This is a genomic window from Brachybacterium atlanticum, assembly GCF_025669985.1.
Lineage (GTDB): Bacteria > Actinomycetota > Actinomycetes > Actinomycetales > Dermabacteraceae > Brachybacterium > Brachybacterium conglomeratum.
The window spans coordinates 1-57,362 of the sequence record NZ_JAKJJW010000006.1 but is presented as its reverse complement, the minus strand read 5'-3'; the positions used below and the strand labels follow the sequence as shown (position 1 = coordinate 57,362).

Below are 57,362 nucleotides of genomic sequence, written 5' to 3'. Positions count from 1 at the left end.
AGCTCCAGCTGCGCATGGGCCAGTGCAACGTGCGGGTCTGGACCGACGCGCTGCTGCCGCTGGTCGAGGACCCCGCGGATCCCCTGGGCGTCGGCGACCTGGTCACCCACCGGCTTCCTCTGGAGGAGGCGGCCGTGGGCTACGACCTCTTCCAGCGCAAGCACGACGGCTGCATCAAGGTCGTCCTCGACCCGACGATCGCCTCCGCCCCGACGATCCCCTGAACCGCTCCCGTCGCACCGCCGCGAACACCCGCCACCTCTACCGAGGAGAACCCATGGCCGACCAGCTCACCTTCACGAACCCCGTCACGCGCTTCCCCGAGATCACCCCGCCGAAGCAGGACCAGCCCGAGCCCGGACTGGACGCCGAGCTGATCCCCGGCACCGACCGCGGCGAGGAGTCCTACCGCGGCACCGGCCGCCTCGAGGGCCGCCGCGCGCTGATCACCGGCGCCGACTCCGGCATCGGCGCAGCGGTCGCGATCGCCTTCGCCCGCGAGGGCGCCGACGTCGCCCTGAACTACCTCCCCCAGGAGGAGCGGGACGCGCAGCGCATCGCCGAGGTGATCCGGGAGGCCGGCCGCACCGCCGTGCTGCTGCCCGGCGATCTCGCCGATCCCGAGTTCTGCCGCCGGCTCGTCGAGGACGCGGTGGAAGGGCTCGGCGGTCTCGACGCCCTCGTGAACAATGCGGGTCGTCAGATCGCGGTCGAGTCCCTCGAGGAGATCGACGACCAGCAGTGGGAGGACACGTATGCGGTCAACATCCACGCGATGTTCCGCATCACCAAGGCGGCGCTGAAGCACCTCCCCGCCGGCTCCACGATCGTGAACACGACCTCGGTCCAGGCCTATGAACCCTCGCCCACGCTCGTGGACTACGCCTCCACCAAGGCGGCGATCAACACCTTCACCAAGGGGCTCGCCCAGCAGCTCGCTCCGCGCGGCATCCGCGTCAACGCGGTCGCGCCGGGCCCGATCTGGACCCCGCTCCAGGTCTCCGACGGACAGCCCAAGGAGGCGCTGCCGGAGTTCGGCAAGAGCACGCCGCTGGGCCGCGCCGGCCAGCCCACCGAGCTCGCGCCGGCCTACGTCTTCCTCACCTCCTCCGAGTCCAGCTACGTGCTCGGGGAGACCCTCGCCGTGACGGGAGGGAGCCCGACCCCGTGAGCGCGGACCGCACGACGCGCACCGCGGAACAGGGAACGACGCTGCGCACCGCGTTGCTGCTCGTCGACCTGCAGGAGGCCTTCTTCGAGGCTCCCGGCCTCGCCGTCGCCCGCGCCGACGTCCTCGCCGCGGTGGGGGCGCTCGCGGACGGAGCCCGCGAGGCCGGGGCCCCGATCCTGCTGGTCACGACCGAGCACAGTCGCGATCGCTCCACCTGGACGCTGAGCATGCTCGACGACGACCACGGCTACCTGTTCCACGGTGATCCGAGCACCGCTGTGGTGCACGAGCTGGACACCTCCGGGATGACCGGCGTCGAGAAGACCCGCGACAGCGCCTGGTTCGGCACCGACCTCGCCCTGAGGCTCCGGAACCTGGGAGTGGACCGGGTGCTGATCGCCGGCGTCTCGACCCATGCCTGCATCGCCCAGACCGCCCGGGACGCCTATGCCCACAACGTCCGCGCCGCGGTGGGCGAGGATGCGGTCGCCGACGAGCGGACCGAGCACATGCGCACGGTCCTCGCCCTCCTGGTCGGCGATCGGCAGGCCGAGCTCGTGACGCTCGAGGATGCCCTCTCACGTCTGCGGTCCTGAGCGTCGCGCGGCACGCTCTCAGGAGGCGCGGTGGGCCTGGCGATCCGGATCGGGGTCCCCGTGGCCGGGGCTCGGGGCGCCGTCGTCAGGCCGCAGCCGGACAGGCAGACGTTGTCCCGTGCTCGGCGAACATCTCCGACGCGCCGTCGAGGATCCCCTCCCGATGTCCTCGGGGCGTTGTGCGCACGTTGTCGCCGTGAGACGGCTCAGCGGCGGCTCCATGCATCGGTGTGCTCCTCGTCCCTCGCGGTGCGTCGGTCAGAGGCGGTATGTCGCGTCCGCTCCGTCCGAGCGTGTGATCGGCGCCACGTCGTCACCAGGCGATGCCCGGCTCCGCCGACCCCGAAGCCGTCCTGTCAGGAGCGCACGAGCCGGGCGATCGCGGCAGAGGCCTCCTTGAGCTTCTCCTCGCCCTCGGGGCCGCCGGAGCGGGCCGCATCCAGGACGCAGTGCTGCAAATGGTCGTCCAGCAGGCCCATCGCCACGCCGTCCAGCGCGCTCTTCAGCGCGGAGATCTGCGTGAGGATGTCGATGCAGTACTTCTCCTCGTCGACCATCCGGTGCAGACCCCGGGCCTGGCCCTCGATCCGCTTCAGCCGCGCGAGATAGCGGGACTTGTCGGAGATGTAGCCATGATGGTGCTCGTGGCCCTCGGCGGCACCGGCCTCCGCGGCGCCCGTCACGGGAGCCTCCGCCTCGGCGGTGCCGTCGACGGCGGCCATGGGATCGATGGTGGTCATGGGGTCCTCCTGGGGCGGGCGGTCGGGGAGAGCGGAGCGGGCGGTCAGGCCGCGACCTTCTGACGGTTCTCGGGCGCGGCGGAGGCCGACGCCTGCGGGTTCTCCAGCGCACGGCTGCGGAAGGACCGCAGGCGCAGGCTGTTGCCGACCACGAACACGCTGGAGAACGCCATCGCGGCCCCGGCGAGCATCGGGTTCAGCAGGCCCAGCGCCGCCAGCGGGATGGCCGCGACGTTGTACGCGAAGGCCCAGAACAGGTTGCCCTTGATGGTGGAGAGGGTACGACGGGACAGGCGGATCGCGTCGGCGGCGGAGCGCAGGTCGCCGCGCACCAGGGTGATGTCCCCGGCCTCGATCGCGACGTCGGTCCCGGTGCCCATCGCGAGGCCGAGGTCGGCCTGGGCGAGCGCCGGGGCGTCGTTCACGCCGTCGCCGACCATCGCGACGATCCTGCCCTGCTCCTGGAGCCGGGTGACCTCGGCGATCTTGTCCTCGGGCATGACCTCGGCGATGACCTCGTCGATCCCGACCTCGGCCGCGATGTGCTCGGCGACGGCGCGGTTGTCGCCGGTGAGCAGCACGGGGGTGAGGCCGAGGCCCTTCAGCTGGGTGATGGCCTCGGCACTGGAGGGCTTGACGGTGTCGGCGACGACGAGCACGCCGCGCGCCTCGCCGCCCCAGACCACGACCACGGCGGTCTCGCCGCGGGCCTCCGCGGACGCCTTCGCGGCGGCGAGCTCGGCGGGCATCGCGACGCCGTCCAACAGGTTCTCCCGCCCGACGAGGACCCGGGCGCCCTCGACGGTGCCGCGCACTCCGCGACCGGCGAGGTTCTCGAAGTCGGTCACCTCGGGCAGGGTGCCGTCGGCCCCCGCCGCCCCCCGGGCGGCAGCGCCCTGCGCGATGGCCTGGGCGATCGGGTGCTCGGAGGCGTTCTCGACGGCGCCGGCGCGGCGCAGCAGCTCTGCCGGGTCGGTGCCGGGGGCGGCGACCGCCTCGGTGAGGGTCATCCTCCCGGTGGTGACGGTGCCGGTCTTGTCCAGCAGCACGGTGTCGACGCGGCGGGTGGACTCGAGCACCTCGGGCCCCTTGAGCAGGATGCCCATCTGGGCGCCGCGGCCGGTGCCGACCAGCAGGGCGGTGGGGGTGGCGAGGCCGAGCGCGCAGGGGCAGGCGATGATCAGCACCGCGACGGCCGCGGTGAAGGCGGCCTCGGCGCCGTTCCCGGTCAGCAGCCAGGCGGCGAGGACGGCGATCGCGATGACGAAGACGATCGGCACGAAGATGCCCGAGACCCTGTCGGCGAGGCGCTGGATCTCGGCCTTGCCGGACTGGGCGTCCTCCACCATCTGCGCCATGCGGGCGAGCTGGGTGTCGGCGCCGACGCGGGTCGCGCGGACCACGAGGCGGCCGCCGGCGTTGACGGTCGCGCCGGTGACGGCGTCGCCCTCGCCCACCTCGACGGGCACGGACTCGCCGGTGAGCATCGAGGCGTCCACGGCGGAGCTGCCCTGCTCGACGACGCCGTCGGTGGCGATCTTCTCGCCGGGTCGGACCACGAAGAGGTCTCCCTCGGCGAGCTCGCCGACGGGCACGCGCACCTCGGCGCCGTCCTTCAGCACGGCGACGTCCTTCGCGCCCATGTCCAGCAGGGCGCGCAGCGCGGCGCCGGCCTGGCGCTTCGAGCGCTTCTCGAGATAGCGGCCCAGCAGGATGAACATGGTCACGCCCGCGGCGACCTCGAGGTAGATGTTCGCCGCGCCGTCGGTCCGGCCGATCGTCAGCGAGAACTCATGGGTCATCCCCGGCATCCCCGCGCTGCCGAGGAACAGGGCGTACAGCGACCAGAGATAGGCGGCGGTCACGCCGACGGAGATGAGCGTGTCCATGGTCGTGGCGCCGTGGCGGAGGTTGATCGCGGCGGCGCGGTGGAAGGGCCAGGCCGCCCACACCACGACGGGGGAGGTGAGCGTCAGGACGAGCCACTGCCAGTTCGTGAACTGCAGCGCCGGCACCATCGACAGCACGATCACCGGGATCGTGAGGAGCGCCGCGCCGATCAGGCGCTGGCGCAGGGAGCGCAGCTCGGGATCCTCCGACTCCTCGGCGTCCTCCCCCTCGGAGCGCTCCTTCGGCGGGGCGGGGAGGGCGGCGGTGTAGCCGGCCTTCTCGACCGTGGTCACGAGCTGCTGGGGGTCGTAGCCTTCCGGCGCCATGACCCGCGCCTTCTCGGTCGCGTAGTTCACCGACGCGCTGATGCCGTCGAGCTTGTTGAGCTTGCGCTCGATGCGGTTCGCGCACGAGGCGCAGGTCATGCCGCCGATCTCGAGCTCGATGCCGACGTCGAGCGGCCGCGGGGCCTCTCTGGTGCTCATCCTGGGGCTTCTTCCTCGCGGGCTGCGACCGCGTCGTATGAGGGGCTGGGGCGGGTCCGCGGCGGCCGGTGGGGACCGGCCGCCGCGGGACGGGAGGGCCGCGCAGGGCGACGTCTCTGCCGCGGGGCGACCCTCGGAGGTCTCAGGCGCGGACGGCGGAGTAGCCAGCCTCCTCGACGGCGGCGAGCACGGCGGCCTCGTCGACCGCGGCGTCGGAGCCGACGCGGAGCAGGCCGGTCTCGTGGCTGACCTCGACGCCGGTGACGCCGGGGACCTCGCCGACCTCCTCGCGGACGGACATCTCGCAGTGGCCGCAGGTCATGCCGGTGACCTGGAAGTCGATCGTGGTCGCGCTCATGGAACTCTCCTCGTGATGATCCGGGTATACCCTCAAGGGGTATCGAACTGTCTCCATTTATACCCCCAAGGGGTATGTGAGTTCAAGGTCCCTGCGGGGGAACGGGGTGTCGTCCGTCACCCCGGGGTGCTTCGATGGGGCCATGAGCATCGATGCCGTCGCCCACATCCGCGAGGAGACCGAGCGGTCCGTCGCCGCCCTCACCTCCGTCGACCCCGAGCAGAGCGTTCCCACCTGCCCCGACTGGACCGCCGACGACCTGCTGTGGCACCTCGCCGAGGTCCACGAGTTCTGGGCGGCGATCCTCGAGTCCGGGGCGACCGCCGAGGAGCAGGTCATGGCGATCGAGGAGGGCAAGGACGCGCGGCCCGCCGAGCGCGACGCCCTCCTCGCCCGCCGCGCGAGTGCGACCGAGGCGCTGCTGTCCCAGCTCGTCGCCCGCGCCGACGACGAGCCCGCCTGGTTCTGGTACTCCGCCGTCCAGGGCGTGGGGATCACCCGCCGCATGCAGACCCACGAGGCGACGATCCATCGCGTCGACGCCGAGCTCACAGCCGGCCGCTCCGTCACCCCGATCCCGCGGCAGGTCGCGGCCGACGGGCTCGCCCATGTGCTCGAGGTGATGTGGCCCGCCGGCTTCGAGTGGATCCCCGGCTGGGCCGAGACGCGTCCCGTCGCCGTCGTCGAGATCGTGCCCGAGGGCGGCACCGCCCGGATGCTGGAGATCAGCCGCTGGAGCGGGACCCGTCCCCGTGACGGGAAGGAGTTCGACGCCCCCGTCGGTCGCCTCCTGCCCGACGGACAGGCTCCCGGCGACCTGCCGCGGGCCCGCGCCGCCGGCACCGCGCAGGCGCTGGACCTGTGGGCCTGGGGGCGCGAGCAGGCCCTCGCGCACCTGGAGGGCGAGGAGCAGCGCGTGGCCGTCCAGGGCGACTCCGCCGGCATCGCCCAGCTCGACTCGCTCATCGCCGAGGGGCACGACTGACCTCTCGATCTCGTGGTGCGCCGGCGCCGGCCGTCGGCCGCGCAGGGCCCGCGCGCAGGTGCGGAGCACCCCCGCCCTGCCGCGCGGCGACGGCGCTCAGCCCCGCGGCACCAGCACCACCGGGACATGTGCCCAGCCGCCCACCGGCGCGATCTCCCGCTCGCCGGGCGTCTCGCCGGGGCGCACGTCCGCCGCGGAGAGCAGCGCCTTCAGCAGCGTGAGCAGCTCGAGCGTCGCGAGGGGACGGCCCGGGCAGACGTGGGGACCGGCGCCGTAGACCAGGTTCCGCTCCGCGTTCCCCGCGGGGTCCAGCGCCTCCGGATCTGGGAAGACCCGACCGTCACGGTTGGCCGAGGTCCAGTGCACCAGCACCCGCTCGCCCGCACCGATCTCGCGACCGGCGAGGGGCACGGGGCAGGTGGCGACCCGTCGAGTGGAGACGAAGGGGTCGTCGATGCGCAGCAGCTCGTCGATGATCGCGGTCGCCTCCTCGTCCGAGCCGTCCCGCACCCGATCCGCGAGAGCGGGGGCATGGGCGAGGGCATGGAGCAGCACCCCGGTGCACAGCGCGATCGAGCCGAGGTCCCCGCCGGTCCAGTTGCGCAGGATCGAGACGATCTCCTCCTCGTGCAGCGCCCGCTCCGTCGAGCCCGGCACCTCGGGATCCGGCAGCGGCACCCGCAGTCGCAGCAGCGCGGTGGTCGGATCCTCCGGCGCGTCCTGCTCGGCGGCCCGACGCGGTGCGAGCACCGAGCGGATGATCGCGTCGAAGCGCTCGGCGACCTCGCGGGTCCGCTCCAGCTCTCCCGAGCGCGAGGCCTCGTGGTTGTCGGACATCCACTGCAGCAGCTCGGGCTCGAGCATGGCGGGCCAGCCCAGCCACGTGGTCTGCCCGCGCACCGCGAACACCGCGCCGAGCGCCGCGACCGCGTCGATCTCCGTGCCGGCCGCTCCCACCCCGTCCAGCAGCTCCTCCACGAGGCCGCCGGCGACCTCGCGCAGCACGGGGGCGAGGCGGGCCATCTCCTCGGGACCGAAGAACGGATCGGTCGCCGCGCGCATCGCGGCGTGCTCGGCGCCGTCGAGGCCGTTCGGCACCTGGAGGAAGCGCGAGACCCCGGAGGAGAAGCTCTCCGCGTCCTCGACGACCGCGAGCGCCTCGGCGTGGCCGAGCACCACCCAGGTCCCGTCGGGCGTGCGCGCCAGCGGCGAGCGCTCGCGCAGCTCGTCGGTCGCGGAGCGGGGTTCGAGTCCGGTGGGGTCGAGGATCGGCAGGCTCATGGCCTCATCCTAGGGAGCCCTCCAGGTGCCCCGCCGGGACCTCCTTCCTGCGCAGCCGGGCCTCCGCCAGGTGCACGAGCGCCGCGAACAGGAGGAAGGCGAGCAGCACCACGCCGGTCGTCGCCAGCACCTGCGGCCAGGACGAGGCGGTCGGGTCGAGGAAGGCGTAGGGGTACCAGCCGGTCACGCCCCCGCGCAGCCAGGTCGCGACGAGATACACGATCGGATACGTCAGCCAGCCCAGGACCCGCCGGGCCGACGGGGTGCGGCGCCGCGGGGTCAGGAGCCAGTCCAGCAGCGCCGCGACCGGGGCGAGACGGTGGAGCACGATCCCCGTCCAGCCGATGTCCCAGCGCAGCAGCTCGTCCAGCGGCGCGACCAGCAGCGCGTAGATGATCCCGGTCATCACGAGGTAGAACGTGGCCGCGCCGCGCAGGTCGTCCCACCACGGCGGTCGCCGTCGCCGGGACAGCGCAGTCCCGGCCAGCAGCAGGAGGGCGAAGGCGAGGTTGGACTGGTTCGTGAAGAAGGAGAGGTGCTGGGCGAGGGAGCCGTCCCGGATCGCGGTGAGGGTGCTGGTGAGCAGGGCCGCCAGGACGAGGATCGCGACGGCGACCCGTGTGCCGTGGGCCGCGCGGACGGCGGTCGCCGAGCGGCCCGACGGCGTCGGCGGCGGCATCGCCGATGAGGACATCGCCGATGGCTCCGTCGCCGAGGACTCCGACGCGGATGATTCCGATGTCGACGGCATCGCCGTGGGTGCTGCCGACGCGGCCTGCGGGGGAGAGGGGCGAGGGGCGGGGGAGGAGCGCGGCTCCTGGGCGCCGCTCATGAGCCGCGCGGCCAGGAGTCCCGCACCGGGGCGCCTCCCTCGACGACGTGCTCTCTCGCACCGGGCAGGGAGGTCCAGGCGTCGCGGGGACGGTAGCCGAGCTCGAGATGGGTGTTCGTCATCGACCAGCGTCGGTCGGGGTTGTCGGAGATGGCGTAGTACAGCCCGAAGCGGACCTCCGCCTCGATCGCGCACCGCACCACCTCGGTGCAGTCCCTGGGGCTGAGCCACATGGCGCGCAGGATCTCCTCCTCCGCCTCGAGCGGGTCCTCGCTGAACCAGCCGATGCGGAGGCAGATCACGTCCAGGCCGTGCTCGTCGTGGTAGAAGCGGCCGAGGGTCTCGCCGAAGACCTTCGAGACCCCGTACAGGGAGTCCGCCCGCGGCGGCTGATCGGGGTAGACAGGCCACAGCTCGTGGCGGTCGTACATCCCGAAGGCATGGTTCGAGGAGGCCAGCACCACGCGCCGCACGCCGGCCCGGTGCGCCGTCTCGAGCACGTTGCGCACGCCGACGATGTTGGCCTCGAGCACCGCCTCCCAGCTCGACTCCGGCGAGGAGGCCCCGGCCATGTGCACGACGGTGTCGACGCCGTCCATGAGCGCCGTCACCTCCGCGAGGTCCGCGAGGTCGGCGAGGCGCAGCTCCCGCCCCGGCGGCGCCTCATCCGGATCGCGCCCGTGGAGGACGAGCTCGTAGGCCTCCGCCAGCGTGCGGGCCAGATGGGAGCCGATCCCTCCGGTCGCTCCGGTGATCAGGACTCGTCGTCGAACGGTGTTCCTCGTCATGCCCCCAGTATGGGCCTCGTGGTCCCGGTCACGCGGGCGCGAGGCGAGGATGCTCCGCCGTCCGAGCCGCCTCCAGGAGTGCCTCCGCCACCTGCCCTGTCGCGGAGTTCTGCTCGGCGCCGGGGCGCTGCACGAGCAGCATCGTCGTGGTGCGCGGGCGCTCGGGCTCCTCGAGCTGCACGAGCGAACCCGCGGCGAGGTCCGCCGCGCACAGCGAGCGCGGCAGCACCGAGTAGCCGGCCCCTGCCCGCACCGCGGCGATCACTGCGTGCAGGGACGGCACCGTCAGCGCCGGGCCCACCGCCGGATGCTGCTTGCCGTAGTGGGTGCGCCAGTACCGGCGCACCACGGGCATGTCGTCGGCCGTGGAGACCAGCGGGACCGCCTCGAGCGCCGCGCAGACCGGCACGCCCTCCCCGCGCGCCTGGACGCGTCCGGCCCAGGCCGGGGCGGCGACCAGCAGATGCTCCTCCTCCGCGAGCTTCGTGACCGAGAGTGCCCGGCCGCGCGGCCGCTGGGCGGTGATCAGCAGGTCGTGCCGGCCCTCCCGCAGCTGCTCGAGCAGCTCCTCGTCCTCCCCGGTCGCCATGTACACGCGCACCCCGCCCGCCACCAGCGGTGCGAGCGCGGGCAGCACGTGCGAGCACAGCAGCTCAGGGGGCCCTGCCAGGTGCACCGGGGCGGTGCGCCCGTCGAGCTCGCAGTTCCCGCCCGCGACCACGTCGAGATCGTCCAGCGGCCCGGAGATCCGCTCGGCGAGCTCCCGGGCGAAAGCTGTGGGCTCCACCCCGCGCGGCAGGCGCTGGAAGAGCTGGCGCCCCAGCTGCTCCTCGAGACTGCGAATCTGCGCCGTGACAGTGGGCTGGGTGAGCCCGAGCGCGGGGGCCGCCGCGGTGAAGGAGCCCGCCCGATGCACGGTGAGGAAGGTGCGCAGCAGGTTGAGGTCCTGGACGGGGGCGAGAGTGGAGGTCGTCACAGCGCCGAGGATAGCCGCGCCGATGACCTCACGACATAGGAGGAGGGATACCTCCCATAGGTCCCGCTATTGGCGTGCGCATGTCGGGCCGCACTAGCGTCGCGGACGTCGCCGCGCTCGGCGCCCCGCACGGAGCGTCGCCGGCCCGACCGACCCCGACCCACGGAGGCCCCTCCATGTCCCAGCACCTGCTCGCCCCGATCACCCTGCGCGACCTCACCGTCCGCAACCGCATCTGGGTGCCGCCCATGTGCCAGTACTCCGTCGCCGCCGGCGACGGCGCCGCCACCGACTACCACCTCATGCACTACGGCTCCTTCGCCCGCGGTGGCGCCGGCGCCGTGATCCTCGAGGCCACCGGCGTGGTCCCCGAGGGGCGCATCTCCCCGCAGGACCTCGGCCTGTGGGACGACGCCCAGCGCGAGGCGCTGCGCCCGATCGTGGACCTGATCCACTCCTTCGGCGCGGCGGCCGGGATCCAGCTCGCCCACGCCGGGCGCAAGGCCTCCACGGAGCCCGAGTGGGGCACCCCGCACCCCGGCGCCTCCATCGCAGGTGCCGACGGCGGCTGGGAGACCGTGGCCCCCTCCGCGATCGCCTACGACCAGCTCACGGAGCCCACCGCCCTGGACGAGGCGGGGATCGACGAGATCGTCGAGGCCTTCGCCGCCTCCGCCGTGCGCGCCGTCGAGGCGGGCTTCGACATGATCGAGATCCACGCCGCCCACGGCTACCTGCTGCACGAGTTCCTCTCGCCGCTGAGCAACCATCGCACCGACTCCTACGGAGGCGAGCTCGCCGGCCGCGCGCGCCTCCTGCTGCGCGTCGTGGACGCGGTGCGCGGAGCGGTCCCCGTCGGGATGCCGGTGCTGGTGCGCATCTCGGCGACCGAGTGGGTCGAGGGCGGCTTCGGCCTCGACGAGGCGACCCAGGTCGTCACCTGGCTCGGCGAGCACGACGTGGACATGGTCGACGTCTCCTCCGGCGGCAACGCCGTGCTGCCCGAGGGGGCGGAGATCCCCGTCGGCCCCGGCTACCAGACGCCGCTGGCCGCGCACCTGCGCGAGCACACGGAGGTGCCGGTCTCCGCGGTCGGCATGCTCGATACGCCCTTCCAGGCCGAGCACGTCCTCGCCACCGGGCAGGCCGACGCGGTGCGCGTGGGCCGCGCCTTCCTGCGCGAGCCGAACTGGGGCCTGGACGCCGCCCTCGCCCTGCGCGGCGACGGCGAGATCATCCCGCCGCAGTACCGTCGCGCCTTCCGCCAGGCGATGCGCCGCGGCTGAGTCGGCTCAGCCGGCCGCGTCGCCGTTCGTCGGCGGCGCGGCCGGGCCGGGCCTGCCGGGGAACAGGCCGCTGCCCCCGCCGGGCGCGGCCTGCGGGCGGATCTCGCTGCGCAGCCGCTCCATGCGCTGATCGAGCTCGTGGGCGACCCGGGCCGCGTCGTCGAGCTCGGCGCGCAGCGCGGGCGGCAGGTTCTTCTCGTACTTGTAGGAGAGCTTGTGCTCGGTGCTGGCCCAGAAGTCCATCGCGATCGTGCGGATCTGCAGCTCGACGGGCACCTGCTCCACATGGGTGGAGAGATAGACCGGCACCTGCACGATCAGGTGCAGGGAGCGGTAGCCGTTGGGCTTGGGGGAGGCGATGTAGTCCTTGACGGTGAGCACTTCGAGATCGCCCTGAGCGGCGAGGATGTCCGCGATCCAGTAGGCGTCGGCGACGAAGCTCGTGGTGATGCGGATGCCGGCGATGTCGTGGATCCGCTCGCGGATCGCGCGCACCGTCATCTCGCCCTCGGTGCGCAGCGCCTTCTCCATCAGCGACTCCACCGACTTCAGCCGGGTGCGCACGTGCTCGATGGGGGAGTAGTCGTGCATCTGCTCGAACTCCTTGCGGAGGATCTCCACCTTCGTCAGCACCTCGTCGATGCCGAACTGGTAGTGCATCCGCAGCGCGATGAACTCCTCGTACACCTGCCGCAGCCCCGCGGTGATCTCCTCCTGCTCCGCCGGGGTGGGCATGCGGCCCTCGGCGCGCGCGGTGACCAGCTCGCGGACCCTGCGCTCGGCGGGGTCCTGCGGTGACGGTGCTGCGTCCATGCGTCGACTCTCCTCGCGGATGCGGGTGCGGAGAGCCAATCCTGCCAGGGAGCCCTGGGTGTGACGTGGACGCGCGCCGCCGACGGACGCGACAGGCCCCGGGGGCCGGGCCGGCGTCCGAGCCGACGAGCCGGCGCCCGTCAGGCTCTGGGCTCAGGCTCGCCGCTCCCGCTCCCGCCACCACGCGGCGGTCTCCACCAGGGAGTTGAAGGTGAACACGTGCGGGGCGATCAGGCCCGGCGCCGGCGCGGCCTCGAGCGCATCAGCCGCCGGCGGCGGCCTCCACGGCGAGCGCCGCGACATCGGCCTTCGGCTGGTCCTTGGCCGGGTCGATGAACGGCTTCGGCGCCACGACCGCGCCCACCGGCGGGACGGTCGAAGCGCCGCACCCCAGCAGAGGCCTACGCCGCGACATCGAAAGCCCACCCCGCCCCGCACTCGAAGCCTGGCGGGTACACGATCCGCACCGACCGCGTCGATCAGGACGGCAAAGTCTCCCTCCGTCACCCCGGAACGATGCGCCATCTCGGCATCGGCCGCGCCCACGAAGGACGACCCGTCCGACTACTCATCGACCACGACGACGTCCTCGGCACCGGCACCGTCCTCGCCGAGTTCACCATCGACCACACCCGCGGCTACCAGCCAAAGAAGCAGGGCCCCGGAGAAAACCGGGGCCCTGCTTCGTGAACGATGTCCCGAGGCATCTGCGAACGATGTCCCGAGACTTCACATGGGGTGGACGACGGGACTTGAACCCGCGACCACCGCGACCACAACGCGGTGCTCTACCAACTGAGCTACGCCCACCATGTGCGACCTGACGGCCTGCAACGAGAGTTAAGCATACCTGCTCCTCGGGGTGGTTTCCTCACGTGAGCGGATGCCAGCGGTGTGAGACGCATTGCATCGGCCTCCGGGCTCGTGCTGGGCCCACGTTGTCCTGTCGCGGTCGGCGGGGAGACACTGACCCCATGATCGTCGCCTTCTCCGTCCAGCCCACCGGCACGCCCTCCGACCCGGCCCTCGCCCGCGACCTCGAGGAAGGGGCCGACGCCGCGAGCGTGCACGACGCCGTCGCCGCCGCGGTGCGGGTCGTGCGCGACTCCGGCCTGCCCACCCGCACCTCCTCGATGTTCACCGAGATCGAGGGGGAGTGGGGAGAGGTCATGGAGGTCGTGCGGCGCGCGACCGAGGAGGCGGGCCGCTACGGCTCGCGCGTCTCGCTCGTGCTCAAGGCCGACATCCGCCCCGGCCACGACGGCGAGCTCGACGGGAAGGTCGAGCGCATGGAGGCCGCCGTCGAGCGGCTCGAGCGGAGCTGAACCCCGAGTCCTTCATCAGCGCGGCCCGAGCCGCCCCGGACATGACGACGCCGCCGGTGCAGCACCGGCGGCGTCGTCATGTCACGGGCGGGGACACCTGCTCAGAGGTCGCCGTCCAGCAGCCCGTCGCGCAGCGCGGCCGACAGCGCGGGTGCGACCGGCAGGCGCGGGATCAGCACGCACTGCAGCGCGTGGTAGATGTCGGGCTTGCCCGGCCAGGTCACGCCCTGCGGCTCGTTCTCGGCGTCGAGCTCGTGGAACCACGAGCCCTCCTCGGGATCGAGCAGGTAGGTGGAGATGTACTCCCACCACTGCTCGTAGCGCTCGGCCCAGACGCGCTCCCCGGTCACCCGGTGCATCACGGCGGCCGCGGCGACGGCCTCCGCCGCCACCCAGTGCATCCGCTCGGAGGAGACGGGCGTGCCGTCCCAGTCCACGGTGTAGACCCAGCCGGGCTTCCCATCGGCGCCGAAGGCCGCGGCGGACTTCTCCATCAGGGCGGTCGCGGCCTCGAGCATCCACTCCGGCGCCTCGCCGTCCAGCGCGATCAGCGAGGCGCGGGCCTGGAGCACCAGGCGGGACCACTCGATCCAGTGCCCGATCGTCGCGCCGTAGGGGCGGAACGGGTGGGCGGGCTCGTCGCGGTTGTAGTCCAGCAGCGGCGACCACTCCACGTCGAAGTGCTCGGGCAGCGCCCAGTCGTTGGCGCGCGCGAACTCGTCGATCGCCCGGGTCGCGATGCCGACGGCGCGGTCCAGCCAGCGCCGCTGCCCGGTCACGTCGGCGGCGGCCAGCAGCGCCTCGACCGTGTGCATGTTCGCGTTGATCCCGCGGTACTCCTCGCACTCGGAGAAGCTGCAGTCGAAGGTGTCCACGCTCATCCCGGAGCGCTCGTCGAAGAACTTCGTATCGAGCACCGCGAGCGCCTCATCCAGCAGCTGCTTCGCACCGGGCCGGCCGGCGGCGGTCGCGGAGGAGGCGGCGAGGACCACGAAGGCGTGGGCGTAGGCCTGCTTGGAGTCGTCCACGGTGCGGCCGCCCTCGACCGAGGCGAACCAGCCGCCGTGCTCGTCGTCGTGGAAGACGCCGCGCAGAGAGGCGATGCCGTGGTCGGCGAAGCGGCCGAAGTCCGGGCGGCCCAGCAGGTGGCCGAGCGCGAAGGCGTGCGTCATCCGGCAGGTGATCCACAGCTCGGAGGGGCGCGAGAGGTCCGGGGCGCCGGTCTCGTCCAGCCAGGCGAAGCCGCCGTCCTCCCGCACCGATTCGGAGCCGAAGACGAGCAGCTCGTCGGCCTCGCCCTCGAGCCAGCTGCGGTGCGAGGCGCGGTCCAGCCAGGGCACGTGCGGGGCAGGCGCGGGCAGCGCCGCGGCCTGTGCGGACCCGGCGGCCTCGCGCAGCTCGAAGCGGCGCGCGGCTTCCTGGGCCTGGGCGGTGGTGGGGCCGGGCTCGGGGACCAGCAGCACCTCGCGGTAGTACTTCAGCTCCTGGATCGACTCGCGGATGTCGGCGAGCGCGCGGTGGCCGCCGTGCTTGGCGGGGATGTTGTAGTACACCCGTGGGAACCAGCGCTTGGCCAGCTCCTTCAGGCTCGAGACGTCGATGGTGCGATAGGAGAGCCAGCCGGCGAACTCGGGCACGTCGCGGTCCAGGAACACGCGGTCGGTGCCGACGCTGTTGCCCGCCAGCGGCGCCTTCCCCGGCTCGGGGCAGTGCTCCTTGACGTAGGCGAGGCACTGCGCCTCCGCCTCGGCGAGGGTCATGCCGCCGTCGAGCTCCTCGAGCAGGCCGGAGACGGTGTGCATGTTCACCACGAAGGGATCCATGCCCTGCAGCGCCTCGGCCGGGGGCCTGATCACGACGTCCACGCCGTCCCCGAGGATGTTCAGATCGGCGTCGGTCACGAGGACGGCGATCTCGACCAGCGCATCACGCTGCTTGTCGAGCCCGGTCATCTCGCAGTCGACCCAGATGATGCGGTCGTTGATGGCACGAGTGGAGCTGGAGGTCACCGGACAACAGTAGCGCGAGGCCCCTCGCACTCGGGCGGGCCCGGCCGAGGGCGCCCGCGCGGGCTAGGGTGCGGCTCGACGACGACCGCACGTTACTCTGTGGTCATCAGGTGTCGACGACGAGCCGAGACGTGCCCCGGGAGGGAGCCGCCATGAACATGTACCTCCGCATGCTGCTGTTCTTCCTGAGGGTGCGCGGGAAGTCCCCGCTCGGCATCTGGGACACCTCCCATGCGAGCTTCCGCGTGAACCTCGCCGATCTCGACGTGCAGCGCCACATGAACAACGGCCGCTACCTCTCGATCATGGACCTCGGCCGCATGGACCTCATGCTCCGCTCCGGCTTCTGGACGAGGATCACCGACGCCGGCTGGTACCCGGTGGTGGCCGGACAGACCATCACCTACCGCAGGTCCCTCACCCTCGGGCAGAAGTTCGACCTCGCCACCCGCGTGATCGGGTACGACGAGCGCTGGATCTACATGGAGCAGGTGTTCCGCCGCGGCGACACCGTCATCGCCGACGCGATCGTCCGCGCCCGCTTCCTGCGCAGCTCCGGCGGGTCGGTCGACGTGCAGGAGGCGCTGGACCTGGTCGGGCAGCCGCCCGCGGACCTCATGCTGCCGGACTGGGTGGAGACCTGGAACCGCGAGTCCTCCGCGCACAGCCGGGCGCTGGCGGACCAAAACCGCGGCCGCTGAGTCCCCGTCGGTCCGACGCGGCGGTCTGCAGGGACGACGGACTGTGACGGGAGGGTGTGACCGACGATGCTCGAGGGAAGATCTCTCGCGCTCCCGGGAGCTGCCCGATAGCCCGCTCGCCCCGGCCCGGCGATCAGCGCGAGGCCGCGGCGGGGTCACTCGCGCGCCGCGGAGCGCCGCCCGACCTCCTCGACCAGGCTGACCACCAGCAGGACGACGACGACAGTCAGCAGGACCCACTGCTCGTACGGGATCGCGAGAATGCCGGCGGCCCCGAGCGCGGCGAGATAGACGATGTGCAGCACCTTGAGCGGCACGCCCAGCAGGCGCGCACCGAAGGGGGTGCGCGCGAACCGCAGGAGGAGGAGCAGCGCGATCGCGCCGAAGCTCAGCACCTTGAGGATCATCGGGAAGGCTCCTGCTCGTCGTTCGGACGCGGGCCGGCGGTGAGCCTCGCGAGGGTCGACCTCACGCTACCGGGGGTTCCTGCGCAGAGACGTCGCGCCCGAGGGCGCCCGAGCGGTGCACCGGGCGCCGCTGGGGCACGCCGGCGCCGACCTCCCCGCCGTCCTCCATCGCGACGACTTGGCCGGCGCGGCGGGCGGCCTGGTTCAGGTCGTGCAGCACCGCGACCGACGTCGTGCCGGTCTCGCGGTTCAACTATCGGCACAGCTGCAGCCGGTCGATCTGGCGGTTGAGCTCGAGATGAGCAAGATGGCGAACACCCCGTTTCACGCCGCGAGGGGAGGTCGGCGTGCAGACGCGAGGAGCGAAGGCGTCGGGCGTTCGGCGGCCCTGGGGGCGGCCGTGCCGGCAGCGCGGGCCGGGCGGCGGAGCACGCCGAAGGGAGTGGGGGCACGGCGCGCTCCGGACCAGTGCCGACGGCCGAGATGTGAAGGCGCCCCCAGCAGGACTCGAACCTGCAACCTACGGATTAGAAGGCCGTTGCTCTATCCATTGAGCTATGGAGGCTGACGGCGCACGAGTCTACCGACGCTGCGACGCCGCCACGGCCAGGAACGCAGTCCGTCTCAGCGACGTCGGCCACGCCGCTGGGCCGCCGACGGGGCCGGGGCGCCGGGCCCGGCCTGGCAGCGGGGGCAGAACCACAGCACCCGCGCCTCGGTGCCCTCGAGCCGCGGTTCGGCGAGCTCGCCGCGCTGGATGCGTGTGCGGCAGCGCCGGCACTGCTTCCCTCCGCGGCCGTAGACCCACAGGTCACCGTCCCGGCCGAGCATCCCACCGGTGGTCACCCGCACCTCACGGTCCCGGTTCAGCACGAGCAGGCGATGGGCGAGGTCGACGAGCGCGCCCGGGTCCTGCTCCGCGGAGACGGGCGCGGCGGGGTGGAGCCGGCGCAGGAAGCACAGCTCGCTGCGGTAGATGTTCCCGATCCCAGCCAAGACGTGCTGGTCGAGGATCGCCAGGCCGATCGGCCGCTCCGGCTCGGCGGCGAGGTTCGCGAGCGCCCGCTCCCGCAGCGCGGGGTCCTCGTCCCACATGGGATCGAGCAGGTCCGGGCCGAGGCTCCCGAGCAGCTTCTCCTCGTCGGCCGTGCGCAGCAGCTTCACCTGCTTCACGTCGTAGGCGATCGCCCGCACCTCGTGACCGTCCTCGTGCCGGGCCTCGAGCACGATCCGGATCGTGTCGCGGGTGCGCGGCCCGGCGCTGGTGTCGCTGGAGCGCAGCGCCCTCCCCTCCACGTTCCAGATCCCGTCCATCATCAGGTGGCTGTGCAGCGTCATCGGCGCAGTCCCGGGCTCGGGCGGGAGGAGCCGGATCAGCAGGTGCTTGCCGCGCGGGCGCACCTCGTGGACTCTCCATCCGGTGAGGTCCGCGGTCGCCGCGCGCGGGACCCGGAGGTCGCAGACGGTGAGCACGGCGCCGGCGAGCGCGTCGTGGAGGATCCGGCACTGGCGCGCGACGGTGTCACCCTCGGGCATCAGCGATCACCCGCCCGCAGTCGCAGCGAGCGCGGTGAGCGGTAGCAGCCGGCCTCCGCGAGCGCGGCCGTGATCGCCGCGACCGGTTCGGTGTCGATCCCGTGCCCGTCGATCCGCTCGATCCGCAGCTGCGGGAGGCGGGAGTCCTCGGCGATCGCGCGGACGAGCTGGGCGGCGGCCTCGGGCGTCGCCCCCTCGTCGGCCCACCACAGCAGGTGCTTGCCGCTCTTGTCGACGTAGGACTGGACATGTCCGTCGCGCAGCAGCACGAGCGCACCGGCGCGGCGGGCGGGCCGCACGGTGACCCCCTCGGGCGGCGTGATCGACAGGGCCGGCCAGGGGAGCGCCGCGCCGTAAGGGTTCGCCGGATCGGTCGCGGCGAGCGCGACGGCAACCGCCTCGGCCGACGGGCCGGCCCCACCGTCGTCGGGCCCGTCGGCGTCGCGTCCGGCCTCGGCCTCCCGGTCCCGGTCGCGCAGCAGGTCCACCGCCTCGGCGGGCGCGAACTGGGAGGCCCCGAGCCCGTCGACGAAGTAGCCGCGGCGGCAGCTGCCGTTCTCCTCGAGCGCGGCCAGCACCCGGTACACCGCGGCGAACCCGCCGGGGACGTCCTCGACATCCATCGCCCCGCGCGTGACCACGCCGTGGCGGTCCAGCAGCAGCGTCGCGAGCGCCGCGGCACGGGCGGCAGGATCGACCGGCTCGACCCGCACCGCGGACCAGCGCCCGGCGCCGACGGGCCCGGTCACGAGCTCGGAGGGGCTGGACGCGCCCTGGCGCATCATCGCCGCGGAGAGCCGCGCCGCGCCCCGACGTCCCAGGCTGCGCGAGCGTGTCGGGGTGCGGGCCGACGGCGCCTTGGCCGGCCCGCGGCCGTAGGAGCGCAGCGCCTCGAAGGAGTCGTTGGTGACCAGGCCCCTGAAGGCGAGGTCCCACAGCGCCTCGTGCAGGTCCTGCGGCCGCGCCGCCTCCCCGTCGTCGGCCAGCGCGGTGAGGATCTCTCCGTGCCGCAGCGCGCCCGGGGTGGTGCGAAGCAGGGCGAGGATCCGCGCCGCGAGGGAGCCGTCCGGGAGCGAGGTCGCGGCCCCCTCGAGCGCGTCGGCGTCGAGCCCCAGGGGGAGGGCGTCGGCGAGGTGGAGGCGGATCCAGCCGTCGTCGGCGCCGAGCCTGCCGTGCCCCGTCCACACCAGCTCCCCGCTCGCGAAGGCGGCGTCCAGCAGGGCGGGCGTCACCTCCGGCAGCCTCGCCGGCAGCACCTGGGACTCCCAGGCCGACAGCGGCAGCGACACCCCGGCGAGCTGGTCCACGACCGAGAGCAGCCCGTCCTTACCGGTCCAGGTGCCGCGCTCCCGTCGGCCGCCGGTGCGGCGCCCCACCAGGTGCTGCCACTGGCCGAGGAAGCGGGCGTAGACGGGCCCCGCGACGGGGGCGATCTCGCGCCGGGAGGCGGCGAGGCTCGCGCGGCGGATGCGGCGCAGCACCCCGACCTCGACCCATTCCTCGCCCTCGCGGCCGGGCGTGAACTCGCCCTGGGACAGGACCCGCTCGGCGGAGAGCTGCTCGAGCGCGGCGCGGGCCACGCCCGGGGCGAGACCGAAGGCCGCCACCGGTGCGTCGGCGAGGAAGGGGCCGCGGCCGCGCGCCCAGCGGGAGAGCAGCTGGGGGACCGCCCGGTCCACCGCGGCCAGGTGCACCTCGGGGATCCCCGGAGGCAGCGCCGTGCCGAGCGCATCGCGCAGCAGGCCGGCGTCCTCGATCGCCGCGAGATGCTCCGCCCCGGCGATCCTCACCGTGAGCACGCGGCGGGACTGCTCGAGCTCGGCGCGGGCGGCGTCGAGATCGAGGCCGTCCACGGCACGCTCGGCGAGCTGCGCGGGGGTGAGCGGGCCCAGGCGGCGCAGTGCGTCCGCGATCTGCTCGGGCCCGCGCAGCGCCCGCTCCTCGGTCAGTCCCTGCAGGCGCTGCTCGACCTCGGCGATCACCTCGGCATCCAGCAGCTCGCGCAGGCTCACCGTGCCCAGCAGCTCGGCCAGCAGCGACTGGTCCAGCGCGAGGGCGGCGGTGCGGCGTTCGGCCAGCGGCGCATCGGTGTCGTACAGGAACTGCGCCATGTAGCCGAACAGCAGCGAGCGCGCGAAGGGGGAGGGTGAGGGCGTCTCGACCTCGCGCACCTGCAGGCGACGCCGCCTGACCTGCCCCATCAGCTCGACCAGGGCCGGCAGGTCGTAGACGTCCTGCAGGCACTCCCGCGCGGCCTCGAGCATGATCGGGAAGTCCGGATGCGGCCTGGCCACCTCGAGCAGGTGCGCGGCGCGCTGACGCTGCTGCCACAGCGGCGCCCGCTGGTTCGGGTTGCGGCGCGGCAGCAGCAGGGCCCGGGCCGCGCACTCCCGGAACCTCGCGGCGAACAGGGCGGAGGAGCCTACGAGACGGCGCACCTCCTCCTCGATCTCCTCCGGCGTGAACACGAACAGGTCCGCGCCGGGCGGCTGCTCGCCGTGCGGGATGCGCAGCACGATCCCGTCGTCCCCGGCCATCACCTGGCCGTCCAGGCCGTAGCGCTCCTCGACCCGGGCGCCGACGGCGAGGGCCCACGGCCCCGTGATCCGCTGCCCGGCCGCGCAGTGCAGCACCACGCGCCAGTCCCCGAGCTCGTCGAGGAAGCGCTCGACGACGAGCTGGTCCGGTCCCGGCACGGCGCCGGTGACCTGCTGCTGCTCGTCGAGCAGGTCGAGCAGCACGGTGCGCGCGTTGTCATCGAGGCCGAGCCCCGTGAGGCGTTCGTCGGCCTCGGGGCGGGGGAGGGCTGCGAGCTCGGACTGCGCGGCGGAGATCGCCCGGCCGAGGCTCGCGGGACGCCCGTCCCCGTCGCCGTGCCAGAACGGGATCCGACCGGTGAGACCGAAGGCGGGGGAGACCGTGACGCGGGAGGCGCTGATCTCCTCGATCCGCCAGCTGCTCGTGCCGAGCGTGATCACGTCCCCGCGGCGGGACTCGTAGACCATCTCCTCGTCGAGCTCGCCCACGCGCCGCGGCTGGGAGTCGCCCTCGGCGGCGACCAGGTGCACCGGGTACAGGCCCCGGTCGGGGATCGTGCCGCCGCTGGTGACGGCGAGACGCTGCGCCCCGGGCCGGGCGGTGAGCGTGCCGGCCTCGCGATCGTGGACGAGCCGCGGCCGCAGCTCGGAGAAGTCGGTGGAGGGGTAGCGCCCGGCGAGCAGGTCGATGGTCTGGTCGAAGGCGGATCGGGGCAGCGCCCGATAGGGATGCGCCGAGCGGACCAGGTCGTACCAGGCGTCGACCTGCAGGTCCTCCATCGCGGCGGCGGAGACGGTGTGCTGGGCGAGGACGTCCAGGGCGTTGCGCGGCACGGTCAGCGGCTCGATCCGCCCGGAGACCGCCTCCTGCACGGCGACCGCGGAGCGCAGCACGTCCACCGCATGCAGCGGGTGCAGCGACCCCTCGGAGACCGCGCCGACGTCGTGCCCGGCCCGGCCCACGCGCTGCAGCAGGCTCGAGACCGACATCGGCGCCGCGACCTGCAGCACCAGGTCCACCGCACCCATGTCGATGCCGAGCTCGAGGGAGCTGGTCGCCACCACGCAGCGCAGCGTCCCCGACTTCAGCTGGTCCTCGATCCCGGCGCGGACCTCCTTGGACATCGAGCCGTGGTGCGCGCGGGCGATGTCCTCGACCTCGACGAGCTCCTCCGCCTCCCCGTCGGGCCCTGCGGCCGCCTCCGTCGTGACCCGCCTCGCGTGGAGCCGGTTCAGCTTCCCGGTGAGGCGCTCGGCCTGGCTGCGGGAGTTCGTGAACACGATCGTGGAGCGATGGGCGAGGACCTCCTCCAGCACCGCCCGCTCGACATGCGGCCAGATCGTCCCCGAGACGTCCTCGTCGTCGACCGCATCGGCGGGCGGCTCGATCGCCTGCAGGTCCGGGACCGGCAGCGTGATCCGCATGTCCCAGCGCTTGGTCGACGGCGGCCGCACCACCACCGCGTCCCGTCCCCGCGCAGAGCCGGTGAGGAAGGCGGCGACCTCCTCGACCGGCTCCACCGTCGCCGACAGCCCGATTCGCTGCGCCGGGGCGGGGAGCATCGCATCGAGCCGCGCCAGGGACAGCGCCAGGTGCACGCCCCGCTTCGTGCCGGCCACGGCATGGACCTCGTCGAGGATCACCGTGTCCACGCCGCGCAGCGTCTCCCGCGCCTGCGAGGTGAGCATCAGGAACAGCGACTCGGGGGTGGTGATGAGGATGTCCGGAGGATAGGTCGCGAGCCGGCGCCGCTCCGCCGGCGGGGTGTCCCCGGTGCGCACGCCCACGCTCAGCCGGCGCCGGGGCAGGCCGAGCCGCTCCGCCGTGCGCGCGGTGCCCACGAGCGGCGAGGTCAGGTTCCGCTCGACGTCGACGCCGAGCGCCTTCAGCGGCGAGATGTACAGGATGCTCGTCGCGGCAGACGACGGGGACGGCGAACCGGCCAGTCGGTCGATCGCGCTGAGGAACGCGGCGAGGGTCTTGCCCGAGCCCGTCGGCGCGACCACGAGGGTGTCCTGCCCCTGCGCGATCGACTCCCACGCCGCGGCCTGCGCCGGGGTGGGCGCCTCGAAGGACTCCTCGAACCACGCCGTCGTGGCAGGGGAGAACGAGGAGGGCAGGCGCGGACGGGACGTGGCCATCGCACCATTGTGGACCGCCGTCCCGACACCCGGGCCCGATGGCCGACCAGGGGACCGTTTTCCGGCCGCCCCCTGCCCCTGCCCAGCGCATCGTGGCAGGATGGATCACACGGCGGGGCCCGCACCGGCTGGTCCCGCGCAGAACTGACGAAGGGATGATCCATATGGCGGAGTACACGCTTCCCGATCTCGACTACGACTACGGCGCGCTGGATCCCTCGATCTCGGGGAAGATCATGGAGCTGCACCACTCCAAGCACCACGCGACCTACGTCAAGGGCGCGAACACGGCGCTGGAGAAGCTCGCCGCGGCGCGTGAGGACGGGGACTTCGGGTCGATCAACCAGTTCTCGAAGGACCTCGCCTTCAACCTCGGTGGTCACACGAACCACTCGATCTTCTGGAAGAACCTCTCGCCGGAGGGCGGCGACAAGCCGACCGGTGAGCTCGCGCAGGCGATCGATGAGTACTTCGGCTCGTTCGAATCCTTCCGTGCGCACTTCACGGCGGCGGCGCTGGGCATTCAGGGTTCGGGCTGGGCGGTGCTCGCCTACGAGCCGATCGGCGGGAACCTCGTGATCGAGCAGTTCTACGATCAGCAGAACGGTGTGCCGGTGGCGACGATCCCGCTGTTCCAGCTGGACATGTGGGAGCACGCTTTCTATCTCGATTACCAGAACGTGAAGGCGGACTACGTCAAGGCGATCTGGAACATCGTGAACTGGGCCGACGTGCAGGCTCGATTCGAGGCCGCGCGCTTCTCGGCGTCCGGTCTCGTCGTGCCGCAGGCCTGAGCCTCACGCACCTGACGCCGACGGGCGGGCCGGACGGCCCGCGCCTCGGCGACACGAGCGGCCGGTCCCTCCTCGGAGGGGCCGGCCGCTTCGCGTCATGACGCGGGCGGCGGCTCGGTGCGACGTCCCCTCGCCCTGACGGTGTTCGCTCCACGTCCTGACGGCAGGCCGCCGCTCCGTGCGCCGTCCCCGCCCGCGACTGTTCCTCCCCAGCCCCTTGCCGTCCACAGGATCAGGCGCACCCTGGTACGGGCGGCACCGCCCGGCGACGCTGAGGTCACTCGGCAGGGTGCCGAGGCCGGGGAGCTCCCCGGCAGCCAGGAAGGACAGCGCCATGCGCGACATCCAGACCACGCTGATGGGGAACGTCACCGCCGATCCCACCGAGCACCGGCAGGAGGACGGATCCACCAGCGTCAAGCTGCGGATCGCCGTCACCGGCCGCTACTACAACACCGCTACGCAGGACTTCGCGGACCGCAAGACCGAGTTCGTCACCGTCTTCGCCCGTCGCGGGCTGGGCCAGAACGTGATGCGCTCGATCCACAAGGGACAGCCGCTGCTGGTCACGGGCCGGCTGAACACCTCGGAGTGGCAGGGCACCGACGGCATCACCCGCTACTCCCTGAACCTCCAGGCCGAGTCCATCGGCCACGACCTCACCTACGGCTCCTCCCAGTTCACCAAGCCGCTGCGCGCGCAGGACGTCCCGAACGTCGACCCGAACTCGGGGGAGATCCTCACCGAGGCGAGTTCGGCGAACCCCGAGGACGCGGACGAGACGGAGGGCGAGGACTCGCTCGCGCCGGCCTTCTGAGACCGACAGGGAGGGGCCCTCAGCTCCCGGACTGCAGGGTCTGCACCAGTGCCTCGGAGATCTCCGGCAGCAGCGCGGCGCCGAGGACGTAGCCGTCCTCGCCGCCGCGGTGCACCGCCGACCAGGTGGTGCCCTCGCCCAGCGCCGCGACCACCACGCGCAGCGCACGGCCCGACGGCAGCGCCGCGTCGCCGGCGCTCTGCTCCTCGTCACGGACCGACCAGGCCGAGGGTGCGAGATCGCAGGCGATCGCGCCGCCGGCGGCCAGATCCGGCCACTGCACCTTCTCGAGCGCGACGAGCGGATCCACCTGCCCGTCGGACGGCCCGGAGGGAGCGGCGCCCTCGTCGAGGTCGATCGGCGTGAGGTGCAGGTCGTCGTGGGCGCCCTCGCCCTCAGCGCCCAGCAGCGAGGCGAGGGCGGGGGAGGCGGCGATGAGTTCGGCGCTGCGGGCGAGCGCGAACAGGCGCGGAGCGGGCAGCGGGCCGTCCTCGACATGGCGGGCGACCTCGAGCACGGCGGCGGCGAGCGCGGCCGTGGGCGCGTCCAGCGGGTCCTGGGCAGGAGTCGTCATCGGATCGAGAGGTCCCTTACAGGTTCGGCCTGACAGAATGGGGTGACCGCCGTGCAGCACGGCGGCACCACACTGTACCCGGGCCGCGTTCTGGGACCCCACGACGTCGGGGACCCCGTGTGCGCTCCGACTCCGAGGCACCAGAGGTTATCTGTGAGTTTCTCCGCCCAGTTCGGCGACATGCCGCGGCCGCGCCCACGACCGGCCCCCGATGGAGGCTCCGGCGAGCCCCGGAGGATCTCCCCGCTGATGATCACGGTGATCGCGCTCGGCGTGCTCATCGCGCTCCTCGCCCTCGCCTCGGAGGTGTGGACGAAGTACCTGTGGATGGACCAGCTCCAGTTCACTGACGTGCTCGTCACGCGGTGGATCACCCAGGCGCTGCTGTTCGCCGCCGGCTTCGTGGTGTTCGCCGTGCCGCTGTTCCTCAGCCTCCGCATCGCCTACACCAAGCGCCCCGTCTACCCGCCGATCACACGGGAGCAGGAGGCGCTGGAGCAGTTCCGCGCCGCGGTGGACCCGCTGCGCCGCGGCCTGACCTACGGCGCTCCGATCGTGATCGGCGCCTTCGGCGGGCTCGCGCTGTCCCGCCGCTGGCAGGACGTGCAGCTGTTCCTGCACCCGCAGGACTTCGGGCAGACCGACCCGGTCTTCGACAACGACATCTCCTTCTACGTCTTCACCCTGCCGGTGATCGACGTGCTGGTCTCCTTCGGGCAGTTCGTGCTGCTCGTCTCGATCGTCGGCGCCCTGATCGGCCACTTCGTCTACGGCGGCGTGAGCTGGGGTCAGGAGAGCGGGCTCGAGGTCACGCGCACCGCGCGCCGCCACCTCGGCGTGCTCGCCGCGATCTACGTGCTCTTCCTCGGGGCGGGGCACTGGTTCCAGCGCTACGACCTGCTCACCGCCTCCCACACCCGCTTCGAGGGCGCCTCCTACGCGGACGTCCACGCGATCCTGCCCGCGCAGACGATCCTCGCGATCGCCGCGGTCGTGGTCGCCGCCCTGTTCGTGGTGTGGATCTTCCGCTCCGACTGGCGCATCCCCGCGATCGGCGCCGGGCTGATGATCCTGTCCACCCTCGCCGTGGGCAACCTCTACCCCTGGGCCATCCAGCAGTTCCAGGTCCAGCCCAATGAGCGCGCGCTCGAGCAGCCCTATATCCAGAACAACATCGATGCGACCCGCACCGCGTTCAACCTCGACGGCGTCACCGAGGTGCCCTACACGGCCATCACGGACGCGACCTCGGGTGCCCTGCGCGAGGACGCCTCGACCACGGCGCAGATCCGCCTGATGGACCCCAACGTCATCTCGCCCACCTTCGAGCAGCGCGAGGCCAACCGCCGCTACTGGGGCTTCGACGACGTCCTGAGCGTGGACCGCTACGAGATCGACGGCCAGCTGCAGGACACCGTGATCGGCGTGCGCGAGCTGCGGCCGGACAAGTTCGGCCTCTCGGACCGCTCCTGGGTCGACCAGCACATCACCTATACCCACGGCTACGGCGCCGCCGCCGCGCACGGCAACCGTCGCAACTCCGACGGCGAGCCGAGCTTCCTGCAGTCGGGCGTGCCCGGCGAGGGCGCACTCGGCGCGTACGAGGAGCGGGTCTACTTCGGCCGCCACTCCCCGGACTACTCGATCGTCGGAGCGCCCGAGGGTACCGACCCCCAGGAGTTCGACTACCAGCAGGGCAGCACGGACGACGAGCAGGGCGGCGAGCAGGTCTACAACACCTTCCAGGGCGACGGCGGACCGGCCGTCGGCAGCTTCTTCAACCAGCTGCTGTACGCGATCAAGTTCCGCGACCCGAACATCGTGATCTCGAACTACCTCAACGAGGAATCGCAGATCCTCTACGACCGCGACCCGCAGCAGCGTGTCCGCGAGGTCGCGCCGTTCCTTTCGCTGGACTCGCAGATGTACCCCGCCGTCGTGGACGACCAGATGGTGTGGGTGGTCGACGGGTACACCACCACGACCGAGTACCCCTACGCGCAGTCGGTCGACCTCGACGCGACGGTCAACGACTCCCAGACCGATCCCAATGCCACCGCGAGCAACCGCCAGCGCTCGGCGAACTACATGCGCAACTCCGTGAAGGCGACCGTGAACGCCTTCGACGGCTCGGTGACGCTGTACACCTGGGACACCGAGGACCCGATCCTGAAGTCCTGGGCCGAGGTGTTCCCGGACGCCCTCCAGCCCGCCTCGGAGATCAGCGGCGAGCTGATGTCGCACTTGCGCTACCCGGCGGACTACTTCAAAGCGCAGCGCCAGATCCTCTCCACGTACCACGTCACCGACGCGGACGACTTCTTCACCCAGCAGGACTTCTGGCAGGTGCCGCCGGACCCGACGGTCCCGGCCCCCACCAACCCCGACGGCAGCGCCGGCCAGCAGGCCCCGCAGCCGCCGATGTACCTCACCATGCAGATGCCGGACGAGGAGCAGCCCCGCTTCACCCTCTCCTCGAGCTTCATCCCCTCCGAGGGGCAGAACGTGCTCACCGGCTTCCTCGCGGTCGACTCGGAGACGGGCAGCACCGAGGGGAACCCGGCGGACAGCTACGGCGACATGACGCTGCTGCGGCTGCCGACCTCCAACCCGGTCAACGGTCCCGGACAGGTCCAGGCGACCTTCAACGCCGAGCCGAACGTGTCCCAGGCGCTGAACCTGCTGCAGCAGGGCGCCTCCGAGGTCATCAACGGCAACCTGCTCACCCTGCCCGTCGGCGGCGGACTGCTGTACGTGCAGCCCGTCTATCTGCAGTCCTCGCAGACCGGCGGCGGCACCCAGTACCCGCTGCTGCAGATGGTGCTGGTCTCCTTCGGCGACCGGATCGGCTTCGCGCCGACGCTGGACGAGGCGCTCGACCTCGTGTTCGGCGGTGACTCGGGCGCCTCCGCCGGCGATGCGGAGGTCTCCGACTCCGATGCCCCGAGCGGCACGGCCGACGCCGAGACCGGCGAGGGCACCGTCGAGGAGGGAGACGGGGAGGCCCCCGCCGAGGGAGAGGAGCCGCCCGCCGACGACGAGCAGCAGGCTCCCGCCGCCGACGGCACCCCCCAGCAGCGCCTCGATCAGGCGCTGACCGACATGGACACCGCGGTCGCCGACTCCGAGAAGGCGATGGCCGAGGGGGACTGGGCCGCCTACGGCGATGCGCAGGACCGTCTGGCCGATGCGCTGAACCGGGCTGTCCAGGCCAACCAGGAGCTCGGCGGGTCCGGCACGCCGGCGACCTCCGACGGCGGCGGGGAGGGCTGACCCTCCGCCTTCGACCGCCGGGAGCATCCCGGATCCGAGGACGCCCGTCGCGGCGCCGGCCGTGGCCGGTGCGCGGCGGGCGTCCTCGTCGTCGGCAGCGCGCGGAGCTGCGCAGCGGAGGCCGCGGACGTGGTGCGCGAGACGGGCCGCGAAAGTCGCAGCAGGGCGTTCCAGGCACGAGAGAGCAGGTGAATTGCCCGTGAACGTGGCATGGCCCACGTCGGAGGGCTTTCGGCTGGACTCGGGGGACGGGGCGTCCTAGAGTTACTGATGTCGCCGCGGGGTGGAGCAGTTCGGTAGCTCGCCGGGCTCATAACCCGGAGGTCGTAGGTTCAAATCCTGCCCCCGCTACGAAGTGAAGGCCCTCGATCGGCAGCAATGCGGATCGGGGGCCTTCGTGTTCTGCCAGGTTCAGCGCCGGGGGCTCGTAAGCGATCCTGTCGGTGCCGCCGAGCACCTCGACCTCGGCCGAAGCTGCCTCCACCAGGCAGGCCTCGACCGAACCCAGGGCGACGCTTCCCCGCTCACTCGCGAGAAGAACCCCCCGCGACCGCCGGCATCCTGCCCAGCACCTGCTTGCGGCGGAACGACCCACCGCCGACGATCACGAGTCCTCCTCGGTGTACTTCCGCTGGCGCTCCCTCTGCCCATGGGTGAGCGTCTTGAGGTCGGTGTGCTGGTCAAAGCTCGAGCCGAGCGCGCCGGCCACGACGCCCATGGCGGCGCTGAGCCACGCAATGTCGAGGTAACGGGTGAAGACGGGAGGCTGCCCGGTCACGTCCTCCATGTACTCGGGAGCGATGACGATCAGGCTTCCGGCGAGGATGAGCAGGACCAGCGCCGCGTAGAGCACGAAGACGCACAGCACCAGAGTGACCACCGTGGAGAGGTTGTAGAGCAGGACGACCCGTGCGAGATTCTCCCGCTCAGGCGCGTCCCAGAGCCCGTTGCTGGCGATGAGCCATGCCGTCATCGCCGCGATCGCGAGGAGCCCGACGCCGATGAGCCGCGGCGTCGACAGGTAGGTGGACATGACCCAGATCGAGTTGTAGAAGATGCCGAATGCGCCGGTGGCCGCTGCCGCTGCGAGGGCGCTCGAGAGGCGCGGCGCCGTCTTCACGGGCTCGTTGCCGGCGACCATCCCGAGGACGGTGCGGAGACCGCCGGTGAACCGGCGTGCCCGGAGCGTCGAATGGTCGTTGCCGTCCGCGCTCTGGGTCCAGCGGAGCCAGGACCGGTCGAACATCGAGGGGTCCCGGGGTTCGCTGGTCGGCTTCAGCCGCACGGTGCACGCCATCAGTGTGTCGAGGATGCGGCGGCGGCTGAAGAACGCTCCGAGCGTCGGGCACGAGACGACGGCGATCCTCTCGTCGGGGAAGATCTCTGCGATCAAAGGATGGCCATCGTCCAGTCGCGGGATCTCGGTGAGCAGCAGCACCGCCTCCGGTGATTCGTACTCGCGTGCCAGCTCGACGGCGTCGGAGAGATCGAGGGAGTTGTCGGGCCGCAAACGGAGCATCGCGGTCTGGACGTTGAGAGTGATCGGGGGGCTGAACGCCTCGTCGAGCAGCTCCTGCAGGTCATCCTGGATCGATCGCGCTCGGGCCGTGGGCAGGCCCGGGTCGGCCACCAGCAGCACGTTCACCCCGGACGTCGGACTGTCGCCCATATGCTCTCCTCCCATGGCCTCGGATCCTTGCAGAGTACGTCACAGCCGGAGGGCGCGCCGAGTCGTCGACCGGCCGGTGGGGCCGGCCTGTCCGGGACACGTTCCGCGCGCTGCTCGCGGGGATCGAAGATGTCATCGGGTCTGCCATCCGCACGGCGCGACCGCGGGCCGGGCAGTGTGCACGGCGTCGGTGGCGAGAGCGACTCCTGGCACTGCACGACGTGCAGGGGTACGCCCTCGTCGACCTCGATCACCGCGGAGCCCATCATCAGGAGCGGACGGCCCGCCCCGTCACCGCAACGGTGCGGTGACGTCGACGGACAGGAATCCGCGCCGGAACGAGCGCGCATCGAGCACGAGGAGCTCCGCCGGCCGCACCGGGTTCCGCAGATGCAGATGTCCGCTCGTCGCGTCGGCGCCCACGACGGCGAAGACATGGTTCGGCGGCAGGGGACCGGCCGCCGACGGCACCCGCGGGCTCAGCGGATGCGTGGAGGCGCAGAGCGCGCGCCCCTCGGCCAGCCAGGCGAGGACCTGCCCCGCATCGGGCAGGCGCAGGTTCGTGCGCACCCGCTCACCCAGCAGCAGCGCGAAGCCGTAGCGGGCCAGGCCCCGCTGCAGGAAGGCGTAGTCCCCGGCGATGTGACCGGCGATCGCCTTCTCGAGCACGCCCACCCAGCCGGGGTTCCCGCCGTCCCGCCTGCCGTACTGGAACACTCCGCGCGCATCGACGGGGAAGCGACGGTCCACCCGCAGCGGCTCCTCCAGGCCCGGGAGGCGGACGGTCACGATCACGTCCGTCTCCTCGCCGATCAGTGCCCGCAGCCGCTCCGGCGCGGTCTCGTGGAGGGCGAGCATCGGCGCCATCAGCCAGCAGTCGCCGAGGCGTCCCTGCCGAGGGCGCAGCAGCACCGGAGGGGCGAGCGGTCCGCGGTCCAGGGCGAGCGCTGTGGCGTGGGGGCCGGGGGAGAGGTGCAGGACGCCGTCTGCGCCGGAGATCGCGTGGGCCGCCACGCCGGTGTCGCAGCCCGGACTGCCTGGCTCAGCGAGGTTCCGGGCACGTTCGTCGGGCCCGTGACGCGCTGCGCGCGCCCGCCCCTCCAGGGCGAGCGCGCGCAGGGTGCGGCGCCAGGTGCGCACGCGCGGGCGGGGAGTGCTCACGAAATCCTCCGCCCGTCGGTCATCGAGGGCTCAGTGCGCCTCGGCCGGGACGATCTTCTGCCCGGTGCGCTCCATGACCTCGGCGAACCAGGGCTGGGAGATGTCGAATGCCTTGTGGCCGGCGACGCGGTCGAACTCAACCGCGCGCAGCACGTCGCCGCGCTCCTCGTCGTGGCCGACCAGGCCCGAGCCGCCCTCGAGGGCGACCTGCACGGCGTAGTCCGTCATCGACTTGATCAGGCGGATGTCCTCGGGGTTCGCCTTCGCGGAGCGGGAGAAGTAGCCCGACTTCTGGACCATGACCTTCTCCGCACCGAGCTTCTCGGCGAACTGCCCCGCGAACCACTGGCCGGGGTTGATCGTGTCGATCTTGACGTGGCCGAAGGGGTCCTTCTCCGGCTCCTCGCCGCGCGCCTGCATCTCGGCGACGATCTCGGGGATGCCCGCGCCCTCGGAGAGGAAGATGTTCACGCAGCCGGTCTCGTCCATGACCTTGCGCAGGCGGTCGGCCTCGGCCTCGATGTCGAGCTTGAGCTCGGGCAGGAACACGGCGTGCACGTCCCAGCGGTCGGCGGAGTGGCCGATGCCGGGCAGCCACTCCTGCTGGGAGTGCCACTGCTGGTAGTACTCCGCCGCCTGCGCGGTGAGATAGCCGCAGGCGCGGCCCATGATCTCGTGCACGATCAGCATCTTCGGGTTCGAGCCGTGCTCGGCGATGATGTTCTGCGCGAAGATGCTGGTCTGCTCCGCGGCGGACTTCGCGCCGAGCGACTGGCGGATCGGGACGATGTCGTTGTCGATGGTCTTCGGGAGACCGACGACCTGCATCTCGTGGCCGTGCTCGTGCAGGTAGGCGGCGAGGTCCGCAGCGGTGGTGTTGGTGTCGTCGCCGCCGATGGTGTGCAGCACGTCCACACCGTCGTCCTTGAGCTTGTTCGCGGCGACCTCGAGGGCGTTCTCGCCCTCCTGGATCAGGCCGCGCTTGACGAGATCCTTCGTGTTGGTGAGCTTCACGCGGGAGTTGCCGATGGGGGAGCCGCCGTAGTTGTGGAGGATGCCCGCCTTCGCGCGCACCTCGTCGTCGACCACGATCTTCTCCCCGGAGAGCAGGCCCCAGTAGCCGTGCTTGTAGGCGATGATCTCCACGTCCGGCACCAGCTCGGTATAGCGCTCGATCAATCCGCCGACGGCGGAGGAGAGGCACGGGGCGTAGCCCCCGGCGGTGAGCAGTGCGACGCGCTTGACGGTCATAGGGCGGAACCTCCGAGAGTACGAGAACGGGCGCACGGGAGGACAGGGTCGATCCCGCGGCGCTGGGTCCCGCCATCGTACCGAGCGCCGGGTCCGGATGACGCCGCGCGGGTCCCGGTGGACAGCGGAGCGCCGGGCGGCGGGACGGGCATCAGCGCTCCCGGGGCACGAGCGCCTCGAGGACCTCCTCGTGCAGCAGCGAGTTCGTCGCCACCGCATTGCCGCCGAACGGTCCCGGCTCCCCGTCCAGGGAGGTGAAGCGGCCGCCGGCCTCGGTGACGATCGGGACCAGCGCGGCCATGTCGTGCAGCTTCAGCTCGGGCTCGCAGGCGACGTCGACGGCGCCCTCGGCCACGAGCATGTAGGACCAGAAGTCGCCGTAGGCGCGGGTGCGCCAGAAGCGCTGCATGAGGTTCAGCATCTCGGGCAGCAGCTCGTGGTCTGCCCAGCCGTGCAACGAGGAGTAGGACAGCGAGGCCTCCTCGATCGCGCTCACGGAGGAGACCTGCAGCCGCGTCGCGCTGCTGAGCCGGGAGCCGGTCCAGGCGCCGGCACCCTCGCCGCCCCACCAGCGGCGTCCCAGCGCCGGCGCGGAGACCAGGCCGACCACGGGCCGGCCGTCCTCGATCAGGCCGATGAGGGTGCCCCACACGGGCACGCCGCGCACGAAGTTGCTGGTCCCGTCGATCGGGTCGATCACCCACTGGCGCGGGGACGCGCCGGTGGAGCCGAACTCCTCGCCGATCACCTGGTCCCGCGAGCGGGAGCGCGAGAGCTGGGAGAGCACCAGCTGCTCGGCGGCCTTGTCGGCGTCGGTGACCTCGGTGAGATCGGGCTTGGTCGAGACCTCGAGGTCCTGCGCCTTGAACCGGGAGGTGGTCAGCTGGTCCACGGCATCGGCGAGCACGTGGGCGAGGCGCAGGTCATCGGCGTAGTGGCTGGACATGGGGTCCACGATAGGGTCCCTCGCCCCTGGCGGGCCGCAGCGACGCGGCGCTCAGACGTCCCAGGGGTCGTTGCGGCGCAGCGCTTCGGCCAGGCGCCGGTAGGAGGCCAGGCGCGCGGGACCGGCGGTCCCCGCCTCGCCCCGCTCCACGAGATCGTCGAGGGCGCAGTCGGGCGCGTCCTCGAGGTGGGTGCATCCGCGCGGGCACTGCTCGGCGAGATCGGCGAGGTCGGCGAAGGCGTCCAGCAGCTCGTCGGGGTCCACGTGCCCCAGGCCGAAGGAGCGCACGCCCGGGGTGTCGATCACCCAGCCGTCGTCTCCGGGAAGCTGCATCGCGAGCGCCGAGGAGGACGTGTGGCGGCCGCGACCGGTCACGTCGTTGACCACGCCGGTGGCGCGGGCCGCGCCCGGGACCAGGGCGTTCAGCAGGGTCGACTTGCCCACCCCGGAATGGCCCACGAGCACGCTGATCCGTCCCGCGAGCCGCTCGCGCAGCTGCTCGAGACCGATGATGCCGGGGCGCTCCGGATCCTCCGCCTCCGCGGGGGACTCGCGCCGCGTCACCACGTGCTCGAGCCCGAGCGGAGCGTAGGCGGCGAGGAACTCCTCGGGGGCGCGCAGATCCGCCTTCGTCAGCACCAGCAGCGCGTCGATGCCGGCGACATAGGCGGCGACCAGGCAGCGGTCGATCATGCCGCCGCGCGGCTCGGGATCGGCCAGCGCCGTCACCATCACCATCACGTCGACGTTCGCGACCAGGGGCCGCTCGGTCGAGTCGTCGTCGTCGGCGCTGCGGCGCAGGAAGGAGCTGCGCTCCTGGATCCGCACGATCCGGGCGAGGGTCCCCTCGCGCCCCGAGGTGTCGCCGACGAGGCCGACGAGATCGCCGGGGACGACGGGGGAGCGGCCGAGCTCCCGGGCGCGCATGGCGGTGACCGCGCGCTGGTCCCCGGTGCCCTCGCCGACGACGGTGCGCCAGCGGCCGCGGTCCACGGACACCACGCGAGCCGTGATCGCATCGTCGTGCTTGGGGCGGTCCTTGGTCCGGGGGCGGGAGCCGCGTCGGTTCGGGCGCACCCGCACGTCGGACTCGTCGAAGTCGCGGACAGACCGCCTCACCACGAGCTGCCCTCCTTGGCCCGCGGTGGCCGGGGCGCACCGTGCCGGGGTGACCCGTGCCGGGGCGCACCCGACCCTCGCGGCACGAGGCTCACGCGTCATCCTCCGCCGGCTCGGGGTGGAGCATCGACAGCCACATCCCCACGAAGTCGGGGAGGGTCTTCTGCGTGGTGCCGACGTCGACCACCTGCACGCCGGGGACGCGCAGGCCGATGATCGCGCCGGCGGTCGCCATGCGGTGGTCCTCGTAGGTCTCGAAGACGGCGCCGCGCAGCGGGCCCGGAGTGATCGCGAGCCCGTCGGGCAGCTCCTCGGTGCGGGCGCCGACCTTCGTCAGCTCGGTCGCCAGCGCCTCGAGACGGTCGGTCTCGTGCCCGCGCAGGTGCGCGACGCCGGTGATCCGCGAGGGGGAGTCCGCGAGCGCGCACAGCGCCGCGACTGTGGGGACGAGCTCGCCGACGGCCGACATGTCCGCCTCGATGCCGTGCAGCGCATCCGTGCCGCGGACCACCACCGCCTCGTCCTCGCGCCACACCTCGGCGCCCATCCGCGTCAGCAGCTCCCGGTACGCGTCGCCGGGCTGGGTGGTGGTCTCCGGCCAGTCGTCCACCGCGATCGTGCCGGCGGTGACCATCGCCGCGGCCAGGAACGGTCCGGCGTTGGAGAGATCCGGCTCGACGACGACCTCGAGCGGACGGATCGGGCCGCACGCGACCCTCCAGGAGTGACGGCCCTCGGCGTCGACCTCGTGCGAGGCGTCGACCCCGGCGCGGCGCAGCGTCTCCAGGGTCATGTCGATGTGGGGCAGGGAGGGGAGCTCCTTCCCGACATGGGCGAGCTCGAGGTCCGTCTCCGCCCGTGCCGCGACCAGCAGCACGTTGGAGATGAACTGGCTGGAGTCCGAGGCGTCCACTTCGACCCGGCCGCCGGGCAGCGTGCCCCGGCCGTGCACGGTGAACGGCAGCCGGCCCGGCTCGCCGTGCTCGGTCACCTCGACGCCCTGGCCGCGCAGCACCTGCACGACCGCGTCCATGGGCCGCACGAGCGCGGCGTCGTCACCGGTGAAGCGCACGTCGCCGTGGCGCAGCGCCGCCAGCAGCGGCACGAAGCGCATCACGGTGCCGGCCAGGCCGGTGTGGATCTCGATCGGCTCGGCAGGGTGCTCGCAGGCCGGTGGGATCGGGGAGACGTGCAGCACCCCGTCGCGCACCTCCAGCACTGCGCCGAGCCGCTCGAGCGCATCGCGCATCAGCCGCGTGTCGCGGGAGACGAGCGCGCCGCGCAGCGTGGATGGCTCGCTCGCCGCGGCGGCGAGCAGCATCCAGCGTGCGGTGAGGGACTTCGACCCGGGGACCCGCACCAGGGCGTCGACCGGCTGGTCGGCGACCGGTGCGTTCCACAGCACCTCGGAACCCACGGAGATCAGCCGTGCTGGCCGGCGAGCTGCTTCTGGGCGGTGGAGACGGCGCCCTTGGCCTTCTTCTCCACCTTCCCGGCCTTCTTCTCGAGCTCGCGCTGCTTCTGCGCGGCCTTCTTCTGGCTGCGCTCGACGAACTTGTTCGCCCGGTAGCCGAGCGAGGGGCGGCCGTCGTGGTCGACGACGGCCAGGAGCACGCCGCCCAGCAGGCCGGCGTCGGTGAGAATGGACTGCACCTCGGCGACGAGCTCCTCGCCGCGCAGCTCCCAGACCTTCTTCCGGCCGGCCCAGCCGACGGAGGTGGTCAAGAGCAGGGCCGCGGCGGCGGCGCGGGGCGCGCGGTTGGTCGCGTAGAGGACGCCGGCGCCCGCGGCGACGACGCCGGCGGCGCGCACCACGGCGCGGGAGTCGACGAAGCCCGGCGCAGAGCTCTTGGACAGCGCCGAGTCGACCGCGTCGAAGGCCTGCGGGTAGACGTCGATCTCGCGCTCGGGGCGGAGCGCGGTGCGCACGCCCTCGAAGACGAAGGGGGCGGCGAGCAGCGGTCGTGCGATTCGGCGGACCAGGGCCATGGTGTCCTCACGTTCTGAGCAGGTGTCGACGGTCCGGCGATCAGCCCTGTCGGGAAGATCACCGCCACCCACACTACCGCCCGAGGAACATCCCCCATGCCCAACGCGTTGCATCGGACGGTGCGGACACGGTTCCGCGCCCCCGTCGGAGCCCCGACGGGACGGTCGAGCACGCCGGCGGGTGCCGGGGAGGGAGCGGCGCATGACGACCGGACTGCTGGAGTGCGCCCCCGCGATCCCGGGTGGCGTAGGTTTGGGGATGATGACGCAGACACAGCCCACCTCCGACCACGGGACCGGCCTGCCCGCCGCGGAGCAGCCCGATCCCGCGGCGGACTTCGACTTCGAGACCGAGGCGCTCTCGCACCTGGACTCCCTCTACGGCGGCGCGCTGCGGATGACCCGCAACCCGCACGACGCCGAGGACCTGGTCCAGGACACCTTCGTCAAGGCGTTCCGCGCTCAGGACCGCTTCACCCCGGGCACGAACATGCGGGCGTGGCTGTACCGCATCATGACCAACAGCTACATCTCGACCTACCGCAAGAAGCAGCGCCGCCCCAAGGAGGCCTGGACCGACGCGGTCGAGGACTGGCAGCTCGCGGAGGTCTCGAGCCACTCGAGCACGGGCCTGCGCTCGGCGGAGGCCGAGGCGCTGGACCACCTGCCGGACTCCGCGGTCAAGGACGCCCTGTCCGAGCTGCGGGAGGACTACCGCATGGCGGTCTACCTCGCCGACGTCGAGGGCTTCGCCTACAAGGAGATCGCCGAGATCATGGACACGCCGATCGGCACGGTCATGTCCCGGCTCCATCGCGGGCGGCGCCAGCTGCGCGAGAAGCTCACCGATCATGCCCGGCGCACGGGCTTCCTACGTGCGCAGCCCTCGGCGGGGGACGCCGCCGACGACACCGGAGCCGGCACCGCGGACCGGGAGGAGGAGCGATGACCCAGGACGACCGCGCGATGCGCGAGACCTCGACGCGCGAGACGGCGACCGGCTCGACGCGCGACATGAGCTTCGGGCTCGAGGAGGCGCTCGACGGCGAGCTCCCCCGCGAGACCGTCGAGCGGATGCGCCGCCACACCGACGACTGCCCCGAGTGCGCCGACGAGTGGGAGCGCCTGCGCCGGCTGAAGGATCTGGTGCGCCGCAGCTGCGCGGACCGCGCCCCCTCCGACCTGCGGGCTCGCATCGCCGACACGTGCCGCACCCTCACGGTGACCACCACCAGCACGAGCACGACCACCGGGGCCGACGGCTCCACGGTGCGCGTCACCCGCTCGACGACCACCCGCCGCACCCTGCCCCCGGCCTGAGCCGCGGGGCGTCGGCTCCGTCCCCGAGCATGCCGAAGGGCTCCTCCCATCGGGAGGAGCCCTTCGGCATGTCGCCACCGGCGACGACGCGGTCAGCTGTTGGGCCGCTTGCCGCGATTCGCGCTGTTCTTGCGGCGAGCCTTGCGCTTGCGTCCTCGCTTGCTCATCACGCTCTCCTTCCTTCACCCGGAATGAACCCGTCGATCATGCCATATCGGAGGCTCCGCGCGGAGCCCCATCCGAGCCGCTCGCAGCACCTGAGTCGGACCTCACCCGCCCGCGCCCCGGGCCGGCCGGCTGCGGTGCCCTGGGCGGACGAGGGGGCGGGCGGCCGGAGAGCCGACCCACCCGACGGGGTCAGCGGGAGGTGCCGAGCCAGGAGCCGAAGCCGCTGTGCAGCACCAGCCAGGCGATGAGGCCGTAGCCGGTCTGGCCGGGGTGGTCGCCGGCGGAGCGGGCGAGGTCGCTCTCCCACTGGTCGTGGCCCACCAGCCCGCCGACGGTGTCGACGTAGGGGATGCGGCGCCGCGCGCAGACGTCCTCGAAGGCACCGGAGAGCTCGCGCACGCCCGCGGTGGTGGCCGGGTCGCGGCTCGGGGCGGGGCCCACCACGAAGGCGGGGATCCGCAGACGCTCGAGGCCGTCGAGGATCTTGGCGAGGTTCAGGCGCGAGCGGGCCAGGGAGATCCCGGCCTCGACGTCGGCGCGGCCCATCGCGAGCACCACCCGGTGGTCGACGGAGCCGTCGGCGCGGCCCTGCTCGGAGAAGCGACGCTTGACGTCGGCGTCCCAGCGCTCGGCCAGCTCCGCGGAGGTCTCGCCCGGCAGCGCCGCGGAGAACACGTCGATGCGGCAGTCGGCACCCTGCTCGCTGGCCACGGCCCGGCCCAGCCAGCCCAGCGCTCGGGCGTCGCCGATGCCGGCGAGGAGCTCGTCGCCGAGCGCGATGATCCGGATCCGGGAGCCCGGATCCGGGACGGGCGAAGTGGGCACGGTCTGCACCGGGACCTCCTGGCAGGGGACGGGGTCGGTTCACTCTAACGGCGGCGCGGGCCACGGGCGAACCCGTGGCCCGCGCCGCGGGTCGCTCAGGCCTCGAAGGCGCGGGTGAGCAGATCCTCCTGCTCGGCCTTGTGGACGGCGGTCGAGCCGGTGGCCGGGGAGGCCGAGGCCGGACGGGCCACGACCCGCAGGGTGCGCCCCACCTCGACGGGGAAGTTCATCGCCATGAAGCTCCAGGCACCCTGGTTCTGCGGCTCCTCCTGGACCCACACCAGCGGAGCATCGGGGTAGGCGTCCAGCGTGGTGCGCAGCTGCGCCTCGGGCAGCGGGTAGAGCTGCTCGACGCGGACGATCGCGGTGTCGGTGGCGCCGAGCTTCTCGCGGCGCGCCACGAGGTCCCAGTACACCTTGCCCGAGGCGAGCAGCACGCGGCGCACGCCGGCCGGGTCCACGGTCGTGTCCGGCAGGACCGGCTCGAAGGTGCCTGAAGTGAAGTCCTCGACCGCGCTGACGGCCGCCTTGTTGCGCAGCATCGACTTCGGGGTGAAGACGATCAGCGGCTTGCGGGGCTCGGTGAGCGCCTGCTTGCGCAGCAGGTGGAAGTAGCTCGCCGGGGTGGACGGCGCCGCGACCCGCATGTTCTCCTCCGCGCACAGCTGCAGGAAGCGCTCGATGCGGGCGGAGGAGTGGTCCGGCCCCTGGCCCTCGTAGCCGTGCGGCAGCAGCATGACCACGCTCGAGTTCTGGCCCCACTTCTGCTCGGAGGCGGAGATGAACTCGTCGATGATCGTCTGGGCGCCGTTGACGAAGTCGCCGAACTGCGCCTCCCAGAGCACCAGCGAGTTCGGGCTCTCCACGGAGTAGCCGTACTCGAAGCCCAGCGCCGCGAACTCCGAGAGCGAGGAGTCGTAGACGTTGAAGCGTGCCTGGTCGTCGCTGAGATAGGACAGCGGGGTCCAGGTGTCGCCGCTCTCGTGGTCGATCAGCACGCTGTGACGCTGCACGAAGGTGCCGCGGCGCGAGTCCTGGCCGGCCAGGCGCACCCGGTGGCCCTGCATCAGCAGGGAGCCGAAAGCGAGCAGCTCGCCGTAGGCCCAGTCGATCCCGCCCCGCGAGGACATCTGCGTGCGGCGCTCGAGCACCTGGCGCAGCTTGGGGTGGACGGTGAAGGACTCGGGGACCTCCTCATGCGCCTGCCCGATCCGCGCCACGACCGACGCGTCGACCGCGGTGACGGCCTGTTCGGGCGCGTCGCCGCCCTGCTGCGCCTCCGGCAGGTCCAGGCCCTGCACGTTGGCCTCCGCGGGCTTCGCGGAGCCGGCGTCGGAGCGGGTCGAGGCGAAGGCCTCGTCGAGATGCTCCTGGAAGTTGCGCACCAGGCCCTCGGTCTCCTCCTCGGTGAGGTCGCCGCGCTCGACGAGGGTCTCCATGTACTGCTTGCGGGTGGAGGCCTTCTCGTTGATGAGCTTGTACATCTCCGGCTGGGTCATCGAGGGGTCGTCGCCCTCGTTGTGGCCTCGGCGGCGGTAGCAGACCATGTCGATGACCACGTCGCGGTGGAACTTCTGGCGGTACTCGAAGGCGATCTCGGCGACCAGCACGCAGGCCTCGGGATCGTCGCCGTTGACGTGGAAGATCGGCAGCTGGGTCGACTTCGCGACGTCCGTGGAGTAGAAGGACGAGCGTGAGGAGTCCGGCAGCGTGGTGAAGCCGATCTGGTTGTTGATGATCACGTGGATCGTGCCGCCGGTGCGGTAGCCGCGCAGCTCGGAGAGGTTCAGCGTCTCCGTGACCACGCCCTGGCCGGCGAAGGCCGCGTCGCCGTGGACGAGCACCGGCAGCACGGGGAACTCCTCGGGACGCTCGAGGCGGTCCTGCTTGGCGCGGACGATGCCTTCGAGGACGGGGTTGACGGCCTCGAGGTGCGAGGGGTTGGCCGCGAGGTACACCTTGGTGGACTTCCCGTCGTGGGAGGTGTAGGTGCCCTCGGTGCCCAGGTGGTACTTCACGTCGCCGGAGCCGAGCTTCTCGCCGTAGTTGCCCTCGAACTCCTGGAAGATCTGGCCGTAGCTCTTGCCGGCGAGGTTGGAGAGGACGTTCAGGCGCCCGCGGTGCGACATGCCGATGGCCACCTCGTCCAGACCCTCGTGGGCGGCGCCGTGCAGCACCGTGTCGAGCATGGGGATGACGGCCTCCCCGCCCTCGAGGGAGAACCGCTTCTGGCCGACGAACTTCGTCTGCAGGAAGGTCTCGAACGCCTCGGCGGCGTTGAGGCGGTCCATGATGTGGGTCAGCTCTGCCTTGTCGAAGGGCTCGCGCGGGGTCTCCATCCTGTGCTGGATCCAGGCGCGCTCCTCCGGGTCGGAGATGTGCATGTACTCCACGCCGATGGTGCGGCAGTACGCGTCACGCAGCACGCCGAGGATGTCCCGCAGCGTCATCTGGTCCTTGCCGCCCACGCCGCGGGTCGGGAAGGTGCGGTCGAGGTCCCACAGCGTCAGGCCGTAGGTCTCCACGTCGAGGTCCGGATGGTTGCGGACCTTGTACTGCAGCGGATCGGTGTCCGCCATGAGGTGACCGCGCACGCGGAAGGAGTGGATCAGATCCATCACCCGGGCCAGGCGCTCCGAGGTGGTGAGGCGGAAGGGGTTGTCCGGCACCCAGCGCACGGGCTGGTAGGGCAGGCGCAGCGAGGCGAAGACGCGGTCGTAGAAGCCGTCCTTGCCCAGCAGCTTGTCCGCCATCCGCTTGAGGAACTCGCCCGAGGCGGCGCCCTGGATGATGCGGTGGTCATAGGTCGAGGTCATCGTCATGACCTTCGAGACGGCGAGCTCGGCGAGGGTCGCCGGGCTCGCGCCCTGGAACTGGGCGGGGTAGTCCATCGCGCCGACGCCCACGATGACGCCCTGGCCCTTCATCAGGCGGGGGATCGAGTGGACGGTGCCGATGCCGCCGGGGTTGGTCAGCGAGACGGTGGTGCCGGTGAAGTCGTCCATCGTCAGCTTGCCGGCGCGGGCCTTCTTGACGACCTCCTCGTAGGCCTTCCAGAAGCCGCGGAAGTCGAAGCGCTGCGCCGCCTTGATGTTCGGCACCACGAGGCCGCGGGAGCCGTCGGGGCGGGGCATGTCGATGGCGAGGCCGAAGTTGACGTCCTGGCGCTTGAGCAGGAGCGGCTTGCCCTTCTCGTCGACGTCGAAGCCGTTGTTCATGTCGGTGATCTCGGTGACCGCCTCGACCATCGCCCAGCCGATCAGGTGGGTGAAGGAGACCTTGCCCGCGCGGTGGCGCTTGAGGTGGTTGTTGATCACGATGCGGTTGTCGAACAGGAGCTTGACCGGCACGTCGCGCACAGAGGTCGCGGTCGGGACGGTGAGGGATTCGTCCATGTTCCGCACCACGGCGGCGGCCGGGCCGCGCAGCTTCGTGGGCTCCGGCTCGTGCAGCTCGACCGCGGGGATCTGCGCGGTGGTCGTGGGGACCTTGGCCGGACGGTCGGAGGTCGTGGAGACCGCGGGTGTCCTCGGGGCGGGCGTCGAGGTGGCGTCGTTCACGGCGGGGGATTCCTTCGCGGGCGTTGAGGCGGCCGACGGGGCGGCCGGGGAGGAGGGAGCGGGCGTGGGCGACGGGGCCGGAGCGGGGGTGGAGGCGTCCGGCGTGGACTCCTCGTCCGCGGCGTCGTCGGGGGCGTCGTCGGGGGCGGGCGCCGCATCGGGGGTCGAGGGAGGAGCCGCCACGGGCGGCGTCGTCGCCGCCTCGGAGGTCTGCGGGGTCGGGCCGGGAGCGTCGGGGGTCTCGGGGCGTGCCGAGCTGGTGGAGGCGAAGTGCTCCGCCCAGCTGGGGTCGACGCTCGAGGGGTCCTCCCGCCACTGCTCGCGGAGCGCGTCCACGAGCCACTGATTGGGGCCGAACTCCGCGGAATCGGAGTCCTGTGTCTGCTGTGACACTCTGAGATCGCCAGCCTTCTCACAATCGAGAGATACGGATGGGTCCAGCGTAACGGCCCGCGGATCCCAGCGCGCGCCGCGGCGCAGGTCGAGCGTCGCACGCGACGTCGGTGGTGGGCGACATCACGCCTCCGGGCCGTGATCGGGGATCACGACCCGGATCAGGGAGGAGCGCCCCTCCTGCGCTCCGGTGCTGCGGGGGTCGTCCAGCACCTCGATCGTGCCTCCGTGCAGGCCCACCGCCCAGCGCGCGATGGCCAGGCCCAGGCCCGTCCCGCCGGAGGAGTCCGCGGCCCCGCCGCGCTGGAAGCGCTCGAAGACCCGGTCGCGGTCCTCGCGCGCGATGCCGGGGCCCTCGTCGTCGACGTCGATCCGCACGCCGTCGTCCTCCCCGGTGCGGGAGGCACGGATGTGGATGCGTCCGCCGGCGGGGGAGTGGCGGGCGGCGTTCTCCAGCAGGTTGTGGATCACCTGGTGGAGCCGGGCGGCGTCGGCCGCGACGGAGAGGTCCGGCGGGTCGACGTCGACGATCCAGCGCACGTCCCGACCTCCGGCGGCGAGGGCGGCGGCGTCGACGACCTCGTGGAGGAAGGGAGTCAGCTCGACCCCCTCGAGGTCGAGATGGATCACTCCGGCGTCCAGCCGGGAGAGGTCCAGCAGGTGGTCGACGAGCTGGGAGAGCCGCTCGGTCTCGGTCAGGGCCACCTCGAGCGCGGCAGGATCGGGCTCGGTGACGCCGTCGACGAGGTTCTCCAGCTGGGCGCGCAGGCCCGCGACGGGCGTGCGCAGCTCGTGGGAGACGTTCGCGACGAGGTCCCGGCGGGTGCGGTCGGTCTGCTCGAGCTCGGCGGCCATGACGGAGAAGGCCTCGGCCAGCTGCCCCACCTCGTCGCGGCTCGTGGCGCGCACCGGTCCGCTGTAGTCCCCGCGCGCCATCGCCTGGGCGGCCGCGGTCATCTGCCGCAGCGGGGAGGTCATGCCCCGGGCTAGCAGCTGGGTGGAGACCAGCGCGGCGATCACGACCAGCGGCAGCGACAGCAGAGGCTCGATCCCGGCGCGGATGCTCACCTGCGTCAGCAGTGCCGCGACGGTCACGCTCACGCCCACCAGGATCCCGAGCTTGACCTTGAAGGAGCGGAAGCGGTCCAGCGGGCGCACGTCGAGCCGCTCGGGGACCCGGCGGCGGGCGTGCGCGACGGGGGCCTCCCCGCCTCCGGAACGGGGCCCGCTCACGAGTCCGAGGTCGGCTCGTGCGGGGTGGGCATCGAGTGCAGGTCCGTCACGGCGCCCTCGGAGCCGGCGGCCGGGGCGTCCTCCTCGGGATCCTCCGGGATCTCGAGCGCGTAGCCGACGCCGTGCACGGTGCGCACGAGATCCGCGCCGAGCTTGCGGCGCAGCGCCTTGACGTGGGAGTCGACGGTGCGGGTGCCGGTCGCGTCGACCCAGTCCCATACGTCGGCGAGCAGCTGCTCGCGGGTGAGCACGGTGCCGGGCGCGTGGGCCAGGCACAGCAGCAGGTCGAACTCGGTGGGCGTGAGATGGGCGGGCACCCCGGCGCGCATCACCCGTCGGCCGGCGCGGTCGATCACGAGGTCGCCGAACTGCAGCGCCTCCTGCTTCTCCGTCTCGCCCGGTGCGGGCGGGCCCGCGCGGCGCACCCGGCGCAGCAGCGCCTTCAGCCGCGCGACGAGCTCGCGGATGGAGAAGGGCTTGGTCATGTAGTCGTCGGCGCCGACGCCGAGGCCGACGAGCATGTCGGTCTCGTCGTCGCGCGCGGTGAGCATGAGCACCGGGACCGGCTCGTCGGCCTGGATGCGTCGACACACCTCGAGCCCGTCGAAGCCGGGGAGCATCACGTCGAGCACCACGAGGTCCGGGCGCACCTCGGCGACGGTGCGCACGCCGGAGGGGCCGTCGAGGGCGGTGGAGACCTCCCAGCCCTCCGCGGTGAGCCGATCGGCGATCGCGCGGGTGATCGTGGGCTCGTCCTCGATCACCACCACGCGCACGGGCGAGGGGTCGGCGGCTGAGCTGCGGTCCGGGGTCGACATGGGGGTCACTCTAGACGGCGTCCCCCGGACGACCGCGGAGGCGGAGGGCGCCCCACGACTCCTGCACAGAACTCCCACGGCGCCTGCCGGAACGCTCCGCGGAGGGCCGCGCGCGCCCGGGGCGTCCGCATCACGGGCCCGGAACAGCCCCCGGGAGTGACGCGCACCCCTCCCGGGAGCTGCTCCCGTCAAGATCTCCCCACCTTTCAGCCGCCATGGCAAAAACTTGGCAATGACGCGGTCGCCTCGCTCGCCCGACGCGCTGACCTGCACCTAGGTTGGTCGACGTTGTTCAGCGGCGCGTACTTCCCCGTCCGGCGTCGCGCACGGGACAGCTGCCGTGCCGGAACCGATGCACGGACGAGACCCGCAGTCGAAACGGAAGAGGATCCCAGGTGGCGAATCATCGCGCTGATGGACGCGCCACGGTGCGCAAGCACCGTGCGGTCGGAGGAACGCACCGCGACCACGCCCTGGCCGCGGGCGCCGTGAAGGCGGGCGTTCTCGGCGTCCTCGCCACCGCTACCATCGCCGCTCCTCTCGCCGCCGCCGCCGCGGGCACCGACGAGGCCGCACCGGCCGAGCCGATCGTCCAGGCCCCCGCCGCCGCACCGCAGGCCGCCGCCGCGATCGCCCCCGTGACGCTGCCCGGCGCGACCGCGACCACCGAGGCCGCCGTCGAGGAGCGCGACGTCGAGGGCGACGCCGCGAGCCGCTCTGAGGAGCGCACCGCCCCCGCCGCCGCGGAGGACGCCGCCGAGGACGAGGCCGAGAGCACCGGCATCGAGGTCTCCGTGCCCGAGCCCGTCGTCACCGAGGCCGCTGCGGGCGCGGAGGTCGCCGACAGCACCGCTTCCGCCGAGGGGACCGACTCCGCGGACGGCGAGGCCGTCGTCGGCAGTGACTCCGGCTACATCCGCCCCTCCTCCGGTTCCATCACCTCCGGCTACGGCGGCCGCGTCCACCCCGTGCTCGGCTACTACAAGGGCCACGACGGCGTCGACTTCGGCGCCGCCTGCGGCGCCCCGGTCAAGGCCGCCAAGTCCGGCACCGTCGTCGCCGTCGAGTACCACCACGCCTCCGGCAACCGTGTGAAGATCGATCACGGCAACGGGGTCGTCACCGGCTACTACCACCTCCAGGGCTTCAACACCTCGGTCGGCGCGACCGTCGCCCAGGGCGACACCATCGGCTACGTCGGCTCGACCGGCCGCTCCACCGGTTGCCACCTCCACTTCGCGGAGATGGACGAGGCGGGCAACTACTCCGACCCGATGTCGCTGCTGCGGTGACCTCCTCCGGCGCGCCCGTCGTCCTCGGGGTGGAGTCCTCCTGCGACGAGACCGGCTTCGGGATCGTCTCGGACGGGGCCCTGCTGGGCCAGGGCCTCGCCTCGAGCGCCTCCCAGCACGCGATGTTCGGCGGCGTCGTCCCCGAGATCGCGGCCCGCGCGCACCTCGACGCGGTCGTCCCGACGCTGCAGATCGCCCTCGACGACGCGGGCGTGCAGGCGCGGGACATCACCCATGTCGCGGTGACCTCAGGTCCCGGCCTCGCCACCGCCGTCCACGTGGGGCTCGCCGCCGCGAAGTCCATCGCCTGGGCGCTGGACAAGCCTCTGTACGGGGTGCACCACCTCGCCGGCCACGCCGCCGCCGACACCCTCGAGCACGGCCCCCTGCCCGAGCGGTCCATCGTCCTGATCGTCTCCGGCGGGCACACCTCGATCCTCGCCGTCGGCGACCTCGTGCGCGATCCGATCGAGCACCTCGGCGACACCCTCGACGACGCCGCGGGGGAGGCCTTCGACAAGGTCTCCCGCCTGCTGGGTCTCGGCTACCCGGGCGGGCCTGCGATCTCCCGTGCCGCGGTCGGCGGCGATCCCGCCGCCTTCGCCTTCCCGCGTGCCATGCTGCGGCCCGGGGATGCGCCCTTCAGCTTCTCCTTCTCCGGACTCAAGACCTCCGTTGCCCGCACCGTGGAGACCCTCGAGCGCGCCGGCGAGCCCGTGCCCGTCGCGGACATCGCCGCCTCCTTCGAGCAGGCGGTCGTCGACGTGCTGGTCACCAAGGCGCTGCGGGCCGTGCAGGAGCGCGGGCTGGGCACCCTCGTCATCGTCGGCGGGGTCGCCGCGAACGCGCGCCTGCGGGCCGTCGCCCAGGAGCGCTGCGACGCCGCCGGGGTCGAGCTGCGCATCCCGCCGCCGCGGCTGTGCACCGACAACGGCGCGATGATCGCCGCGGTCGGCGACCTGCTGGTGCGCTCCGGCGCCGAGCCCAGCGGGCTCTCCATCGCCGCGGACCCCTCCGCCGTGCTCCACGGTGCCCAGCTCCCGCTGCTGCGGTGAGGTCCCTCTCACACCCTCGGTCGCTCGCGCCGCCGGCGTGCTCCATCACCCCCAGGTGTTGCTAGACTCCTGGAGTCCGCCCGCGTAGCTCAGTGGATAGAGCGTCTGCCTCCGGAGCAGAAGGTCGTAGGTTCGAATCCTGTCGCGGGCACCGAGTTCCGAGCCGCGTCCCCGATCGGGGACGCGGCTCGAGTCGTGCCGGGGGCTCAGCTCTGCTCGCCGCGCAGCTCCCGCAGCCGCTGCAGCACCTCACGCGCCGCGGTGGTGTCCGCGATGCGCAGGGCCGCCGCGGTGTCGCCGCCGCCCACCTTCAGCGTGACGTCCTGCTCCTCGGCCGCGGCGAAGACGGACTCGTCGGTCACGTCGTCGCCGAGGTAGAGCCAGGCGTCGGAGGCGCTGGCCCGGGCGAGCGCGTCGACGGCGACGCCCTTGGACGTGTGCACCACCGAGAACTCCACGACCTCCTTGCCGGGGGTGACGGTCACGTCCGGCAGGGTGGTGGCGTACTCGAGCGCGGACTCGGTGGCGTTGATGCCGCCTCGGCCCCGGGCGCTGCGGGTGTGCAGCACCGCGGCGGTGGGCTTGGTCTCCACCTCGGTGCCCGGATGCGCGCGTGCGATCCGGCGCAGAGTCGCCGTGATCGTCGCGAGCAGCTCCTCCTTCTCCGGTGTCATCGACAGCGCGGAGCGGTCCAGCACCTCGGCCTGCATCCACGGCGGCAGCGCACCGACCTCCGCGCCGTGCGAGCCGACGAGCACCACGGAGCTCGGCATCTGCGTGTGCCGGTCCAGATCCTCGAGGGCGCGGCCGGAGACGAGCGCCACCGCGACACCGGGCAGCTCGGCCAGGTCCCGCAGCGCGCCGAGCGCCTCGGCATCGGGCTGGACCGCATCGCGGTCCTCGACGATCGGGGCGAGCACACCGTCGAAGTCCGAGGCGATCAGCAGGCGCGGAACGTCGGCGAAGGCGCGCAGCGCCTCGTCGATCTCCTCGGGCGCGCTGGGCTCGTCGCCGCGCAGCCTCACCACGGGCACCGCGGCCTGCGCTTCGCGCCCGGCGTGCTCGAGGTGCTCGAGGAAGTCGTGCGCCCAGGACTGCACGTCGTTCTCCATCACCTGATGGCGCAGGGAGCGCATCGCCTCCTCCTGCTCCTCCTCGGGCATCGCCAGGGCGCGCAGGATCGCGGACTTCAGCTCGTCGATGTCGTGGGGGTTCACCAGGACCGCCGCACGCAGCTCGTCCGCGGCGCCGGCGAACTCGCTCAGCACCAGCACGCCCTGCAGGTCCGGGCGGGAGGCGACGTACTCCTTGGCGACGAGGTTCATGCCGTCCCGCAGGGCGGTGACGAGCACCACGTCGGCGGCCATGAACAGCGCGGTCATCTCGCGGCGATCGAAGGAGTGGTGCTGGTAGGAGACGGCCGGCCGGCCCAGCGGCGCGTGCTCGCCGTTGATGCGGCCGACGGTGAGCTCGACCTCGTCGCGCAGCTGCCGGTAGGCCTCGACCCTCTCGCGGGACGGGGTGGCGACCTGGATCATCACCGCGTCGTGCGGGTCGATGGACCCGTCGTCCAGGAGCTCGCCCCAGGCCTTCAGACGGTGTCGGATGCCCTTGGTGTAGTCCAGGCGGTCCACCCCGAGCACGATCTTGTCGGGATCGCCGAGGTCGTGCCGCAGCTGCGCGGCCCGCTCCCGGATCTCGGGATCCTCGGTGAGCGCGGAGACGGCGGCGGAGTCGATCGAGATCGGGAAGGTGCGCGCCTCGACCTCGCGCCGCGGCGCCGCGCCGAGGCCGGGTACCGAGATCGTGGTGCCCTCCACGTGGTAGCCCAGCAGCTTCCGCACCGCGGCGACGAAGTTCAGGGTGTCGCTCTCGCGCTGGAAGCCGAGCAGGTCCGCGCCGAGCAGCCCGCGCAGGATCGAGTTGCGCTTGGGCAGCTGGGAGAACAGCTCCACGGAGGGGAAGGGGATGTGGTTGAAGAACCCGATCCGCACGTCGGGCCGCTTCTCCCGGATCAGCCGGGGGACGAGCTGCAGCTGGTAGTCGTGCACCCAGATCGTGCCGCCGCGGGCGGCGACCGGTGCGGCCGCCTCGGCGAAGCGCTGATTGGCCGAGAGGTACGAGTCCCACCAGGTGCGGTGGAAGACGGGGTCGACGATCACGTCGTGGTACAGCGGCCAGAGCGTGGCGTTGGAGTAGCCCTCGTAGTAGCGCTCGACGTCCTCCTGCTCGAGCCGCACCGGGTACAGGCTCATCCCGTCGGCCTCGAAGGGGTCCGGCGCCTCGCCGGGCGCTCCGGCCCAGCCGACCCAGGCGCCGGAGTCGACGGTGCGCATCACCGACTCCATCGCGGTGACGAGGCCGCCGGGGCTGGTGACCCATTCGGTGGCGCCGTCGGGGAGGGTGCGGGAATCGACGGGCAGGCGGTTGGCGACGACGACGAGCTCGTGGCCGGGGGAGTGGTCGGGGACGGGCGTGGTGGACACCGTGACTCCTTCGCTGGGTTCGGGGCTGGGCGAGGAGCGCATGCGTCGGGCGTCCGAGGACGGGCCGTGGCGGCTCCCGCGCCGACAGGGTGAGCCTATCAAGTGCGATCCCTCACGCGCGGCAAAGCTGTATGGGGGCACGACGCTCTCACCAGGGCACTCGCCGCTGCGCCCGGACTCCTCCGGACCTGCGAGGATGGCGCCGACCGGTCGGTGGCCCGCTGCCGGCGCCACCACCGGCGGACCCTGGCGAGGTGTTCGCGGAGCGGACCTCCGCGCCAGGCCGCGCCCGTCCCTCGTACGATCCCAGGGCGCCGCCGGCGCGACCTCTTCCCCCGGAGACCAGCGAGGACCAGGAGCCCCCATGCGCGCCCACGAAGCCGGTGCCCTCCACGGCAACGACGCGGCCCCCACGTGGCTGCCCTACCCCAGCGACGTCAATACCCTGATCGACGGCCTGTGGTCCCGCACCACCCGCCGCACCGAGGACGGCGCGGTCGAGGTGGGCGGGGTGAGCGTCGCCCGGATCGCCGAGGAGGTCGGCACCCCCGCCTTCGTGCTCGACGAGGACGACTTCCGCCACCGGGCGCGCGCCTTCCGCGACGCCTTCGCCGAGGCCTTCCGCCCCCTCGCCGGGGCCGACGTCTACTACGCGGGCAAGGCCTTCCTGTGCGGCGCTGTCGCCCGCTGGGTCGAGGAGGACGGACTGGGGCTGGACGTGTGCACCGGCGGCGAGCTCGCCGTCGCCCTGCGCGCCGGCTTCCCCGGCGAGCGGATCGCGCTGCACGGCAACAACAAGTCCCTCGCCGAGATCCGCCGTGCCCTCGAGGCGGGGGTGGGCCGGATCGTCGTGGACTCCCTGGACGAGATCGACCTGGTCGACGCCATCGCCGCTGAGCTCGGTCTGCGCGCCGCCGTGATGCTGCGGGTGACCACGGGCGTGGAGGCGCACACGCACGAGTTCATCGCCACCGCCCACGAGGACCAGAAGTTCGGGCTCTCCCTCACCGGCGGCACGGCCTTCGAGGCCGTGCGCCGGGTCCTGGCCGCCGAGCACCTCGACCTCGTCGGCCTGCACTCCCACATCGGCTCTCAGATCTTCGACACGGGCGGCTTCGAGGTCGCGGCCCGGCGCGTGCTGGACCTGGTCGCGCAGGTGCGCGACGAGCTCGACCACACGATCACCCAGCTCGACCTGGGCGGCGGCTTCGGCGTCATGTACAACACCCAGCACACGCCCTCGACCCCGGAGGCCCTCGCCAGCGGGATCGCGGGAATCGTGGAGAAGCAGTGCCACGAGCTCGAGCTCGAGGTCCCCCACGTCTCCTTCGAGCCCGGCCGCGCGATCGCCGGACCCTCCACGCAGACGCTCTACTCCGTCGGCACCGTCAAGGACGTGCGCCTGGGCGGCCCCCACCACCGCGTCTACGTCTCCGTCGACGGCGGCATGAGCGACAACGTCCGCACCGCCCTGTACGACGCGGACTACTCCTGCCTGCTCTCGGGCCGCGTCTCCGAGGAGCAGCCCGAGGTGGTGCGCGTGGTCGGCAAGCACTGCGAGAGCGGCGACATCGTGGTCAAGGACGAGTACCTCCCCGCCGACGTGCGCCGCGGCGACCTGGTCTCCGTCCCGGTCACCGGCGCGTACTGCTACTCGCTCGCCTCGAACTACAACCACGTCCCGCGACCGCCCGTGATCGCGGTGAAGGACGGGGAGATCCGCACCCTGATCCGTCGCGAGACGGAGGAGGACCTGCTCGGCCTCGACGTCGGCTGAGCCCGCCCCTCCCGCGAACCGCACGGCCCGGCCGTCCCGCCCCGACCAGGACGCACGCGTTCAGACGCGGTCACGCGGGCGCGGCCACCTCGGCTACAGTGCACACGCCCGCCCCTCCCGCCCGTCGGCCCCTGTGGAAGGACCCTTCGCAGATGTCACAGACCGTCCCGCAGCCTCCGGCGAGCCCGGACAGCTCCTCCCTCCCCGCCCTGCGCGTGGCCGTGCTCGGCGCGGGCACGGTCGGCACCGAGGTGCTGCGCCTGATCGCGCAGCAGGGGGACGAGCTCGCCCACCGCATCGGCGCCCGCCTCGAGGTCATCGGGGTGGCCGTGCGCGATCGGACCAAGGACCGCGGCGCGCACGTGCCCGCTGCGCTGCTCACCGACGACCCCGGCGCCCTGGTGCGCGAGGCCGACCTCGTGATCGAGGTGATGGGCGGCATCGATCCGGCCCGTGCCCTGCTGCTGGAGGCGATGGAGCACGGCGCGAGCGTGATCACCGCGAACAAGGCGCTGCTCGCCCAGGAGGGCGCCTCCCTCTACGAGGCCGCGGACGTGCACGGCGTGGACCTCTCCTTCGAGGCCGCCGTCGCCGGTGCCATCCCGCTGGTCCGTCCGGTGCGGGAGTCCCTCGCCGGGGACCGGATCCAGCGCGTGATGGGCATCGTCAACGGCACCACGAACTTCATCCTCGACGCCATGACCCGCACCGGCGCCGACTTCGACGACGCGCTCGCGAGCGCGCAGGAGCTCGGCTACGCCGAGGCCGATCCGACGGCCGACGTCGAGGGCCACGACGCCGCGGCGAAAGCTTCGATTCTTGCGTCGCTGGCCTTCCACTCCCGGGTGCGCCTGGCCGATGTGCACTGCGAGGGCATCACCGCCGTCTCCGCGCAGGACATCGCCGCCGCCGGGCGGATGGGCCGCACGATCAAGCTGCTGTCGATCGTCGAGCGGGTCGAGGAGGAGAACGGGGAGCGGATCTCCGCCCGCGTCTACCCGGCGCTGATCCCCGACTCCCACCCGCTGGCCTCCGTCTCCGAGGCGTACAACGCGGTGTTCATCGAGGCCGAGGCGGCCGGCTCCCTGATGTTCTACGGCCAGGGCGCCGGCGGCGCGCCGACCGCCTCGGCGATCCTCGGCGACGTCGTCTCCGCGGCGCGCTCCCGCGTGCACGGGGGAGTGGGGCCGCGCGAGTCCCGCTACGCAGAGCTCGAGTCGATCCCGCTCGAGGAGCTGCGCAGCGCCTTCTACATCTCGCTGACCGTGCAGGACCGTCCCGGCGTGCTCGCCGAGATCGCCGGGACCCTCTCGGGCTACGGCATCTCGATCTCGACGATCCACCAGGAGCTCCTCCACTCGCGGGAGGAGGGCTCCCAGTCCCTCGCCCACATCGGGATCAGCACCCACCGGGCGCTCGAGAGCGCGATGACCGCGTCGCTGGACATGTTCTCCTCGACCGCGACCGTGCTCAGCATCGACTCCGTCCTCCGCATCGAAGGAGATTGACCCCCATGGCCCATCAGTGGCGCGGCGTCCTCGCCGAGTACCGCGAGCACCTGCCCTTCGAGAAGGGTGACACCCTGCTGACCCTCGGGGAGGGCGGCACCCCGCTGGTCCCCGCCCCTGCGCTCTCCGAGCGCGTCGGCGCCGAGGTGCACGTGAAGGTCGAGGGCATGAACCCAACCGGCTCCTTCAAGGATCGCGGCATGGTCTCGGCGATGTCGCGGGCGGTCAGCGACGGCGCGACCGCGGTGGTGTGCGCCTCGACCGGCAACACCTCCGCCTCCGCTGCGGCCTACGCGACAGCGGCCGGCATCACCTGCGCGGTGCTGATCCCGCAGGGCAAGATCGCCGCGGGCAAGCTCGCCCAGGCCGTGGTGCACGGCGCGAAGCTGATCCAGGTCGACGGCAACTTCGACGACTGCCTCGAGATCGCCCGCAAGCTCGATGCGGAGCACCCGATCGAGCTGGTGAACTCCGTGAACCCCTTCCGGCTGCAGGGGCAGAAGACCGCCGCCTTCGAGGTCGCCGACGCGCTGGGCCGCGCCCCCGACATCCATGTCCTGCCCGTCGGCAACGCCGGGAACATCTCCGCCTACTGGATGGGGTACAAGGAGTACCGCGAGAAGGGGATCACCGACTCGCTGCCGGCGATGTGGGGCTTCCAGGCCGCGGGCGCCGCCCCCTTCGTCGCCGGACACCCGATCACCGACCCCGAGACGATCGCGACCGCGATCCGCATCGGCGCCCCCGCCTCCTGGCACCTGGCCGTCGAGGCCCGAGACGACTCCGGCGGCCAGATCGACGCGGTCTCCGACCAGCAGATCCTCGACGCCCAGAAGCTGCTCGCCGCCGAGGTGGGGATCTTCGTGGAGCCGGCCTCCGCCGCGGGCGTGGCCGGGCTGCTGCAGCAGGCCGAGCGCGGGCAGGTGCCCGCCGGTGCGACGATCGCGATCACCGTGACCGGCAACGGCCTGAAGGACACCGACACCGCCCTCACCCAGCACGACCTCACCCCGACGGTGGTGCCGGTGGACATCGCAGCGGCCGCGGAGGCCATCGGGCTGTGAGGATCCAGCACACGCAGGTGTCCGTGCAGGTCCCCGCGACCTCCGCGAACCTCGGCCCGGGCTTCGACACCCTGGGCCTGGCGCTGGACCTGTGCGACGAGCTGAACGTCCGGGCGACCACCGGCGGTCTCGAGATCACCGTCGACGGAGAGGGTGCGGGCTCCGTGCCCCACGGCGAGGAGCACCTGGTGGTGCGGGCCCTGCGACGCGGCCTCGACCACGCCGGCGCTCCCCAGAGCGGGCTGGCACTGCACGCCGTGAACCGGATCCCGCACGGCCGCGGGCTGGGCTCGAGCGCCGCGGCGACCGTGGCGGGCCTCCTGCTCGCCCGCGGGATGGTCTCGGAGCCGGAGGCGCTCGACGACGAGACGGTGCTCCAGCTCGCCACCGAGTTCGAGGGCCATCCCGACAACGCCGCGCCCGCGCTGCTGGGCGGGTCGGTGCTCTCCTGGATGCACGGATCTCTCGCGCGGGCGGTGCCGCTGCGCCACGCCGCGGAGGTGCTGCGCCCCGTGGTGCTGCTGCCCACCGCGACGCTTTCCACCCACCGGGCGCGGGGCCTGCTGCCCGCGGAGGTGCCGCACGCCAACGCCGTGTTCAACGCCTCGCGGGCCGCGCTGCTGGTCCACGCCCTGGCCGGGTCGCCGGAACTTCTGATGGAGGCGACCGAGGACCGGCTCCACCAGGAGCAGCGCGCCCCCGGCATGCCGGAGAGCGTCGAGCTGATGCGGGTGCTGCGCCAGGAGGGCCACCCCGCGGTGATCTCGGGCGCCGGCCCCTCCGTGCTCGTGATGGCGGGCAGCCGACGCGAGCTCGCCCCGCTGGTGCGCCGCTTCGTCCGCGATCCCGCGGGCTGGCGGATCGCCGAGGTGGCGCTGCGTGAGCAGCCCTCGGCCCCTGTGGTAGGTTGACCCTGCGTCCAGGCGACATCGCACGACGCTGATCCCTGCGCCATGGTCCCCTCAGGGGATCCTCTGCGCAGATCTCCGCGCCCCGATGTGCTCGCCGAGCTGTCTCTCCGAGCAGCGCCTCGCACGGTCCCGCATCTCCTCGTCGATATGCCCCACGGGTCCGTTCGCCGCCCTCGACGCACCCCGAAGCACACCGGCAGGTCGGTCGCGGATGCCCCGCACCGCGGACGAACCCCCTGCACGGACCCGCCGCCGCAGCGCCCGGGCACGTCCCCCGGCCCTGAGCGGCATCCAGACCAGACATGAACCGGCGCGGCCGGTTCGACAGGAAGGAACCCGGGTGAACGACACCACCTCCGGCGCGGACCTCGCGGCGAAGAAGCTCCCCGAGCTGCAGGCCATGGCCGCCGAGCGCGGCATCAAAGGGGCCCGGCGACTGCGCAAGGGCGAACTGATCGAAGCGCTCCGTGGGGGAGCGGTCCCCGCCTCGACCGGCGCCTCCGCCCCTGCCCAGAGCACCCCCGCGCCCGCCGCGGAGCCCACCGCTGCGACGTCGGCCGCCTCGGCGCCCGCCGACACCGCCTCCTCCGCTCCCGAGGCCGCCGGCTCGTCCGACGCGGCCTCCGAGCGTCCCCGCACCCGCTCCCGCTCGCGCAGCACCCGCGAGGCCTCCGCCCCGGAGGCGGCTGCGCCCGATCTCGGCATCGAGCTGCCTGAGCGCAGCGCCGCGCGCGAGGACTCGGGCACGCGGCAGGGCGGCCGCGGCCGCCGCGGCGACCAGCAGGACCAGGGCGGACGCGACCAGCAGGGCCGTGATCAGCAGGGAGGCGAGCAGCAGAACCGCGACCAGCAGGGCGGTCGCGACCAGCAGCAGCGCGGCGACCAGCAGCAGCGCGAAGGCCGGGGCCGCGGCGATCAGCAGAACCGCGGCGATCAGCAGAACCGTGACGGCCAGCAGAATCGTGACGGGCAGCAGGATCGTGAGGGCCAGCAGAACCGCGGCCGGCAGAACGAGCAGGGCGGCTCCCCGCGCCGCCGCCTCGAGGACATCGAGCTTCCCGACCGGTCGGGCGAGCAGCAGGACGGCCAGGGCGGCGACGGCTACGACGACGACCGCCGCGGCCGCTCGCGCAGCCGCAGCCGCTCGCGCGATCGCAAGCGCCGCGGCCGCGGCGGCGAGCAGGGCGGTCAGGGCGGCCAGAACCAGCAGGGCGGTCAGGGCTCGCAGGACGACAGCGAGGTCCGCGAGGGCGATGAGCTGATGACCATCGCGGGCATCCTCGACATCCGCGACAACCACGCCTACGTGCGCACCACCGGCTACCTGCCCGGCCCGAGCGACGTCCACGTGACGATGAACCAGGTGCGCAAGTACGGCCTGCGCAAGGGCGATGCCGTGACCGGCCAGGTCAAGGCGCCCCGCGAGGGCGAGGAGCAGCACGTCGAGCAGGTCCAGCACCACGGCGGCGGCCGCAACCGCCGCGGCAAGGGCGGCCAGAACCAGGGCAAGTTCGCCGCGCTCGTGCAGGTCGACACCGTCAGCGGCATGCCCGTCGAGCGGGCCCGCCAGCGGGTGGACTTCTCCAAGCTCACCCCGCTGTACCCGGACGAGCGACTGCGCCTGGAGACCGCGCAGAACTCCGTCGCGCCGCGGATCATCGACCTCGTCTCGCCGATCGGCAAGGGCCAGCGTGGTCTCATCGTCGCGCCCCCGAAGGCCGGCAAGACGATCATCATGCAGCAGATCGCCAACGCGATCACCGCGAACAACCCCGAGGTCCACCTCATGGTCGTGCTCGTCGACGAGCGCCCCGAGGAGGTCACCGACATGCAGCGCACGGTCAAGGGCGAGGTCATCGCCTCGACCTTCGACCGCCCCGCCTCGGATCACACCATCGTCGCCGAGCTCGCGATCGAGCGCGCGAAGCGTCTGGTGGAGCTGGGCAAGGACGTCGTGGTGCTGCTGGACTCCCTCACCCGTCTCTCCCGCGCCTACAACCTCGCGGCCCCGGCCTCCGGTCGGATCCTCTCCGGCGGTGTGGACGCCTCGGCGCTGTACCCGCCGAAGCGCTTCTTCGGCGCGGCGCGCAACATCGAGCACGGCGGCTCGCTCACGATCCTCGCCTCGGCGCTGGTGGAGACCGGCTCGAAGATGGACGAGGTGATCTTCGAGGAGTTCAAGGGCACCGGCAACATGGAGCTGCGCCTGTCCCGCCACCTCGCCGACAAGCGGATCTTCCCGGCGGTGGACGTCAACGCCTCCGGCACCCGTCGTGAGGAGGTGCTCATGGGCAAGGACGAGCTCTCGATCATGTGGAAGCTGCGCCGGGTCCTCGGCGCCCTCGAGCAGCAGCAGGCGCTCGAGCTGCTGCTGGAGCGGGTCAAGAAGACCCAGTCCAACACGGAGTTCCTCATGACGGTCCAGAAGAACACCCCGAGCGTGGGGGCGCGCAGCGGCGACTGATCCCGCTGCCGCCACGGCCGACGGACGGGCCGGGACC

47 protein-coding genes and 4 tRNA genes (1 of these 51 running past the window's edge) are annotated in these 57,362 nt (G+C 72.5%); 22 read left to right on the top strand and 29 right to left on the bottom strand.

From position 1 onward, the window contains the following. The 3 genes in view from L3K22_RS04465 to L3K22_RS04455 are tightly spaced (at most 53 nt apart) and all read left to right on the top strand, a layout consistent with a single transcriptional unit that may run on beyond the window. Nucleotides 1-224, top strand: the end of a protein-coding gene (locus L3K22_RS04465; RefSeq protein WP_263310336.1) for an alcohol dehydrogenase catalytic domain-containing protein. It extends 979 nt beyond the left edge of the window; 224 of the gene's 1,203 nt are visible here — the last part of the coding sequence; its start codon lies beyond the left edge, outside the window; the stop codon is at nt 222-224. Between the two features lie 53 nt (nt 225-277). Further along, a complete protein-coding gene (locus L3K22_RS04460) occupies nt 278-1,171 on the top strand; it encodes an SDR family oxidoreductase (RefSeq protein WP_263310335.1) in 894 nt (297 codons plus the stop codon). Further along, a complete protein-coding gene (locus L3K22_RS04455) occupies nt 1,168-1,767 on the top strand; it encodes a cysteine hydrolase family protein (protein ID WP_263310334.1) in 600 nt (199 codons plus the stop codon). The genes L3K22_RS04460 and L3K22_RS04455 overlap by 4 nt, the downstream gene beginning before the upstream one ends. Nucleotides 1,768-2,123: 356 nt before the next feature. On the opposite strand, the gene L3K22_RS04450 is transcribed toward L3K22_RS04455, so the two are convergent. The 3 genes from L3K22_RS04450 to L3K22_RS04440 all read right to left on the bottom strand — a co-directional run bounded on the left by L3K22_RS04450 (nt 2,124) and on the right by L3K22_RS04440 (nt 5,240). Next, a complete protein-coding gene (locus L3K22_RS04450) occupies nt 2,124-2,507 on the bottom strand; it encodes a metal-sensitive transcriptional regulator (protein ID WP_263310333.1) in 384 nt (127 codons plus the stop codon). 44 nt (nt 2,508-2,551) lie between these two features. Continuing rightward, nucleotides 2,552-4,882: a heavy metal translocating P-type ATPase gene (locus L3K22_RS04445; RefSeq protein ID WP_263310332.1), complete on the bottom strand. Its 2,331-nt coding sequence runs from the start codon at nt 4,880-4,882 to the stop codon at nt 2,552-2,554. Between the two features lie 142 nt (nt 4,883-5,024). After that, on the bottom strand, nt 5,025-5,240 hold the full coding sequence (locus L3K22_RS04440; protein WP_010549713.1) for a heavy-metal-associated domain-containing protein: 216 nt from the start codon (nt 5,238-5,240) through the stop codon (nt 5,025-5,027). Between the two features lie 142 nt (nt 5,241-5,382). On the opposite strand from L3K22_RS04440, the gene L3K22_RS04435 reads away from it, so the two are divergent. Next, nucleotides 5,383-6,225: a maleylpyruvate isomerase family mycothiol-dependent enzyme gene (locus L3K22_RS04435; protein WP_263310331.1), complete on the top strand. Its 843-nt coding sequence runs from the start codon at nt 5,383-5,385 to the stop codon at nt 6,223-6,225. Nucleotides 6,226-6,321: 96 nt separating this feature from the next. Here L3K22_RS04435 and L3K22_RS04430 read toward each other — a convergent pair whose 3' ends face one another. The 4 genes from L3K22_RS04430 to L3K22_RS04415 all read right to left on the bottom strand — a co-directional run bounded on the left by L3K22_RS04430 (nt 6,322) and on the right by L3K22_RS04415 (nt 10,102). Continuing rightward, complete coding sequence (locus L3K22_RS04430; protein ID WP_263310330.1) at nt 6,322-7,506, bottom strand: cytochrome P450; 1,185 nt, start codon at nt 7,504-7,506, stop codon at nt 6,322-6,324. Between the two features lie 4 nt (nt 7,507-7,510). Beyond that, a complete protein-coding gene (locus tag L3K22_RS04425; protein ID WP_263310329.1) occupies nt 7,511-8,200 on the bottom strand; it encodes a Pr6Pr family membrane protein in 690 nt (229 codons plus the stop codon). A 134-nt stretch (nt 8,201-8,334) separates the two neighbouring features. Further along, nucleotides 8,335-9,126: an NAD-dependent epimerase/dehydratase family protein gene (locus L3K22_RS04420; protein ID WP_263310328.1), complete on the bottom strand. Its 792-nt coding sequence runs from the start codon at nt 9,124-9,126 to the stop codon at nt 8,335-8,337. 28 nt (nt 9,127-9,154) lie between these two features. Beyond that, nucleotides 9,155-10,102, bottom strand: a complete 948-nt coding sequence (locus L3K22_RS04415) for a LysR family transcriptional regulator (RefSeq protein WP_263310327.1) — start codon at nt 10,100-10,102, stop codon at nt 9,155-9,157. 176 nt (nt 10,103-10,278) lie between these two features. Between L3K22_RS04415 and L3K22_RS04410 the strand changes: the two genes are divergently transcribed. Continuing rightward, nucleotides 10,279-11,388 (top strand): NADH:flavin oxidoreductase/NADH oxidase, encoded by a 1,110-nt coding sequence (locus L3K22_RS04410; protein ID WP_263310326.1) that lies wholly within the window; start codon nt 10,279-10,281, stop codon nt 11,386-11,388. A 6-nt stretch (nt 11,389-11,394) separates the two neighbouring features. On the opposite strand, the gene L3K22_RS04405 is transcribed toward L3K22_RS04410, so the two are convergent. Beyond that, nucleotides 11,395-12,201, bottom strand: a complete 807-nt coding sequence (locus L3K22_RS04405) for a GTP pyrophosphokinase (RefSeq protein WP_263310325.1) — start codon at nt 12,199-12,201, stop codon at nt 11,395-11,397. A 516-nt stretch (nt 12,202-12,717) separates the two neighbouring features. Here L3K22_RS04405 and L3K22_RS04400 point away from each other — a divergent pair. After that, nucleotides 12,718-12,891: a hypothetical protein gene (locus L3K22_RS04400; RefSeq protein WP_263310324.1), complete on the top strand. Its 174-nt coding sequence runs from the start codon at nt 12,718-12,720 to the stop codon at nt 12,889-12,891. A 44-nt stretch (nt 12,892-12,935) separates the two neighbouring features. Here the strand turns inward: L3K22_RS04400 and L3K22_RS04395 are convergent. Then, nucleotides 12,936-13,011, bottom strand: a tRNA-His gene (locus L3K22_RS04395). Between the two features lie 164 nt (nt 13,012-13,175). Between L3K22_RS04395 and L3K22_RS04390 the strand changes: the two genes are divergently transcribed. Next, a complete protein-coding gene (locus L3K22_RS04390; RefSeq protein ID WP_053918099.1) occupies nt 13,176-13,526 on the top strand; it encodes a thiamine-binding protein in 351 nt (116 codons plus the stop codon). 101 nt (nt 13,527-13,627) lie between these two features. On the opposite strand, the gene orn is transcribed toward L3K22_RS04390, so the two are convergent. After that, nucleotides 13,628-15,535 carry an oligoribonuclease gene (gene orn, locus L3K22_RS04385; protein WP_263310323.1) on the bottom strand — a complete coding sequence of 636 codons (1,908 nt, stop codon included), beginning with the start codon at nt 15,533-15,535 and terminating at the stop codon, nt 13,628-13,630. Nucleotides 15,536-15,687: 152 nt separating this feature from the next. Between orn and L3K22_RS04380 the strand changes: the two genes are divergently transcribed. After that, nucleotides 15,688-16,236: an acyl-CoA thioesterase gene (locus L3K22_RS04380; protein WP_263310322.1), complete on the top strand. Its 549-nt coding sequence runs from the start codon at nt 15,688-15,690 to the stop codon at nt 16,234-16,236. A 155-nt stretch (nt 16,237-16,391) separates the two neighbouring features. Here the strand turns inward: L3K22_RS04380 and L3K22_RS04375 are convergent, their stop codons facing one another. The 5 genes from L3K22_RS04375 to L3K22_RS04355 form a co-directional block, all read right to left on the bottom strand. Next, nucleotides 16,392-16,643, bottom strand: coding sequence for a hypothetical protein (locus L3K22_RS04375; RefSeq protein ID WP_263310321.1), 252 nt, complete (start codon nt 16,641-16,643; stop codon nt 16,392-16,394). Nucleotides 16,644-16,704: 61 nt separating this feature from the next. Further along, on the bottom strand, nt 16,705-16,896 hold the full coding sequence (locus tag L3K22_RS04370; protein WP_263310320.1) for a hypothetical protein: 192 nt from the start codon (nt 16,894-16,896) through the stop codon (nt 16,705-16,707). A 239-nt stretch (nt 16,897-17,135) separates the two neighbouring features. After that, nucleotides 17,136-17,208: transfer RNA gene (locus L3K22_RS04365), tRNA-Arg, on the bottom strand. Between the two features lie 59 nt (nt 17,209-17,267). Continuing rightward, a complete protein-coding gene (locus tag L3K22_RS04360) occupies nt 17,268-18,179 on the bottom strand; it encodes a DNA-formamidopyrimidine glycosylase family protein (protein ID WP_263310319.1) in 912 nt (303 codons plus the stop codon). After that, nucleotides 18,179-22,858: an ATP-dependent helicase gene (locus L3K22_RS04355; RefSeq protein ID WP_263310318.1), complete on the bottom strand. Its 4,680-nt coding sequence runs from the start codon at nt 22,856-22,858 to the stop codon at nt 18,179-18,181. Before L3K22_RS04355 ends, L3K22_RS04360 begins: the two co-directional genes overlap by 1 nt. A gap of 164 nt (nt 22,859-23,022) precedes the next feature. Between L3K22_RS04355 and L3K22_RS04350 the strand changes: the two genes are divergently transcribed. Together L3K22_RS04350 and L3K22_RS04345 are read left to right on the top strand one after the other, a co-directional pair. After that, nucleotides 23,023-23,652, top strand: coding sequence for a superoxide dismutase (locus tag L3K22_RS04350; protein WP_263310317.1), 630 nt, complete (start codon nt 23,023-23,025; stop codon nt 23,650-23,652). A gap of 334 nt (nt 23,653-23,986) precedes the next feature. Next, nucleotides 23,987-24,469 carry a single-stranded DNA-binding protein gene (locus tag L3K22_RS04345; protein ID WP_263310316.1) on the top strand — a complete coding sequence of 161 codons (483 nt, stop codon included), beginning with the start codon at nt 23,987-23,989 and terminating at the stop codon, nt 24,467-24,469. Nucleotides 24,470-24,488: 19 nt separating this feature from the next. Here the strand turns inward: L3K22_RS04345 and L3K22_RS04340 are convergent, their stop codons facing one another. After that, nucleotides 24,489-25,043, bottom strand: coding sequence for a PPA1309 family protein (locus tag L3K22_RS04340; protein ID WP_263310315.1), 555 nt, complete (start codon nt 25,041-25,043; stop codon nt 24,489-24,491). A 249-nt stretch (nt 25,044-25,292) separates the two neighbouring features. Here L3K22_RS04340 and L3K22_RS04335 point away from each other — a divergent pair, with 249 nt between their 5' ends. Further along, nucleotides 25,293-28,316, top strand: a complete 3,024-nt coding sequence (locus tag L3K22_RS04335) for a UPF0182 family membrane protein (RefSeq protein ID WP_263310314.1) — start codon at nt 25,293-25,295, stop codon at nt 28,314-28,316. 277 nt (nt 28,317-28,593) lie between these two features. After that, a tRNA-Met gene (locus tag L3K22_RS04330) sits at nt 28,594-28,667 on the top strand. A gap of 253 nt (nt 28,668-28,920) precedes the next feature. On the opposite strand, the gene L3K22_RS04325 is transcribed toward L3K22_RS04330, so the two are convergent. The 7 genes from L3K22_RS04325 to L3K22_RS04295 all read right to left on the bottom strand — a co-directional run bounded on the left by L3K22_RS04325 (nt 28,921) and on the right by L3K22_RS04295 (nt 36,451). Beyond that, entirely contained in the window at nt 28,921-30,000 is a 1,080-nt protein-coding gene (locus L3K22_RS04325) for a hypothetical protein (RefSeq protein ID WP_263310313.1), read from the bottom strand. 276 nt (nt 30,001-30,276) lie between these two features. Continuing rightward, a complete protein-coding gene (locus L3K22_RS04320) occupies nt 30,277-31,146 on the bottom strand; it encodes a C2 family cysteine protease (protein WP_263310312.1) in 870 nt (289 codons plus the stop codon). 30 nt (nt 31,147-31,176) lie between these two features. Beyond that, entirely contained in the window at nt 31,177-32,397 is a 1,221-nt protein-coding gene (locus tag L3K22_RS04315; protein WP_263310311.1) for a pyrophosphate--fructose-6-phosphate 1-phosphotransferase, read from the bottom strand. Between the two features lie 151 nt (nt 32,398-32,548). Next, entirely contained in the window at nt 32,549-33,343 is a 795-nt protein-coding gene (gene hisN / locus L3K22_RS04310) for a histidinol-phosphatase (RefSeq protein WP_263310310.1), read from the bottom strand. A gap of 51 nt (nt 33,344-33,394) precedes the next feature. Then, a complete protein-coding gene (gene rsgA / locus L3K22_RS04305) occupies nt 33,395-34,465 on the bottom strand; it encodes a ribosome small subunit-dependent GTPase A (RefSeq protein WP_263310309.1) in 1,071 nt (356 codons plus the stop codon). 88 nt (nt 34,466-34,553) lie between these two features. Then, nucleotides 34,554-35,879 (bottom strand): 3-phosphoshikimate 1-carboxyvinyltransferase, encoded by a 1,326-nt coding sequence (gene aroA / locus L3K22_RS04300; protein WP_263310308.1) that lies wholly within the window; start codon nt 35,877-35,879, stop codon nt 34,554-34,556. Between the two features lie 5 nt (nt 35,880-35,884). Beyond that, nucleotides 35,885-36,451, bottom strand: a complete 567-nt coding sequence (locus tag L3K22_RS04295; RefSeq protein WP_263310307.1) for a hypothetical protein — start codon at nt 36,449-36,451, stop codon at nt 35,885-35,887. Between the two features lie 262 nt (nt 36,452-36,713). Here L3K22_RS04295 and L3K22_RS04290 point away from each other — a divergent pair, with 262 nt between their 5' ends. Continuing rightward, nucleotides 36,714-37,400: a sigma-70 family RNA polymerase sigma factor gene (locus L3K22_RS04290; RefSeq protein ID WP_308445904.1), complete on the top strand. Its 687-nt coding sequence runs from the start codon at nt 36,714-36,716 to the stop codon at nt 37,398-37,400. Then, entirely contained in the window at nt 37,397-37,771 is a 375-nt protein-coding gene (gene rsrA, locus L3K22_RS04285) for a mycothiol system anti-sigma-R factor (protein ID WP_263310306.1), read from the top strand. The genes L3K22_RS04290 and rsrA overlap by 4 nt, the downstream gene beginning before the upstream one ends. Nucleotides 37,772-37,863: 92 nt before the next feature. Here the strand turns inward: rsrA and L3K22_RS16725 are convergent, their stop codons facing one another. The 5 genes from L3K22_RS16725 to L3K22_RS04265 form a co-directional block, all read right to left on the bottom strand. Then, complete coding sequence (locus L3K22_RS16725) at nt 37,864-37,938, bottom strand: 50S ribosomal protein bL37 (RefSeq protein WP_369801468.1); 75 nt, start codon at nt 37,936-37,938, stop codon at nt 37,864-37,866. A 190-nt stretch (nt 37,939-38,128) separates the two neighbouring features. Next, a complete protein-coding gene (locus L3K22_RS04280; protein WP_010549618.1) occupies nt 38,129-38,773 on the bottom strand; it encodes a GDSL-type esterase/lipase family protein in 645 nt (214 codons plus the stop codon). An 86-nt stretch (nt 38,774-38,859) separates the two neighbouring features. After that, entirely contained in the window at nt 38,860-42,717 is a 3,858-nt protein-coding gene (locus tag L3K22_RS04275) for a multifunctional oxoglutarate decarboxylase/oxoglutarate dehydrogenase thiamine pyrophosphate-binding subunit/dihydrolipoyllysine-residue succinyltransferase subunit (RefSeq protein ID WP_263310305.1), read from the bottom strand. A gap of 123 nt (nt 42,718-42,840) precedes the next feature. After that, nucleotides 42,841-43,950 (bottom strand): HAMP domain-containing sensor histidine kinase, encoded by a 1,110-nt coding sequence (locus L3K22_RS04270; protein WP_263310304.1) that lies wholly within the window; start codon nt 43,948-43,950, stop codon nt 42,841-42,843. Continuing rightward, on the bottom strand, nt 43,947-44,768 hold the full coding sequence (locus L3K22_RS04265; RefSeq protein WP_263310303.1) for a response regulator transcription factor: 822 nt from the start codon (nt 44,766-44,768) through the stop codon (nt 43,947-43,949). The genes L3K22_RS04270 and L3K22_RS04265 overlap by 4 nt, the downstream gene beginning before the upstream one ends. A gap of 395 nt (nt 44,769-45,163) precedes the next feature. Between L3K22_RS04265 and L3K22_RS04260 the strand changes: the two genes are divergently transcribed. The 3 genes from L3K22_RS04260 to L3K22_RS04250 all read left to right on the top strand — a co-directional run bounded on the left by L3K22_RS04260 (nt 45,164) and on the right by L3K22_RS04250 (nt 47,266). Then, on the top strand, nt 45,164-46,060 hold the full coding sequence (locus tag L3K22_RS04260; RefSeq protein ID WP_263310302.1) for a M23 family metallopeptidase: 897 nt from the start codon (nt 45,164-45,166) through the stop codon (nt 46,058-46,060). Then, on the top strand, nt 46,057-47,115 hold the full coding sequence (tsaD, locus tag L3K22_RS04255) for a tRNA (adenosine(37)-N6)-threonylcarbamoyltransferase complex transferase subunit TsaD (RefSeq protein ID WP_263310301.1): 1,059 nt from the start codon (nt 46,057-46,059) through the stop codon (nt 47,113-47,115). The genes L3K22_RS04260 and tsaD overlap by 4 nt, the downstream gene beginning before the upstream one ends. 78 nt (nt 47,116-47,193) lie before the next feature. Further along, a tRNA-Arg gene (locus L3K22_RS04250) sits at nt 47,194-47,266 on the top strand. A 55-nt stretch (nt 47,267-47,321) separates the two neighbouring features. Here the strand turns inward: L3K22_RS04250 and L3K22_RS04245 are convergent. Continuing rightward, complete coding sequence (locus L3K22_RS04245; protein ID WP_263310300.1) at nt 47,322-49,601, bottom strand: bifunctional alpha,alpha-trehalose-phosphate synthase (UDP-forming)/trehalose-phosphatase; 2,280 nt, start codon at nt 49,599-49,601, stop codon at nt 47,322-47,324. 364 nt (nt 49,602-49,965) lie between these two features. On the opposite strand from L3K22_RS04245, the gene lysA reads away from it, so the two are divergent. The 5 genes from lysA (at nt 49,966) to rho (ending at nt 57,325) form a co-directional block, all read left to right on the top strand. Beyond that, nucleotides 49,966-51,378, top strand: a complete 1,413-nt coding sequence (gene lysA / locus L3K22_RS04240) for a diaminopimelate decarboxylase (RefSeq protein WP_263310299.1) — start codon at nt 49,966-49,968, stop codon at nt 51,376-51,378. Nucleotides 51,379-51,530: 152 nt separating this feature from the next. After that, nucleotides 51,531-52,886: a homoserine dehydrogenase gene (locus tag L3K22_RS04235; protein ID WP_263310298.1), complete on the top strand. Its 1,356-nt coding sequence runs from the start codon at nt 51,531-51,533 to the stop codon at nt 52,884-52,886. A 5-nt stretch (nt 52,887-52,891) separates the two neighbouring features. Further along, nucleotides 52,892-53,950, top strand: coding sequence for a threonine synthase (gene thrC / locus L3K22_RS04230; RefSeq protein WP_263310297.1), 1,059 nt, complete (start codon nt 52,892-52,894; stop codon nt 53,948-53,950). Further along, the gene (gene thrB / locus L3K22_RS04225) at nt 53,947-54,861 is read left to right on the top strand and encodes a homoserine kinase (protein ID WP_263310296.1); all 915 of its coding nucleotides are present in this window, start codon (nt 53,947-53,949) and stop codon (nt 54,859-54,861) included. Before thrC ends, thrB begins: the two co-directional genes overlap by 4 nt. Nucleotides 54,862-55,201: 340 nt before the next feature. Further along, nucleotides 55,202-57,325: a transcription termination factor Rho gene (gene rho, locus L3K22_RS04220; RefSeq protein WP_263310295.1), complete on the top strand. Its 2,124-nt coding sequence runs from the start codon at nt 55,202-55,204 to the stop codon at nt 57,323-57,325. Nucleotides 57,326-57,362: the final 37 nt, after the last annotated feature.

Bases quoted from the DNA above. Each gene is read 5' to 3' on its own strand.
- L3K22_RS04460 (WP_263310335.1), top strand. From the start codon at position 278: ATGGCCGACCAGCTCACCTTCACGAACCCCGTCACGCGCTTCCCCGAG.
- L3K22_RS04450 (WP_263310333.1), bottom strand. From the start codon at position 2,507: ATGACCACCATCGATCCCATGGCCGCCGTCGACGGCACCGCCGAGGCG.
- L3K22_RS04445 (WP_263310332.1), bottom strand. From the start codon at position 4,882: ATGAGCACCAGAGAGGCCCCGCGGCCGCTCGACGTCGGCATCGAGCTC.
- L3K22_RS04440 (WP_010549713.1), bottom strand. From the start codon at position 5,240: ATGAGCGCGACCACGATCGACTTCCAGGTCACCGGCATGACCTGCGGC.
- L3K22_RS04435 (WP_263310331.1), top strand. From the start codon at position 5,383: ATGAGCATCGATGCCGTCGCCCACATCCGCGAGGAGACCGAGCGGTCC.
- L3K22_RS04430 (WP_263310330.1), bottom strand. From the start codon at position 7,506: ATGAGCCTGCCGATCCTCGACCCCACCGGACTCGAACCCCGCTCCGCG.
- L3K22_RS04425 (WP_263310329.1), bottom strand. From the start codon at position 8,200: ATGTCCTCATCGGCGATGCCGCCGCCGACGCCGTCGGGCCGCTCGGCG.
- L3K22_RS04420 (WP_263310328.1), bottom strand. From the start codon at position 9,126: ATGACGAGGAACACCGTTCGACGACGAGTCCTGATCACCGGAGCGACC.
- L3K22_RS04410 (WP_263310326.1), top strand. From the start codon at position 10,279: ATGTCCCAGCACCTGCTCGCCCCGATCACCCTGCGCGACCTCACCGTC.
- L3K22_RS04405 (WP_263310325.1), bottom strand. From the start codon at position 12,201: ATGGACGCAGCACCGTCACCGCAGGACCCCGCCGAGCGCAGGGTCCGC.
- L3K22_RS04400 (WP_263310324.1), top strand. From the start codon at position 12,718: ATGCGCCATCTCGGCATCGGCCGCGCCCACGAAGGACGACCCGTCCGA.
- L3K22_RS04390 (WP_053918099.1), top strand. From the start codon at position 13,176: ATGATCGTCGCCTTCTCCGTCCAGCCCACCGGCACGCCCTCCGACCCG.
- L3K22_RS04380 (WP_263310322.1), top strand. From the start codon at position 15,688: ATGAACATGTACCTCCGCATGCTGCTGTTCTTCCTGAGGGTGCGCGGG.
- L3K22_RS04375 (WP_263310321.1), bottom strand. From the start codon at position 16,643: ATGATCCTCAAGGTGCTGAGCTTCGGCGCGATCGCGCTGCTCCTCCTC.
- L3K22_RS04360 (WP_263310319.1), bottom strand. From the start codon at position 18,179: ATGCCCGAGGGTGACACCGTCGCGCGCCAGTGCCGGATCCTCCACGAC.
- L3K22_RS04355 (WP_263310318.1), bottom strand. From the start codon at position 22,858: ATGGCCACGTCCCGTCCGCGCCTGCCCTCCTCGTTCTCCCCTGCCACG.
- L3K22_RS04350 (WP_263310317.1), top strand. From the start codon at position 23,023: ATGGCGGAGTACACGCTTCCCGATCTCGACTACGACTACGGCGCGCTG.
- L3K22_RS04345 (WP_263310316.1), top strand. From the start codon at position 23,987: ATGCGCGACATCCAGACCACGCTGATGGGGAACGTCACCGCCGATCCC.
- L3K22_RS04340 (WP_263310315.1), bottom strand. From the start codon at position 25,043: ATGACGACTCCTGCCCAGGACCCGCTGGACGCGCCCACGGCCGCGCTC.
- L3K22_RS04335 (WP_263310314.1), top strand. From the start codon at position 25,293: ATGATCACGGTGATCGCGCTCGGCGTGCTCATCGCGCTCCTCGCCCTC.
- L3K22_RS04325 (WP_263310313.1), bottom strand. From the start codon at position 30,000: ATGGGAGGAGAGCATATGGGCGACAGTCCGACGTCCGGGGTGAACGTG.
- L3K22_RS04315 (WP_263310311.1), bottom strand. From the start codon at position 32,397: ATGACCGTCAAGCGCGTCGCACTGCTCACCGCCGGGGGCTACGCCCCG.
- hisN (WP_263310310.1), bottom strand. From the start codon at position 33,343: ATGTCCAGCCACTACGCCGATGACCTGCGCCTCGCCCACGTGCTCGCC.
- L3K22_RS04295 (WP_263310307.1), bottom strand. From the start codon at position 36,451: ATGGCCCTGGTCCGCCGAATCGCACGACCGCTGCTCGCCGCCCCCTTC.
- L3K22_RS04290 (WP_308445904.1), top strand. From the start codon at position 36,714: ATGACGCAGACACAGCCCACCTCCGACCACGGGACCGGCCTGCCCGCC.
- rsrA (WP_263310306.1), top strand. From the start codon at position 37,397: ATGACCCAGGACGACCGCGCGATGCGCGAGACCTCGACGCGCGAGACG.
- L3K22_RS04265 (WP_263310303.1), bottom strand. From the start codon at position 44,768: ATGTCGACCCCGGACCGCAGCTCAGCCGCCGACCCCTCGCCCGTGCGC.
- lysA (WP_263310299.1), top strand. From the start codon at position 49,966: ATGCGCGCCCACGAAGCCGGTGCCCTCCACGGCAACGACGCGGCCCCC.
- L3K22_RS04235 (WP_263310298.1), top strand. From the start codon at position 51,531: ATGTCACAGACCGTCCCGCAGCCTCCGGCGAGCCCGGACAGCTCCTCC.
- thrC (WP_263310297.1), top strand. From the start codon at position 52,892: ATGGCCCATCAGTGGCGCGGCGTCCTCGCCGAGTACCGCGAGCACCTG.